Source organism: Rhizobium sp. R339 (assembly GCF_002211395.1).
Classification (GTDB): domain Bacteria; phylum Pseudomonadota; class Alphaproteobacteria; order Rhizobiales; family Rhizobiaceae; genus Rhizobium.
Map to the genome: position 1 here is coordinate 114,933 of NZ_LOKV01000008.1, position 54,415 is coordinate 169,347.

General features: G+C 62.7%; 43 protein-coding genes and 1 pseudogene (1 of these 44 running past the window's edge). 13 read left to right on the forward strand and 31 right to left on the reverse strand.

The window, feature by feature from the left end; all coding sequences use genetic code 11:
* The 3 genes from ATY76_RS12080 to cobF form a co-directional block, all read right to left on the reverse strand.
* Positions 1-222 carry the 5' end (the start) of a precorrin-8X methylmutase gene (locus ATY76_RS12080; protein WP_088674997.1) on the reverse strand. 411 nt of this gene lie to the left of the window's left edge, so only the first 222 of its 633 coding nucleotides appear in the window; its start codon is at positions 220-222; its stop codon lies off the left edge, out of view.
* A gap of 2 nt (positions 223-224) precedes the next feature.
* Entirely contained in the window at positions 225-1,607 is a 1,383-nt protein-coding gene (cobG, locus tag ATY76_RS12085; RefSeq protein ID WP_088674998.1) for a precorrin-3B synthase, read from the reverse strand.
* A gap of 63 nt (positions 1,608-1,670) precedes the next feature.
* Positions 1,671-2,438: a precorrin-6A synthase (deacetylating) gene (gene cobF, locus ATY76_RS12090; RefSeq protein ID WP_088674999.1), complete on the reverse strand. Its 768-nt coding sequence runs from the start codon at positions 2,436-2,438 to the stop codon at positions 1,671-1,673.
* 203 nt (positions 2,439-2,641) lie between these two features.
* Between cobF and repA the strand changes: the two genes are divergently transcribed.
* The 4 genes from repA (at position 2,642) to ATY76_RS12115 (ending at position 7,512) form a co-directional block, all read left to right on the forward strand.
* Complete coding sequence (gene repA, locus ATY76_RS12100; protein WP_088675001.1) at positions 2,642-3,838, forward strand: plasmid partitioning protein RepA; 1,197 nt, start codon at positions 2,642-2,644, stop codon at positions 3,836-3,838.
* A complete protein-coding gene (gene repB / locus ATY76_RS12105; RefSeq protein ID WP_088675002.1) occupies positions 3,835-4,830 on the forward strand; it encodes a plasmid partitioning protein RepB in 996 nt (331 codons plus the stop codon). Before repA ends, repB begins: the two co-directional genes overlap by 4 nt.
* 155 nt (positions 4,831-4,985) lie before the next feature.
* Positions 4,986-6,200 carry a plasmid replication protein RepC gene (gene repC / locus ATY76_RS12110; RefSeq protein ID WP_088675003.1) on the forward strand — a complete coding sequence of 405 codons (1,215 nt, stop codon included), beginning with the start codon at positions 4,986-4,988 and terminating at the stop codon, positions 6,198-6,200.
* Positions 6,201-6,378: 178 nt separating this feature from the next.
* Positions 6,379-7,512 carry an RHE_PE00001 family protein gene (locus ATY76_RS12115; RefSeq protein WP_088675004.1) on the forward strand — a complete coding sequence of 378 codons (1,134 nt, stop codon included), beginning with the start codon at positions 6,379-6,381 and terminating at the stop codon, positions 7,510-7,512.
* A gap of 120 nt (positions 7,513-7,632) precedes the next feature.
* Here the strand turns inward: ATY76_RS12115 and ATY76_RS12120 are convergent, their stop codons facing one another.
* From ATY76_RS12120 to ATY76_RS12130, 3 genes are read right to left on the reverse strand one after another with little or no spacing between them, the layout of a single operon-like run.
* Complete coding sequence (locus ATY76_RS12120; protein WP_088675005.1) at positions 7,633-8,349, reverse strand: Bax inhibitor-1/YccA family protein; 717 nt, start codon at positions 8,347-8,349, stop codon at positions 7,633-7,635.
* A 20-nt stretch (positions 8,350-8,369) separates the two neighbouring features.
* Positions 8,370-9,137: an anti-sigma factor gene (locus tag ATY76_RS12125; protein ID WP_088675006.1), complete on the reverse strand. Its 768-nt coding sequence runs from the start codon at positions 9,135-9,137 to the stop codon at positions 8,370-8,372.
* Positions 9,124-9,663 (reverse strand): sigma-70 family RNA polymerase sigma factor, encoded by a 540-nt coding sequence (locus ATY76_RS12130; RefSeq protein ID WP_088675007.1) that lies wholly within the window; start codon positions 9,661-9,663, stop codon positions 9,124-9,126. Before ATY76_RS12130 ends, ATY76_RS12125 begins: the two co-directional genes overlap by 14 nt.
* A 175-nt stretch (positions 9,664-9,838) precedes the next feature.
* Between ATY76_RS12130 and ATY76_RS12135 the strand changes: the two genes are divergently transcribed.
* Positions 9,839-10,147, forward strand: coding sequence for a hypothetical protein (locus ATY76_RS12135; RefSeq protein WP_088675008.1), 309 nt, complete (start codon positions 9,839-9,841; stop codon positions 10,145-10,147).
* Here the strand turns inward: ATY76_RS12135 and cueR are convergent.
* From cueR to ATY76_RS12160, 5 genes are all read right to left on the reverse strand, one after another.
* Positions 10,135-10,536: a Cu(I)-responsive transcriptional regulator gene (gene cueR / locus ATY76_RS12140; RefSeq protein WP_088675009.1), complete on the reverse strand. Its 402-nt coding sequence runs from the start codon at positions 10,534-10,536 to the stop codon at positions 10,135-10,137. The genes ATY76_RS12135 and cueR overlap by 13 nt on opposite strands.
* A 9-nt stretch (positions 10,537-10,545) precedes the next feature.
* On the reverse strand, positions 10,546-13,074 hold the full coding sequence (locus ATY76_RS12145; RefSeq protein WP_088675010.1) for a heavy metal translocating P-type ATPase: 2,529 nt from the start codon (positions 13,072-13,074) through the stop codon (positions 10,546-10,548).
* Positions 13,075-13,188: 114 nt separating this feature from the next.
* Entirely contained in the window at positions 13,189-15,798 is a 2,610-nt protein-coding gene (gene treY / locus ATY76_RS12150) for a malto-oligosyltrehalose synthase (protein WP_088675011.1), read from the reverse strand.
* A gap of 112 nt (positions 15,799-15,910) precedes the next feature.
* Positions 15,911-17,992: a penicillin-binding protein 1C gene (gene pbpC / locus ATY76_RS12155; RefSeq protein WP_088675012.1), complete on the reverse strand. Its 2,082-nt coding sequence runs from the start codon at positions 17,990-17,992 to the stop codon at positions 15,911-15,913.
* Positions 17,992-23,457 carry an alpha-2-macroglobulin family protein gene (locus ATY76_RS12160; RefSeq protein ID WP_088675013.1) on the reverse strand — a complete coding sequence of 1,822 codons (5,466 nt, stop codon included), beginning with the start codon at positions 23,455-23,457 and terminating at the stop codon, positions 17,992-17,994. The genes pbpC and ATY76_RS12160 overlap by 1 nt, the downstream gene beginning before the upstream one ends.
* Before the next feature lie 562 nt (positions 23,458-24,019).
* Here ATY76_RS12160 and ATY76_RS12165 point away from each other — a divergent pair.
* A complete protein-coding gene (locus ATY76_RS12165; protein ID WP_088675014.1) occupies positions 24,020-24,460 on the forward strand; it encodes a response regulator in 441 nt (146 codons plus the stop codon).
* A gap of 8 nt (positions 24,461-24,468) precedes the next feature.
* On the opposite strand, the gene ATY76_RS12170 is transcribed toward ATY76_RS12165, so the two are convergent.
* On the reverse strand, positions 24,469-25,173 hold the full coding sequence (locus ATY76_RS12170; protein ID WP_088675015.1) for a TetR/AcrR family transcriptional regulator: 705 nt from the start codon (positions 25,171-25,173) through the stop codon (positions 24,469-24,471).
* Between the two features lie 208 nt (positions 25,174-25,381).
* On the opposite strand from ATY76_RS12170, the gene ATY76_RS12175 reads away from it, so the two are divergent.
* Positions 25,382-26,581 (forward strand): multidrug effflux MFS transporter, encoded by a 1,200-nt coding sequence (locus tag ATY76_RS12175; RefSeq protein ID WP_088675016.1) that lies wholly within the window; start codon positions 25,382-25,384, stop codon positions 26,579-26,581.
* 90 nt (positions 26,582-26,671) lie between these two features.
* On the opposite strand, the gene ATY76_RS12180 is transcribed toward ATY76_RS12175, so the two are convergent.
* The 5 genes and pseudogenes from ATY76_RS12180 to ATY76_RS12200 form a co-directional block, all read right to left on the reverse strand.
* A complete protein-coding gene (locus ATY76_RS12180; RefSeq protein ID WP_088675017.1) occupies positions 26,672-27,709 on the reverse strand; it encodes a LacI family DNA-binding transcriptional regulator in 1,038 nt (345 codons plus the stop codon).
* Between the two features lie 197 nt (positions 27,710-27,906).
* Positions 27,907-28,410: pseudogene (locus ATY76_RS12185) on the reverse strand (LacI family DNA-binding transcriptional regulator); the annotation flags it as partial.
* 201 nt (positions 28,411-28,611) lie between these two features.
* Entirely contained in the window at positions 28,612-28,929 is a 318-nt protein-coding gene (locus ATY76_RS12190) for a hypothetical protein (protein WP_088675018.1), read from the reverse strand.
* Positions 28,930-29,034: 105 nt separating this feature from the next.
* Complete coding sequence (locus tag ATY76_RS12195) at positions 29,035-30,930, reverse strand: ABC transporter ATP-binding protein (RefSeq protein ID WP_088675019.1); 1,896 nt, start codon at positions 30,928-30,930, stop codon at positions 29,035-29,037.
* Positions 30,931-30,953: 23 nt separating this feature from the next.
* Positions 30,954-32,762 (reverse strand): ABC transporter ATP-binding protein, encoded by a 1,809-nt coding sequence (locus tag ATY76_RS12200; RefSeq protein WP_088675043.1) that lies wholly within the window; start codon positions 32,760-32,762, stop codon positions 30,954-30,956.
* Positions 32,763-33,038: 276 nt separating this feature from the next.
* Here ATY76_RS12200 and ATY76_RS12205 point away from each other — a divergent pair, with 276 nt between their 5' ends.
* The 3 genes from ATY76_RS12205 to ATY76_RS12215 all read left to right on the forward strand — a co-directional run bounded on the left by ATY76_RS12205 (position 33,039) and on the right by ATY76_RS12215 (position 37,338).
* Positions 33,039-33,656, forward strand: coding sequence for a flavodoxin family protein (locus tag ATY76_RS12205; RefSeq protein WP_088675020.1), 618 nt, complete (start codon positions 33,039-33,041; stop codon positions 33,654-33,656).
* Positions 33,657-33,933: 277 nt separating this feature from the next.
* Positions 33,934-35,340 carry an FAD/NAD(P)-binding protein gene (locus tag ATY76_RS12210; protein ID WP_088675021.1) on the forward strand — a complete coding sequence of 469 codons (1,407 nt, stop codon included), beginning with the start codon at positions 33,934-33,936 and terminating at the stop codon, positions 35,338-35,340.
* Positions 35,341-35,409: 69 nt separating this feature from the next.
* Positions 35,410-37,338: a PAS domain-containing sensor histidine kinase gene (locus tag ATY76_RS12215; protein ID WP_088675022.1), complete on the forward strand. Its 1,929-nt coding sequence runs from the start codon at positions 35,410-35,412 to the stop codon at positions 37,336-37,338.
* 83 nt (positions 37,339-37,421) lie between these two features.
* Here ATY76_RS12215 and ATY76_RS12220 read toward each other — a convergent pair whose 3' ends face one another.
* From ATY76_RS12220 to cyoA, 6 genes are all read right to left on the reverse strand, one after another.
* The gene (locus ATY76_RS12220) at positions 37,422-38,585 is read right to left on the reverse strand and encodes an acyltransferase (protein ID WP_088675023.1); all 1,164 of its coding nucleotides are present in this window, start codon (positions 38,583-38,585) and stop codon (positions 37,422-37,424) included.
* A 109-nt stretch (positions 38,586-38,694) separates the two neighbouring features.
* Entirely contained in the window at positions 38,695-39,453 is a 759-nt protein-coding gene (locus ATY76_RS12225; protein WP_088675024.1) for an SURF1 family protein, read from the reverse strand.
* 46 nt (positions 39,454-39,499) lie between these two features.
* Positions 39,500-39,901 carry a cytochrome o ubiquinol oxidase subunit IV gene (gene cyoD / locus ATY76_RS12230; protein ID WP_088675025.1) on the reverse strand — a complete coding sequence of 134 codons (402 nt, stop codon included), beginning with the start codon at positions 39,899-39,901 and terminating at the stop codon, positions 39,500-39,502.
* On the reverse strand, positions 39,898-40,518 hold the full coding sequence (gene cyoC / locus ATY76_RS12235; RefSeq protein WP_088675026.1) for a cytochrome o ubiquinol oxidase subunit III: 621 nt from the start codon (positions 40,516-40,518) through the stop codon (positions 39,898-39,900). Before cyoC ends, cyoD begins: the two co-directional genes overlap by 4 nt.
* A 4-nt stretch (positions 40,519-40,522) precedes the next feature.
* On the reverse strand, positions 40,523-42,526 hold the full coding sequence (gene cyoB, locus ATY76_RS12240) for a cytochrome o ubiquinol oxidase subunit I (protein WP_088675027.1): 2,004 nt from the start codon (positions 42,524-42,526) through the stop codon (positions 40,523-40,525).
* Positions 42,527-42,568: 42 nt separating this feature from the next.
* Positions 42,569-43,729 (reverse strand): ubiquinol oxidase subunit II, encoded by a 1,161-nt coding sequence (gene cyoA, locus ATY76_RS12245; RefSeq protein ID WP_088675028.1) that lies wholly within the window; start codon positions 43,727-43,729, stop codon positions 42,569-42,571.
* 376 nt (positions 43,730-44,105) lie between these two features.
* Between cyoA and ATY76_RS12250 the strand changes: the two genes are divergently transcribed.
* From ATY76_RS12250 to ATY76_RS12260, 3 genes are all read left to right on the forward strand, one after another.
* Positions 44,106-45,437, forward strand: coding sequence for an MFS transporter (locus ATY76_RS12250; RefSeq protein ID WP_088675029.1), 1,332 nt, complete (start codon positions 44,106-44,108; stop codon positions 45,435-45,437).
* 127 nt (positions 45,438-45,564) lie between these two features.
* Positions 45,565-46,023, forward strand: a complete 459-nt coding sequence (locus tag ATY76_RS12255; protein ID WP_088675044.1) for a hypothetical protein — start codon at positions 45,565-45,567, stop codon at positions 46,021-46,023.
* Positions 46,020-46,310, forward strand: a complete 291-nt coding sequence (locus ATY76_RS12260) for a type II toxin-antitoxin system RelE/ParE family toxin (protein ID WP_088675030.1) — start codon at positions 46,020-46,022, stop codon at positions 46,308-46,310. The genes ATY76_RS12255 and ATY76_RS12260 overlap by 4 nt, the downstream gene beginning before the upstream one ends.
* A gap of 7 nt (positions 46,311-46,317) precedes the next feature.
* Here ATY76_RS12260 and ATY76_RS12265 read toward each other — a convergent pair whose 3' ends face one another.
* From ATY76_RS12265 to ATY76_RS12300, 8 genes are all read right to left on the reverse strand, one after another.
* Entirely contained in the window at positions 46,318-46,785 is a 468-nt protein-coding gene (locus ATY76_RS12265; protein ID WP_004679746.1) for a cyclic nucleotide-binding domain-containing protein, read from the reverse strand.
* Positions 46,786-46,881: 96 nt separating this feature from the next.
* Positions 46,882-49,596, reverse strand: coding sequence for an ABC transporter ATP-binding protein (locus tag ATY76_RS12270; RefSeq protein WP_088675031.1), 2,715 nt, complete (start codon positions 49,594-49,596; stop codon positions 46,882-46,884).
* Between the two features lie 337 nt (positions 49,597-49,933).
* A complete protein-coding gene (locus ATY76_RS12275; RefSeq protein ID WP_088675032.1) occupies positions 49,934-50,386 on the reverse strand; it encodes an EVE domain-containing protein in 453 nt (150 codons plus the stop codon).
* A 3-nt stretch (positions 50,387-50,389) separates the two neighbouring features.
* On the reverse strand, positions 50,390-50,764 hold the full coding sequence (locus ATY76_RS12280; protein WP_088675033.1) for a VOC family protein: 375 nt from the start codon (positions 50,762-50,764) through the stop codon (positions 50,390-50,392).
* Positions 50,765-50,830: 66 nt separating this feature from the next.
* Positions 50,831-51,526 carry a YafY family protein gene (locus ATY76_RS12285; RefSeq protein WP_088675034.1) on the reverse strand — a complete coding sequence of 232 codons (696 nt, stop codon included), beginning with the start codon at positions 51,524-51,526 and terminating at the stop codon, positions 50,831-50,833.
* A gap of 119 nt (positions 51,527-51,645) precedes the next feature.
* The gene (locus ATY76_RS12290; protein WP_088675045.1) at positions 51,646-52,785 is read right to left on the reverse strand and encodes a glycosyltransferase; all 1,140 of its coding nucleotides are present in this window, start codon (positions 52,783-52,785) and stop codon (positions 51,646-51,648) included.
* Complete coding sequence (locus ATY76_RS12295) at positions 52,782-54,029, reverse strand: glycosyltransferase family 4 protein (RefSeq protein WP_088675035.1); 1,248 nt, start codon at positions 54,027-54,029, stop codon at positions 52,782-52,784. The genes ATY76_RS12290 and ATY76_RS12295 overlap by 4 nt, the downstream gene beginning before the upstream one ends.
* Before the next feature lie 9 nt (positions 54,030-54,038).
* Positions 54,039-54,415 (reverse strand): glycosyltransferase (locus ATY76_RS12300; RefSeq protein ID WP_280950932.1); only part of this gene is annotated, 377 nt, incomplete at its 5' end.

The window sequence follows — 54,415 nt, forward strand, 5'->3', positions numbered from 1 at the left end:
GATCGGCGCGCCGCCCTTCAGCGCGTCACGCGCCGCACTGACGAAATCGGTGGAAAAGATGAAATGCTCCGCCGCTTCCACAAGCCCGCAGGCATGGATCATGCGCACGGCGATTTCGGCCTGATCTTCGGTGAAGCGCGAAAGATCGGCCTCGGCGCGGATGATCGCAAAGGAACGCTCGTAGATCGCGTCGCCGCTGCGGATATAATCGTAGTCTGGCATTCCTATTCCTGTCGCAGCGCCTTCGAAACGCCGGTTGCGCCAAGCCGTGTAAGGCAGGCGGCAGCCGATTCGCCAGCGCCTCTGTTGTCTTCGATGGACCGGGCGAGCCTCTCTATAGCGAAATCGATCCGACCGCCAGCGATCCGTTCATCCGGCTGATCCGCCGCAAGCCCATTGAGGACGAGACCGTAACCCTCCGCCGAGCCTGTCAGGGTGAGCGCTGGCCTGGCATGGGCGCAGCCCTTGGCGCAGCCGGAGAGATGCAGCGTCAGTGAACCATCGAAGAGAACAGGCGCCACAGCGATGAGGCGGCGCGCTAAAGTTCTCGTCTCGTAGAAGGCTGCACCGCAGGCGCCCGCACCGGCGCAGGCCGCGACATATTCGCTCTTCTCACCGGGTTGCGTGCTGAAACCATGTTTGCGTGCGGCAATCTGCAGGGCCGGCGCGGCATCTGCCGGGAGCCCGGTGAAGAAGAAGCCCCGGCCGGGCGCGAGCCTGACGATGGGCGCGCCGTGGGTCCTCGCGCAATCGAGCAGGGCGGTCAGATCGGGCGCTCTTATCTGCCCGAATTCCGGCCGGACGCCGAGCACGCTTTTGCCGTCCTTGAGGCGGTGCAGGCCGGAAAGCGGTGCCTTTGCCGTGTGTGACGAAAGAACGCGGATAGTATCCATCGCGGGAAAACGCGCCCGCAGAAGCGCCGCATCGATATCCCGCGCCCGCTTGCTTTGGCCGAGCACCGCCAGCAGATGCAGAATTTCGCCGACAGCTGATATGGCCACCTCTGCCGGTCCGTTCGCGATTGGCGTTGCTGTTTCGCCATCGCCGTTGATCGCCACGAGCCATTGTGCGTCCGGCTGTGCAACGACGCGGATATCGGCGAAAAGCGTCGATAAACCGAATGCTCCGCCGCCGTCGATGATGATCGAGAGTTTCGGCGCGAGCCAGGGGGAGGCGAGCAGATCGCTGAGCTCCTCGCGCAACAGCTTCTCCAGCGCGGCCGGATCGCTCGTCTCCTCTGGGTCGATGCCGTGCAGCGGCGATATCTCGATTGCCGGTCCGTCTGGCACTGCGATTCCTGCGACATCGATATCGGCGGCGAGCCGTCCTGCGGTATCGGCCCTTAGTCCCCGGATCTGCAGATTGCCGCGCGCGGTGATTTCCAGAATGCCGTTTCCATGCTCGCTGGCAGCGCCGGCGAGGGCGGCGAATTGCGATAGCGTCAAGGCGCCGCCGGCCGGACGCAGCCGCACGAGCAATCCGTCGCCCGTGGGCATGGGCGCGGCAAGAGCCGGACAGGCACCGCGCGGGCGCATCTTCGCCGACGGTCGATCATACGGATCCGCCTCGTCTTTGTTGTCGATCGCCTTGGCGGCCTTTGTGCCCATTCTTAGCCCTCTGATCATCTCTTACATGATCGCGGCCGGCGCGGCAAAGCTTGACGGAGAGGGCTATTCTTCGAAGTCGCGTCGTCCCTTGCGCAGGAGATAGATGTCCATGATCCAGCCGTGCCGCTCTCTGGCATAGGCCCGGAGCGCCATAATTTCTGCGGCGATATCGCCGAGCCGTCCCGATCGGATGATCTCGTCCTTGGTACCGAGGTAAGCGCCCCAGAAGATTTCGGCATCGGGATCGTCGATCTTTGCAAAAGCCTGTTCGCCGTCGAGCATGACGATCGTGCTCTCAGCCTGCAGCCCGTGTCGGGCCAGCTGGCGCCCGGTGGTCACCTCGACCGGTTTGCCGACGAGGTTGACCGGAATTTTGTGGCTGGCCGCCAGGGCCTGGATGCTGGTGATGCCGGGGACGACGCTGTAGTCGAAGTCGACGCTGTTCGTTTGCCGCACACGTTCGACGATTCGGATGGTGCTGTCGTAAAGACTGGGATCGCCCCAGACGAGAAAGGCGCCGGTGCCGCCGTCCGGGAGGCTTGAGATCAGTTTCGCATAGATATTGGCGATATCACCGTGCCAGGCATCGACGCTCTGTGTATATGTTCTGTCTGCCGTCTGCCTTTGCGGCACGTCGAATTCCGCGATCCGGCCCCCTCGCCGAGTGATGTAGCGCTCGCAGATTTCCCGCCTTATCTCTGCGAGATCCTCCTTGCCGGTGCCTTTGAGCGGCAGGAAGATCACGTCGGCGGCGTTCATCGCATTTATTGCCTGTATGGTGACGTGCTCCGGATTGCCCGTGCCGATTCCGATGATACTGATATGTTTCAAGCGGATATTCTCCCCGTAAGTTCCGGCGGTCTTGCCGAAAAAGCCTGCCCGCCGCAAGGGTGGGGCAGGGGGTTGGCCGCGGCCAACCGGGCCATGTGGCCCCTCCGGCCCCTATTGTTGCCGTAAATCCCGAATCGTGTCACTTTCGATACGCTTTTTGACGCTAAGTTGACCGAAAAGCGCATCGAAAAGGATTGGGTGTTTTGGACAACATTAGCGTATCGACGACGGATGTGCGGATTGAGCGGCATGCGAACCAGCTTTCGCGGCAATTGAAGCTCCTCCGCGACAAGCTGTTTCCGCCGCTTTCCCAGAAGACGCTGCGCACTTTTTCCTCGGGCGAGGCTGCTCAGATGATCGGTGTGTCTGACGGCTATCTTCGGCAGCTTTCGCTGGATGGCAAGGGGCCGCAGCCGGAACTGTCGTCGAACGGTCGGCGCTCCTATACGCTCGGCCAGATCAATGAGTTGCGCCACTATATGGCGAAGCTGAAGCCAAAGGATGCGCTGTCCTATCTTCCATGGCGCCGCCCCGGTGAAAAGCTGCAGACGGTGGCCGTCACCAATTTCAAGGGCGGTTCGGCCAAGACGACGAGCACGCTCTATCTGGCGCAATATCTGGCGCTGGAGGGTTACCGGGTGCTGGCGATCGATCTCGATCCGCAGGCTTCGCTCTCCTCTATGCTGGGCGTTCAGCCCGAGTTCGATCTCTCCGACGGCGATACGCTCTATGGCGCCATTCGCTACGACGAGGCGCGCAAGCCGCTGAAGGACATCGTCCGCAAGACCTATTTCGACGGGCTCGATCTGGTGCCGGGCAATCTCGAACTGATGGAATTCGAGCACGAGACGCCGCGTGCGCTGAATGACCGCCAGAAGCCGGCCGAGCTGTTCTTTCGCCGCGTCGGCGTCGCTATCGCCGAGGTCGAGGCCGATTATGATGTGGTGGTGATCGACTGCCCGCCGCAGCTCGGTTACCTCACGCTCGGCGCGGTCTGCGCGGCAACATCGCTGCTCATCACCATCCATCCGCAGATGGTCGATGTTGCCTCCATGTCGCAATTCCTGCTGATGACCTCGGATCTGCTCTCGGTCGTGCGCAGGGCCGGCGGCGATCTGCAGCATGATTTCATCAAATATATCGTCACCCGGCACGAGCCTTTCGACGCGCCGCAGTCGCAGATCGTTGCGCTGCTTCGCAGTCTCTTCGGCGACGACGTCTTGACGGCGACCATCCTCAAATCCACGGCGATCGCCGATGCGGGGCTGACCAAGCAGACGCTTTACGAAATCGAAAAGGGGCAGGTACGGCGCTCGACATATGACCGGGCGCTGGAATCGGTCAACGCCGCCAACGGCGAGGTTCTCGCCGGCATTCACAAAGCCTGGGGCCGCACATGAGCAGACGCGATCGCCTGAAAGGTCTTTTCGACGATACGGCGCAGGAGTTGGCCGCGGCCAACTATGAGGAGCCTTCTGCGCGCGGATCCGCCGGCCCGGTTCGGACGATGGCGCTGACGCTTGGCCGTATGGAAGAAGAGAGCAGGGCGATGCAGGAAGCCTTGCTTTCCGGCGAACGCATCGTCGAGCTGGATCCCGATCTGATCGATTCCTCCTTCGTCCGCGACCGCCTTGCCGACCAGCCGCTCGATATTGAGGATGAGCTGGTTCAGTCGATTGCCGAGAACGGACAGGAAGTACCGGTTCTCGTTCGTCGCCATCCCGATGATGAGAGCCGCTATCAGATTGCCTATGGCCATCGCCGCCTGCAGGCCGTCAAGCTGCTGGGCCGCAAGGTGCAGGCGATCGTCCGCAAGCTCGACGATACCGATGTCGTCATCGCGCAGGGCATCGAAAATTCGGCGCGCCGGAACCTTTCCTATATCGAGCGGGCGGTCTTTGCCCTCAACCTCGAACTCAAGGGTTTCGAGCGTCCCGTTATCATGAAGGCGCTGTCGACCGATAAGACGGAGCTTTCCAAGCTGATATCGGTCGCAAAGGCCATCCCGGCCGACATTGTCAGGTCGGTTGGAGCGGCACCCAGCGTAGGGCGCCGCAAATGGATGGCGCTCGCCCAGGACTGGAATGGCGGAACGGCAGCGCGGCTTGCGAAACTCATCGCTTCGGAACGCTTCATGGCGGAAGAGAGCGATCGTCGTTTCGAGCTCCTGGTCGCGGAACTGGCCAAGAAAGAATCAAAGCCCGAAGCCAAAGAATATGACTGGAAGCCGAAGAGCGGTGGCAAGATTGCCGGCCGGATCAAGAGCGCCGGCAATTCCTTCACGATTGCGTTGAAGACCGGCGATGCGCCGGATTTCGGCGCTTACATTTCACGCCGTCTCGATGAGCTTTACGAAGCCTATCGGGCCGGCAAGTTGCAAGCAGGAGAGTAAGCCGCAAAAGAAAAAAGCCTCCGAACGTTGCCGTCGCGGAAGCCTTTCTCATATCTGGACAATCTGAGAATCGCACTTCCTCGAATCACTGTCAAGCATCTTCGGCATCCTTTTGGGTGGTAAGATTTCTTTTGCCTTGAAAAAAGGTGAGGGACATGGAGCCTCAATATGTATCGACGCCTTTTGGGCGGCGATCGATGACGCTTGGCATGCTGGCAAGCCAGGAAAGCGCCAGCAAGGTCGATCCGGATGCATCGGTCGATAAGTGGAAGATCTTTCGCGCGCTCTGCGAAGCGAAGGATATGGTCGGCGTATCCGACCGTGCGCTTGCCGTTCTCAACGCGCTGTTGACCTTCTATCCGAAGAACGAGATTGCCGAGGCCAACGGCTTCGTCGTCTTTCCTTCGAACGAGCAGCTTTCGCTGCGCACGCACGGCATGGCCGGCACGACGCTGCGGCGGAACCTAGCGATGCTGGTGGAGGCAGGGCTGATCATCCGGCGCGATAGCCCGAACGGCAAACGTTTTGCCCGTCGCAACGGCGAGGGCGGGCTTGGAGAGGCCTTCGGCTTCAGCCTGGCGCCCCTTCTTGCACGCGCGGGCGAGATCGAAGCGCAGGCGGCTCAGGTGATCGCCGACAGGCTCGAATGGAAGCGCCTGAGGGAGCGCCTGACGCTCTGCCGGCGCGACATCGCCAAACTCATCGAGATTGCACTGGAAGAGCAAATTGCGGGCGAATGGATCGAGATGCAGAAGCATTTCAATCTGCTTTCGGCCAGCCTGCCGCGTCGTCCGTCGGCTGCGGAAATGAAAAGCCTCCTGACCGATCTCGAAGCGTTCCGCGAGATGATCGTCAAGACGCTGGAACTGAAGACGAAAACAGAAAAAATAGACGCCAATGATAGCCAAAACGGTCGGCACATACATAATTCAAACCCACACCCCTTATCTGAACTTGAACCAAGCTTCGACACGAAGCAGGGCGCAAAGCCGGAAGAAGAGCCGCGGCCGTGGCGCGAGCCGCCGAAATCTTTCCCTCTTGCCATGGTGCTGCAGGCCTGCCCGGAAATTATTGCGTATGGGCCGGGCGGTGGAATCGGCAGCTGGCGGGATCTCATGGCCGCGGCCGTTATTGTCCGTTCCACCCTCGGCGTCAGCCCCAGCGCCTATCAGCAGGCCTGTCACGTCATGGGGCCGGAAAATGCCGCCACGGTGATCGCCTGCATCCTGGAAAGGGGCGGACATATCAACTCCGCCGGCGGTTACTTGCGAGACCTCTCACGGCGGGCGGAGCGCGGCGAGTTCTCGCTGGGGCCGATGCTGATGGCGTTGATGCGGGCGAATGGGCCGGCAACGAGGAGAACCGGATGAGCAGGCACGAAAAAGCTTCGCACCAGCCGCGGCAATTAAACGAGGTGGACTGCCGCTCTGCCATCTCGAGCGTTTCCTTCCCCGGCACCTTAGTTGAAAAACACCATTGCTCATGTCATAGATGGCGGAACAAAACGTCTGCTTTGCTTCCATTTGTGAAAAACCGTAAAGGTTAACAATGCGCTACGACATCGATGGGGCAATGCTGCAAACCCTGCTTCCGGCCCTCGCCGCTGCTGAGGATGCAATTGCGCGGCTCGACGAACGAGTGCTGCGTTCCCCGGTAGGCGAGGGATTTGCCGAGCGCAGCCACTTTTTTGATGCGGCAGGCGCCCTCTGGGTTGCCGGTGAACTCGTGCATGTCGAGGATCTCGTTCTGCACGATGCGCATATGGATAGCCGCGCTCCGAGCCACGAGCTGACGATCGCCCATTCCGTGTTGCGGACGCGTCGCCGCATCTGGACCGGCGAACCCTCCTGGGCGCTCGGAGCGTCGGGCCTTGCGACGCTGACTGCAACGCTCGGGGAAGGGGAGGGGAGCGCGCAGGAGGGGAAGCGTCCCGAAGCTGTCGTCGAGGCCGGCGAAGAGGGCGAGGATGAGGACGGACCGCTCGCCGCCGAACTGGCGGAGATCGACGCGCTTCTCGCGCGCTCGCAGAAGCTCATCGATATCCATACGGGCAAGGCGCCGCCGAGCGAGCAGGCTGCGATTCCCGCGACGAAGCGAAACGAAGATCCGCTCGGTTTGCTCGGTGACGATGAGTGGGACGAGGAGCAGCGGCTTGCGGAGTGGCGCAGCGTGCTGCCGCTGGCCGAAGCCTTGCCCCCGGTTCTAGGCGGCGCCATTCTTTTCGAAGCATGGGAGAGGATCGAGCCGCTGCGGCGGCAGCATTGGCTCGGCGGCCTCCTGGTCGCAAGCCATCTGCGTGCCCGCGGTAAGGTCACCTCACATCTCTTTTCCTTCTTCGGAGGGCTGAAGCTCGTGCGCCATGAGCGTCGCCGGGCGCGAGACCGGGGAACGCGGCTGCAGGCTTTTCTGGAGGCGATGCATCTGGGTGCTACGGCCGGGCTTAAGGAAATTGACCGCTTATCGTTGGCACGCACGCAAATGGAGCTGCGTTTTCGCGGCCGCCGTTCGAACAGCAGCCTGCCGGAGCTTGCCGATTTCATCCTGTCGCGGCCGATGGTTTCGGCTGCGATGATCGCCCGCCAGCTGCGCATCACACCGCGCGGCGCGCTGAACCTCGTCAACGAGATCGGCATTCGTGAAATCACCGGCCGGGGCCGTTACCGCGCCTGGGGCATCATCTGAAATGAAAACGGCCGGGCGTAAACCCGGCCGTTCCTTTTAAGGTGAGCACCCGATCTGCCATCCTGTCACAGATTTTAGACCGGGCGCTCTTGCGCTTCCATTGCCCCCAGAAGCGCGGTCCTATTCCCGCTCGCCCGTGAAGTTGAGCAGAAGCTGGAAGATGTTGACGAAGTTCAGGTAGAGCGAGAGCGCGCCGAAGACGGCGAGCTTCTGGTTCGATTCCTGATCGTAGTTTTCCGAATACTGTTCCTTGATGTTCTGCGTGTCGTAGGCGGTGAGGCCGACGAAGACGACGATACCGATCACCGAGATTGCGAACTGCAGTGCGCTCGAACCCAGGAAAATGTTGACGATGCTGGCGATGATGATGCCGAAGAGGCCCATCATCAGGAACGAGCCCATCTTCGAGAGGTCACGCTTCGTCGTGTAGCCGTAAAGGCTGATGGAACCGAACATCGCTGCGGTGATGAAGAAGGTCTGCGCGATGCTCGTCTTGGTGAAGACCAGGAAGACGGAGGCAAGCGACAGGCCCATCACGGCGCAGAAGGCCCAGAAGGTGATTTGCGCAGTGCTGGCGGACATCGTCTGGATGCGGAACGAGAAGAAGAAGACGAAGGCGAGCGGCGCCAGCATCACCACCCACTTCAGCGGGGTGTTGAAGATCGGCACGTAAAGCGCCGGCGTCGAGCCGACGATGAAGGCGACGACGCCGGTTATGACGAGGCCAAGGGCCATATAGTTGTAGACGCGCAGCATGTGCTGGCGCAGGCCTTCGTCGAAAAGGGCCTGCGAGCCGGCGTTAGCGCCGTAGCCGTAGCGGGGATTGATCGGGTTCATACTGATCTCCTCGGGTTGAACTAGTAGAGCGAACGGGCGAGCCGTTCGGCCGCCTGATCGAGATTGACGCCGCCATCGTCAGCGATGAGCGCATAGGCGACCTCGCCGATCTGCCAATAGGCGGCTTCCGTTTTTTCGAGTGCGACATGGCTGACCGGCTGGACCTCGAAAGCGCCCGGCCGGACGGCGAAAAGCGAAAGCCGCTTTCCATTCGTTTCCTCGATCGACATTTCGATGCTGGGACCGAAAGCTGACGGGAAGATCTGCACATCGGCGACCTTCCAGTCCTTCGGCAGCTCCGGCATGATGATCGCCGTGGCGGCGCGAATGTCGTCGGCATTATAGGTGGTCGGCGTCTGCGACGGCATCTGCTCGCGCAGCGCCGCGGTCTGATAGGCGCGAACGGCATCCTCGACATAGGCGGGTGCGGGAACGGAAGCCGCAACCTCGGTCGCCGAGAAGGCGCCGAAGGAATTGTGCGCCACCCAGCCGGCGGCAATCAGCACGCCGACGGCGGCGATGCGCTGCATGGTATGGAAGATGCGGCCATAGGAAAGGCCACGTTCCAGCCGGCGGGCGGCGTCGCGGGTTTCGGCGCGGCCGAAGGCGCTTTCGCCGGCAAGAGCCAGGCGCAGCTCGCCTTTCATGCTGAGGTCGGCCATGACCTTGGCGGCAATCTCAGGATGCTCGGAAAGATAGGATTCCACCTGAATACGGCGGGCGACGTCGAGCTCGCCGTCCACATAGGCGTCGAGATCGGCGTCGATGATCGGATCAATTGTCTTCATTGCCGTTCCCTCCGATTAATCTCAGATGCGAAACGCGGGGTGTCTTCTCCTCGAATTCGCGCAGCTGCGCGCGGGCGCGGGAGATGCGGGACATCAGCGTACCGACCGGAATGCCGAGCGCAGCGGCCGCTTCCTGGTAGGAGAGGTCCTCGATCGCCACGAGATGCAGAGCCTCGCGCTGTTCCTCCGGCAGGTCGAAAAAGGCCTCGCGTACCTGTTGCAGGCGCACGGCATGCTCCTGTCCCGCCGGCAGCGACTGCTCGGCTTCGGCAGCCGCCTCGTCGTGACGGCGCGTCAGCGATCGGTTCCGGCGAAGACGGTCGATATGGGCGTTATGCAGGATGGAAAGAAGCCAGGTGCGCAGGTTGCCGCCGCTGCGGAAACTCTTGCGCTTCTCGTAGGCGCGCACGAGCGCATCGTGCACCAGATCCTCCGCCTCGTCCGAGCTGCGCACCAGCGAGCGAGCATAGCGCCTGAGCGCTGCAAGCTGTCCGATGACGTCGAAGGGGCGTTCTTTGCGTTCCATGATTGAGTATACGCAAGTGCGGGGGATTTTATTCCCGACCAGTCAAAAAAATCATGGGGCCGCGCGCACTCTTCAAATATTCTCTGTCCGTTGGACGCGCACCCCAAATCGGCGATTGTTTATGACAGATACATGACAGATCATCACGCCGCTGATCTGAAGGGGAAAACCAAGAATGAAGGAAAAGAAGCGGGTCTACGAAGCTCTCGTGGACGGCGCCATGGAAGGGCTGACGGATCAGGCGCTCTATGATTTCGTCAAAGCGCGTTGCCCGAAGGCCACCAGCAAGAAGATCGTCAGGGCCTCACTTTTCGCCCTGACCGATCCTCATCTCAGGGACCGCAATATTCTCGACGTGATCTATTCGCTCGCGATCAAGCATCGGTTGGATGAAGGCGTGCTGGATGATGGCGAAGACGAGGAACCCGATGAGCAGGTTCGCTCTTCCCAGGCCGCCAACCAGAACACGCGTCAGCTCTCCTGAACGGCGCCGTCCGAAAGCTCTTCGAGGATCGGGCAGTCCGGCCTATGGTTTCCATGGCAGGCACGCACGAGGTGCTCCAGCGTATGCCGCAGTTCCGTCAGCTCTCTGATCTTGCGGTCGATCTCGACAAGCTTGATCTCGGCGATCTCCTTGACATCGGCGCTCGCCCGACCCCTGTCCTCGTAGAGCGCCAGCAGTTGCCGGCATTCCTCGACGGAAAAGCCGAGGCCGCGTGAGCGCTGCAGAAAGCGCAGTTTGTGGACGTCGGCCGCATCATAGTCGCGGTAGCCATTTCCGCCCCTTCCGGGGCGGATGAGGCCGATATCCTCGTAATAGCGGATGGTCTTCGAAGGGAGGCCCGAGCGTTCCGATGCTTCGCCGATATTCATCGCCGTCTCCTATAGTTTTGCAAAGCGCAGTCTCAGGGCATTCGATATCACCGAGACGGATGAGAGGCTCATCGCCGCCGCCGCGATCATCGGCGAAAGCAGCAGGCCGAAGACCGGGTAGAGCACGCCGGCTGCGACCGGCACGCCAAGTGCGTTATAGCCGAAGGCAAAGCCGAGATTCTGGCGGATGTTGCGCATCGTCGCCTCCGCCAGCCGTCGCGCCCTGACGATGCCGGTCAGATCGCCTTTCACCAATGTAATGCCTGCGCTTTCCATCGCAACATCGGCGCCGGTGCCCATGGCGATGCCGACATCGGCTGCGGCAAGTGCGGGCGCATCATTGATGCCGTCGCCGGCCATGGCGATGACGGCGCCTTTGGCGCGCAACTCGTCGATCAGAGCCTTCTTGCCTTCCGGCAGCACGTCGGCTCGCACCTCGTCGATGCCGAGGCTTACCGCCACCGCGCGTGCGGTGCGCTCGTTATCGCCCGTTGCCATGATGATCTTCAGCCCGCTTTCGTGCAGCGCCTTGATGGCAGCTGAAGTCGTCGGCTTGATCCGGTCGGCAACGGCGACGAGACCGGCAAGCGCGCCGTCGATCGCCACGAACATGACGGTCTTGCCGTCACCGCGCAGGGCTTCGATCTTCTCGGAAAGTGGCGCCGGATCGATGCCGAGATCGGCGAGCATCGCCGCATTGCCGAGCGCCACCATCGTGCCGCCGGCAAGACCCTGGACACCCTTGCCAGTCTTGGCTTCGAAGCCGCTCACCTCGACGAAGGCGACGCCGCGTTCCCCCGCGCCGGAAACGATCGCTTCGGCCAGCGGATGTTCGGAGCCGCGCTCCAGGCTCGCCGCAAGCGACAGCAGCCGGCTTTCCTGGATGCCGCTAGAGGCGACCACATCGGTCAATCTCGGCTTGCCCTCGGTCAGGGTGCCTGTCTTGTCGACAATCAGCGTGTCGACCTTGGAGAAGCGCTCCAGCGCTTCGGCGTCCTTGATCAGCACGCCTTCCCCAGCGCCGCGTCCGGTGGCGATCATGATCGACATCGGCGTCGCAAGGCCGAGCGCACAGGGGCAGGCAATGATCAGAACCGCGACGGCGGCAAGCAACGCATTCGCCAGGCTCGGCTCCGGGCCGATCATGGCCCAGGCAAGGAAGGCAAGGATGGCGACGGCGACCACCGCCGGCACGAAGAAGGCGGATACGCGGTCGACCGCGCCCTGGATCGGCGCACGCGAGCGCTGCGCCTTGGCGACCATGTCGACGATGCGCGACAGCATCGTGTCTGCGCCGACCTTCTCGGCCGTCATGATAAGGGCGCCGTTCTTGTTGATCGTGCCGCCGGTCAGCGCGTCGCCCTTCGATTTTTCGACGGGCAGAGGTTCGCCAGATATCATCGATTCATCGACAGTCGACTGGCCCTCCAGAACGGAGCCGTCCACCGGCACCCGTTCGCCGGGGCGCACGCGCAGCCGGTCGCCGGTCTGGATCTCGTCCACCGGCACGTCGTTTTCGCTGCCATCGGCATGGATGCGCCGCGCCGTCTTCGGCGCAAGATCAAGCAGGGCGCGGATTGCCGAGCCGGTGCGCTCGCGCGCCTTCAATTCCAGCACCTGGCCGACGAAGACGAGCGCGACGATGACGGCTGCCGCTTCGAAGTAAACCGGGACGGCTGCGCCATGGCCACGGAAGCTCATGGGGAAGATATCGGGGGCAAGTGCTGCGACGACGCTATAGACGTAGGCGGTGCCGACGCCGAGACCGATCAGCGTCCACATATTGGGGCTGCGATTGACGAGGGATGCCCAGGCGCGGCGGAAGAAGGGCAGGGCCGCCCAGAGCACCACGGGGCTCGCCAGCAGGAGCTCGATATAGGTCGCAAGCGGCTCGCCGATCGCGTCGCGAAGCGGCAGGCCGAGCATCGGCCCCATGCCGAGCGCGAGCAGAGGCACGGCGAGGACCGCGCTCACCCACAGCCGCCGGCTGAAATCGACAAGCTCCCGGTTAGGGCCTTCATCGGCGGGGGGAACGCCCATCGGTTCCAGCGCCATGCCGCATTTCGGGCAGTCGCCGGGACGGTCGCTGACGACCTCGGGATGCATCGGGCAGGTATAGAGCGTGCCCTCCGGCGCCGGCTTTGCCGCAGGGCGCTTGCCGTTGCGATAGGCCGAGGGGTCGGCCTCGAACGTCGCCTGACAGCCGGCCGAGCAGAAGTAGAACTTCTCGCCTTCGAATTTCAGGAAATGTTTCGCCGTGGAGCGGTCGACGTTCATGCCGCAGACGGGATCTTTCGCGGTCAAGTAATCCTGCGGCGTGGCCGCAAACTTCGTCCTGCAGCTCTCCGAGCAGAAATGATAGGTGCGGCCCGCATGGTCGAACGATGGCTTGCCGGCCTTCGGATTGACCGTCATGCCGCAGACGGGATCGCGGATCACCGCGTTGGCCGCGTTCTCCTGAGAATGATGGCTGCAATGGCAGTGATCGCCACCGTGAACGTGCTTGTGATGGTGATCGTGTTCGTGCTTGGTATCCATGACTATCTCCTGTGCCCCAAGGGCAACTGGATAGGCTTATCCACCTTCCAGCAACTGGAAGGTCAAGCACTAATTTGGAGAGTCGAATTTTTAATCGTACGGAAGGCTCGGCGCCTAGATCGGGCTGATCAGCCCGACCGGCTGGCTTCCGAGCAAGGCGGCAACCGAGATGCTGCCTCCCGGTTCGATCGTCTTCCCCGTTACCAGATCGGCCTTCAGTCCGTGAAGCGGGGAGGGGATGGCGATCGCCGTATCCTCCCAGAACTCCGGACCGGCGAAGAGCACGCCGGGATCGAGCCAGCCGAACATCAGCCGCGGCGCCACGGTGATTGCGAACTCGCTGTTGTGCACCCGGGCGAAAGCGAGGACATGGTCGCGCCGGTTGCCGGTCGCCTTCAGCGGCAGGTAATCGCCTTTTGCGAAAAGAGCGGGATGACGCCGGCGCAGCTGCAGGCCGATGCTGACGAGGCGCTGCTTCAATGCTGCCGCCTGCAGCTTGGCGATCGGTCCCGATTCGGCCAGCCATGCCGTCAGCCGTTCATGCTCGACCGGCCGGCGGTTGTCGGGATCGACAAGGCTGAAATCAAAACCCTCCGCGCCCTGGTAGATATCGGGAATGCCGGGAGCGGTCAGCTTGAGGAGCGTCTGCGACAGGCTGTTGAGGTAACCTGCGGCGATGAAGGGCTGCAGCACTCTTTCGAAATCTTCGAGAAAAGCGTCATTTTCCGGCGACACCAGCGCCGCCGCATAGGCGGTGACGGCTTCCTCATAAACGTTATCCTGTTCCAGCCAGTCGCTGCGCAGTTTCGCTTCGCGCATCGCCTTTCTGGCATAGTCGGTAAAGCGCTCGCGAAGCTCTTCCGTCTGCCCTCGGTCGAAATCCTCCGGCCAGACGCCGGCCAGCGCCTGATAGAGCATCCATTCGACATTCGGCTCCGGAACCGCGCCGTCCGGCAGATCCTTCAGCCAGGACCGGTTCATCTCACGCCAGCGTGCCACCGCCTGTACGAAGACATCCGCGCCTTCGCTCAGCGTGTAGAGCCTTGCGCGCGCATCCTCGCCACGTTTGGTGTCATGGGTGGTGCTCGCCGACAGGCCAAGCGGCTGCAGCCGCGCGCGCTCGGCCATCCGGCGATGAAAGCCCTCGGGGCCTTCAGGTGTCCTGCCCGGCTCGCCACCCACCTCGTTGGCGCCGAGCAGCCTGTTGTGGCGATAAAAGAGCGTATCTTCCGTCGCCTTCGCCATGACGGGGCCGCTCAATTGCTGAAAGCGGACGCGGAATTCATGGGCCGCATCGCCTTCGACCTTGCCTTCAAGAAGTTTCAGCACATGGTCGAGCGCCCGCCGATCGTCGAGATGTGCGACGGCTTGCGATGCGGTGGCGGCAAGCACGGCCGAATCCTGCCAGGAGAGCGGGCCGCCGTCGCCATAGGTGCGATAGACGGGAAAAGCGATCAGCAGTTCCTGCAATGCGCCGGCGATCTCGTCTTTTCTCTCCTCGGGAAAGATACCGGCGGCAATCGACACCAGCCTATTGGTCTCGCCTGCGAAATTGCGTTCCACCATCAGCCGCTTGGCGGTCCGCCGGCTCTCTTCGAGATCACCGGCTTCGCCGGCGATGCTGCGATAGGTATCGTCCAAGATGCGCAGCCCGCCGCCATCGATGAAGAGGTCGCCGATTGCGGCAATGAACTCATATCCCGTGGTGCCTGCGACCGGCCAGCTCTCCGGGAGAATCTCACTTGCGCCGAGGATCTTTTCCACGACGATATAAATGTCGGGTCCGACGGCTTCCCGGAGCCGGTCGAGATAGGCTTTCGGCTCCGCCAGCCCATCGACATGGTCGATGCGCAGGCCCTGCACTTTGTCTTGACGCACTAGTTCGAGCACCAGCCGATGCATGTCTTCGAACACCGCCGGATTTTCGACGCGGGTGCCGACCAGTCCGGTCACCTCGAAAAAACGGCGATAGCTCAGATGCCGCGCCGCTTCCTTCCAGTAGCTCAGCCGCCAATGCTGCGCCTCATGCAGGCTTCTAAGGAACTCTCGATCGGACGAGATGTCATCGAGTTTCTGCCGTAGGACCGCCTTATCGCCACCTTCGAACAGGATGTCGCGCGTCGCGCGGCGGAAGTCCTCGCCTGACGTGGCGGCCGCAGCCTCCGCCATTCTCGTTGCAACCGGATCGTCTAGCCGGTTTGCCAGCGCGCCATAGCTGCCGGGGTTCAGCGGCAAGAGCGTCTCGAAATAGCCGAAGGCGAAATTGCCGTGGGTTTCGTCGAGCGCGAGGCGCAGTTCGCCGGCGTCGAGCGCGCGGTCGAAATCCTGGCCGAGCTGCGGCAGGGTCAGCGGCTCTCTCCAGTCGATGTCGAAATGGCGGGCATAGGCGCTCTGCCGGCCGAATGCCAGAACGTCGCGCCACCAGGCATTTTCCGGGGAGGCGGCCATATGGTTCGGGACGATGTCGAGGATCAGCCCCATGCCGGCCGAAGCCAAGCTTTCCGTCAGCCGGTCGAAACCTGCGCGGCCGCCGAGCGACGGGTCGATCTCATTGGCATCAGTAACGTCATAGCCGTGGGTAGAGCCGGTGACGGCCGTAAAGATCGGTGAGGCGTAGAGATGGCTGATGCCGAGCGTCTTCAGATAGGGGACGAGGCCGCAGGCGCGATCGAAGGTCATGCCGTTGCGGAATTGTATCCGGTAGGTCGCTGTCGGAAGTGTCATGAGGCCGTCTGACGTTGGAGGGAGACCCTCTCCAACGGTTGTGTCCGGGCTTTGGTTCCATTGCAGCGCCGCGCGCCTTATCGGACGCCCAAAGGACGTGACACTTGATGGGTTAGTCGATGAAAACGCCAACACTTGCGGCGCGGCCGGCCGAATCGATGACGGTGAGCTTCGAATAGCCGCCGCCGTCCGGCAGCCATTGCTGGGTGCGCCGGCGCGAAAGATCGGGCAGCGGCCTGCCATTGGCGAGCCAGCGGAAAGGCGCGCGGCCGCCCTGCAGCTTCAGCTGCAGCGGTGACAGGTCGCCCCCTTTGGCGCCGAGATCGATATGCGCGCCTTCTGGCGGATAGACGATCTGAGGCGCGGCTTCGCGGCCGGAGGCGACGAGCAGGCCGCTGGCGTTGAGCGCGAAACGCCGCTGGCTGATCGGCAGTTCGGACTGGGCGATGCGCACGGCGCCGGCGGGCGGCCGCGGCAGCGGCGTCGTTGCGATCCCTGACTTGGCGAAGCCCTCGAAGAGGATCGGCGCGGCGGTGCCATAACCGGTCAGGCCCGGCACGGCGCCGTTATCGGGCCGTCCGACCCAGACGCCGAGCACGTAGCGCCCGTCATAGCCGACCGACCAGGCGTCGCGGTAGCCGTAGCTCGTGCCGGTCTTGTAGGCGATGCCGCGCTGGGCGGCGCCGGCGGGAGGAATGACGCCGGAAAGGATATCGGCGACGTTCCACACCGCGACCGGCTCCAGCATCGGCTCGCCGTCGATCTTGCCGGGTACGCCGGTGATGCCGTCCCCGAGCCGCGTCGGCTGGCCGCGATTGGCGAGCGCCGTGTAGAGCTGCACCAGGTCCTTCAGCGTGACGCCGACGCCGCCGAGGCCGATCGCAAGCCCGGGCGTCTCATTCGGCGGCAAGGCCGGGCGCACCTCGGCGCGGCGGAAGCGCACCAGCAGCCGCGACGGCCCGACGGCATCGAGCAGCTTGACGGCCGGCACGTTCAGCGAAAGCTGCAGCGCCTCGCGCACCGTGACGTCGCCCTGATAGCTCATGTCGAAATTGCGCGGCCGATAGCCGAAGAAATCGGCGGGGCGGTCCTCGATGATCGTCTCCTGGGAGACGAGACCCTGCTCGAAAGCCAGCCCGTAGATGAAGGGCTTCAGTGTCGAGCCCGGTGAACGGTTGACGCGCGTCATGTCGATCCAGCCGGAGCGGCTGGTGTCGAAATAATCGGCCGAGCCGACCTCGCCGACGATCTCGCCCGTCTGCGCATCCGCCATCACCATGGCAAGCGACAGCTTCGGCCCGAGCTTCATGGCCGCTGCCCGTGCGACCGACTCCAGCCCCTGCTGCACCTGCTTCTTCAATGTCGTCCGGTGTTTGAGGACCGCAGGCTGTTTGCGAATTGCCGTCTCGGCGAGATGGGCGGCAAGTGCCGGCAATTGCATGCGTCGCGACGGAATGGCGACCCCCTCGGCCCGCTCCGCCTCGCCATCGCCGACGGCCTCGGCCACCGCAACGCGGTCGAGCACGCGCCGGCGCGCTTCTTCCGCCGCCTTGAGATTGCGGTCCGGCCGGCGCCGTTCCGGCAATTGCGGCAGGGCGACGAGCAGCGCCGCCTCGGCGACCGTCAGGCGGCGCGGCTCCTTGCCGAAATAGGCAAGGCTTGCGGCGCGCACGCCTTCGAGATTGCCGCCATAGGGTGCGTGGGTGAGATAGAGGTCGAGGATCTGTTCCTTGCTGAGCCGCCGCTCGATCTGCATCGCGCGCGCAAGCTGCAGCAGTTTCGCCGAAAGCGTCCGTTCCGGGCGCGGCTCGATCAGCCGCGCCACCTGCATCGAAAGCGTCGAGGCGCCGGAGACGATGCGGCCATTGCTGACGAATTGCAGGCTCGCGCGCCCGAGCGCCCAAGGGTCGACGCCGCGGTGGCTGTAGAAACGCTGGTCTTCATAGGCGATCAGCATGCGCAGGAATTGCGGATCGACGTCGGCGGCCGACGTCTTCAGCCGCCAGCGGCCCTCCGACGTCGCAAAGGCGCGCAGCAACTGGCCGTCGGCATCCAGCACCTCGGCGGAGACCACATCCGCCTTCTCCAGAGGCGGCGGATAGGCGCGGTCGGCGGCATCGAGCGCAAGCAGACCCGCGCCGGCGAGAACGACGCCGGCGGCGGATCCGATCGCAAACTTGCGCCACAGCCCCATTATTGTGCCGCCATGACCTCCATCTTGCCGGTCGCCGTGCGGGCCGAAAGCTCGGGCCTGTACATGTCCTCGACGGTTGCCGCCGGATGATCGTAGGTGCCGGGTGTGACGGCGCGCACGACATAGGCGACATTGAACTCGCGATCGTCGCCCGACCCGCGGTTGAAGGCGGCGACGAAGCGATCATAGCGGAATTCGGTATGGGCGGCGGAGATCTCGCCGATCCAGTCGAAATTCGTCATCTGGGCGCTGTCGACGAGGTTCGGATTGTCGATCTCGAAGCCGGCGGGCAGAAGATCGGTGATGACGATGCGCGAGGGCCAGTCGTTGGTCTCCCGCACATGGATGACGACGACGTAGCGCTCGTTCTGCTTCGCCTCGCTGACATTCGCCTGTTCGCCGTCGAGCGTGTAATAGCTGCGCTCGATGGTGAAGCCGTCGCCGCCGGCCGGCAGCGGCACGGTCGGTGCGGCCACGGTGGTGACGACAGCCGAAACCGCGTCGTTGGTCTGGTTGGTCAGCGTCAGCGGATGGCCGGCCAATGCATCGCCGGTCATGCGCGCCATGTAGGCGCCGGTATGCGCGGCGCCATTGACGTCGATTTTCAGCCCGTCATCGCCGCCCTGGATGGCGCGCGCGGCAAGCAGCATCCAGGTCTCTTCCTGGGTGCTCTTATATTTGCTGCGCCCCCATTCCTTGGCCACGGCCTTGGAGAGCTCCGGAATGACCGGCGGAACCGGCCGGCTTTCGGCCGCCAGCGCCAGGATCGCGGCGCCGTCGCGCAGGATCGTGCCGTAGTCGGTGCGCGAGAGGTTGACGCGCGACACCATCGATTGCTCCGACATCTGCAGCGCATCGAGGAAGATGTTCTTCGAACGCTGCGCATCGCCGTAAAGCGCCAGTGCGGCGGCGATATGCGCCTTGGCGAGCGGCGTCGGGAAGTCGTTGATCATTGTATCGGCATAGTAGCGCAGATCGCTGATCGCGGCTTTCTTGTTGCGGGCCAGGACGTAGACGGCATAGGCAATCTGATCGCCCTGGCCCTTGATGTCGGTGGTGTAGGACAGCACGTTCTGCAGGTTTTCCAGCGCCTGCACGAAAGCTCTTTCCGGCACGTCGTATTTCTGCTCGCGGGCCCGCGTCAGGAAATCGGTAACGTAGGAATCGAGCCAGACATCGCCCGAGTCAGGACCCCAGAGGCCGAAGCTGCCGGCGGATGCCTGATAGGAAAGCACGCGGTAGATCGCATCCTGCACGCGCTGGCGCACGTCGTCATCGTTTTCGATGCCGGCCTGCTTCGCCACTTCGGCAAGGTAGAGCAGCGGCAGCGCGCGGCTGGTGGTCTGCTCGGCGCAGCCGAAGGGATAGCGGTCGAGCGTCATCAGCAGTGCGGGGATATCGAAAGCGGCCGAACGCGTGACGTTGACGCTGATCGACGCGCCGGGCAGCACGCTGTCGGCCAAGAGGTTCTTGTCGACGGTGAGCTTCGCCCCGGGCTTGAGCGCCAGCACCCTGCGCTGGGTGATCGGCAAGGAGGCCGGACGCACCGGCACATCGACCGTCTGGTCGAGCGAAAGGCCGGAAGCGTCGGAGAGGTTGATCGAGACGCTGCCGGCGCCCGGCTGCTTGCCGACAAGCGACAGCGTCAGCTCGGATTTGGCGCCGGCCTCGAGGCGGATCGTCTGCGAGGCGGAAGCCTGTTCGATGCCGACCGCGTCGTTGCCGGTCAGCTGCAGCGTGTAGTCGCCGGCCGGGGCATCGGTGTTGGCGATGTCGAGACGCAGATTGGCCTTGTCGCCGGGGGTGAGAAATTTCGGCAGGCTCGCGGTGACCACGACCGGATCGCGGATAATGACATCCTTGACGCCGTGGCCGACGCCGCTCTTCGACCAGGCGACCGCCATGACGCGCGCCGTGCCGTTGAATTGCGGAATGTCGAAGGAGACATTGGCCTTGCCTTCGGCGTCGAGCTTCACCGGACCCGAGAAGAAGGCGACCAGCTTCTGCGTTGGCGGGCTTGACTGCAGCGCCACGGCGCCGCCGTCGCCACCCGTTCTGAGCTTGCCGGTTACACCAAGCGAGCCGTCGATCAGGCGGCCGTAGAGGTCGCGGATTTCAAGGCCGAGCTGCCGCTGGCCGAAATACCAGTCTTCAGGGTTCGGCGGCTCGTAGCGCGTCAGGTTGAGAATGCCGACATCGACGGCGGCAACCGTCACATAGGCATCCTCGTTGGCGCCGGCGCCCGTCACTTGCAGGCCGATATTCAACGGGCCGCGCGGCAGCATCTTTTCCGGCGTGTCGAGCGCCACCTGCAGCGCCCGCTGCTCGGGATCGACCTTCAACCATTTGATGCCGATCGAGCGCATCGGCATGTGGCTGTCCTGCGCATCGCCGGGGCGGAAGAGTGTCGCGGTCACGTAGGCGCCGGCACCCCAATCAGCCGTGACGGGGATATCGACCTCGCCGCCGGTCTCGCCGATCGTGGCGCTCTGCACGGCGACCAGCTTTTCGGTTCCGGCCGTCACCATCAGCTCGCCGCCATAGCGCGAGGTAACCTTCAGCTTGGCCGTCTCGCCGACCTTGTAGCTGTCCTTGTCGAGGGCGATTTCCAGCCCGTCGGGAGTTTCGGTGGAGGTCGAAGCCACGAACCAGCCGGCCTCGAATTCGACGCTGGAGGTGGGGCCGTCGGCATCCGGGCTTTCGACTTCGAGGCGGTAGCGGCCCCAGGTCACCGGCACGGAGATCTTGCCGCCGTCCATCGTCGCGTCGACGCTGCCATTGGAGATCTGCTCGGCTGTGTAGACCGGCTCGTATTTCCATGCCGTGCCCTCGCGATACCACTGGTATTCACGGTTGAGGCTGTAGAATTTCCAGCGCAGGCCCTTCGTCTCCTGCTTCTGGCCGTCGGCATCGACGCCGATCACCGTGAAATTGGCGATCGCGTTTTCAGGCAGGTCGTCGGAAAATTCCGGCTTGATGCCGATCGAAGCGCCCTGGTTCTTCACCGGGATCACGAGGGAGCGCTCGATTGCCCGCCCGCCTGCTTCCTGCATGCGCATATAGACCGTGGCTTTGAGCAGCTGCGTCGTCGCCGGCAGATCGCTGATGGTGAGGTCGGTCGAGGCTTCGCCGTTCTCGTCGAGTTCAGGCAGACCGTCGATCGGCAGGCGCGAATCCTCACTTGCCTCCTCGTCGGCAAGCCCGAAGAGGAAGCCCTTATAGGCAGCGCTCTCACGCGTCGGCTTGACGACGACGTCGCCCTCGAGCGTCAGTCCCGCGGCCGGAGCGCCGTAGAGATACTTGCCCGAGATGGTGATCGTCGCCGGCGTATCCGGACCGATTTCCTTGGCTTCGGTCTTGATTTCCATCTCGGCGCGATCCGGCACGAAATCGTCGACCAGGAAGCTCTTGGTGGCGATAGCCGTACCCTTGGGGTCGGTATAGACATTCATCGTCCAGGTGCCGCGCATGGCGTTTTGCTGGGTCGGAAAATCGATGGAATAACCGCCGAGATTGCTGGTCTGGCTGACGATCCGCCGGTCTTCGACGCCATCGGGGCGGCTGAAGATGAAGGTGAGCGGCAGGTTTTCGATGGCGTTGCCGTCGGTATCGCGGGCAAGCGCCTGGGCATGCACCGTTTCGCCGGCGCGGTAGATGCCGCGTTCGGTAAAGGTCAGTAGGTCGATCGCGCCGGGGGCGGCGCGGCCCGTCACGCCACGGTCGGAGAGGTCGAAGCCGGCGCGCGTCATGTCGAGGAAGACATAGTCCGATGTGCCGTTCTTAGCGGCGATGACGGCCGGCGTGAGCGCCGCCGTGCCGCGGATCAGGCCAGCGGTGAAGGTGGCGCGGCCGTTTTCGTCTGTCGTCGCGGTGCCGAGCACCTCATTGTTCTTGGCGAGCAGCTGCAGCTCGACGCCTGCGATCGGCTTTGCCGAGGCGAGCGAGCGGGTGAAGACGTTGAGCCCGTCGGTGCCGGCATAGGTGGTGATGCCGATATCGGAGACGAGGAACCATTGCGTCGCCTGCGAATCCCACTCCTGGGACGGGCCGGTTCCTGCCGTTGCAGTCATGACGTAGATGCCGGGCTTGCGCTCGGGCAGCGCCTCGTCGACCGGGAAGCTGGTGACGACGTCCTTGTTGAGCTCGTTGGCGATTTCGATCGAGCCCTGCCAGACGAGTTCGCCGCTCTGGTCCTGAATGTTCTGGGCGCTGTAGCCGTCGAGCTGGCTGAGGAACTGGGAGTTGGTCAGCAGCGGCGCGATGCCGCGATCGCCGATGCGGTAGAGCTTGAGATTGGCGGAGGCGAGGTTGACCGAGACGATCGGGATGCCGCGGCGCGCCGTCGAGGGCAGCACGAAGCTGTCGCCGGTGAAGCGCACCATCTGGGTGCGGTCCTTGATGTAGACGTCGATGCTGACGGGGGCTTCGAGAACTTCGTCGACGGCCGAGGGCAGGCCGGTGCGGAAGGCGATCTTATAGGTCTCGCCATGCGTGAGGCCCTCGACGCAGATCTGCTTGCCCTTGGTTTCCACGGCCTTCGGCGCGGCGCCGTTCAGCGTCACGAAGGGCGTGTAGTCGGTGGTCTTGATGAGCGCCTCGGAGAAGGTGGCGCAAGCGCGCGGCGTGGCGCTGTCGGCATCGACCGTATGTTCGGTAATGCGGAACCCCTGCGTCGATTTCAGCTGCAGGTAGGCCGCCTGAACATCCTTGGCGCCGACCAACGCCAGGCTTGCCTTGTAGGCGTCGAGAGCCGGGCGGTAATTGCCGTTGCGTTCCAGGGCATTGGCAAGCACGGCGAGCGCCTCGGCCCGCTTGGCCATCGTGCGCGTCAGCTCGTAGCCGTTCAGTGCGTCGAGCACGGCCTGGCCCGTGATGCTGCTCTCCGTGCTTCCGAAAGAAATTGCGGCGCGGGCGGTCTCGAGCCAGAGATCAGCGTCATCGGGCATGATCGACAGTGCGCCATGGAAGGCGATCAGCGCGTCGGTCAGGTTGTTGGCGGTCATGTCGAGGCGGGCATTGGCCGTCAGGCTGTCCACCCCCTGGCCCTGCTGGGCGTCGGTAAGGGCAAGATTGTCCTTGAAGTCGTGGGCCTGCTGGATGAGATCGCTCGTCAGGAAGGTCAGGCGCGGCGCAGCGCCGATATCCGGCTCCTTCTGGGCCGCCGTTTCGACGATCTTGCCGGCGATGGCGCCCGGGAAGGCGTTCATCGTCTTGAAATCGGACTTCAGAAAGCACCACTTCACCTTGGGATTGTAGGTGAAGGCCTTGCAGCTCTTGTCGCCGATGCAGGAGGTCTTGCACTGGTCGAGCGAAACATTCTGCTCGGTGCGCAGATCGAAGCCGAAGAAATCGGCATCCTTGATCGTCTGAATGTCGCGCTTGGTTTCCGCCGCGGCCGCGGGAAAGCTGATGGCAATCGTGGAAAAGGCGATAGCGGCGAAAGCGAAAAACGAGCGCACGGACATAGATTCCCCCCAAGGATACAGGCGATGCTGGCTCTGATCGGCGGCACTCTCCTCACTCCTCACGAGATTGTCAACTCAACTTGAGCGGTGTTTCACCATCACACAGACGCTTTCGTTCAACCGTCACATCAGCGGGCGTGATTTGCGGCTTTTGCAAGGATGGGCAAGGATTTGGGCGGCCGCCAGAGACATAGCAACGTCCAGATCTTTCCGCCGTGGCAGCCTTGCCACGGCCATTGCAGCCAATGGCCGGTTGCTCGCTGTAGGTGCAGTTGGCCCGCCTAGGCTCGCGTCTGCAACGGCATGCCGGCAATCGAGGGGGCGAGAGGTCGGATTAGCCTATCTGCCGCGGCTTTTTCGCACCGGTCAGGCAGCCGCTTTTTTTGTTTCACATCGATATGGTTAAAAATTTATCAACGTTAACAATAGGTTAAATGTAGAGATTCGCGTTTCACGGCGGAACATAACGTTTAGTTGCCCGTTACTGGCATGAGTTTCGAGCAGGGACAGCTGCCGGAGCGGATCCCTCTTTCGAAGTATGTGCGTAACAAGGGGACGTATCATGGCCACCAATGTTGTGCGACGCTGGCAACGAGATGATCTCATGAAGCAGAGAGTTTTGATCGTCGAAGATGAATTCCTGATCGCCCTGGATCTCGGGGCGACGGTGGAGAACATGGGCATGCAGGTCGCGGGCCTCGCGCATGATCGCGAACAGGCGCTGCGGCTGGCGCCGCTTGCCGATATCGCCTTCGTCGACGTCAATCTCGCCGACGGGCCGACCGGGCCCGACATTGGGCGGCGACTGGCGGAAGAGCACGGCATCGCGGTCGTCTTCATGACCGGCAATCCCGAGATGGTTGCCGATGGGATCAAGGGCGCGGTCGGCGTGATTCAAAAGCCGGTCATGCCTTCGGTCGTCGAACAACTGGTCAAATATCTGGCCGCGCGCCGGGTCGGCATGTTTGCCGTGGTGCCCAAACAGATGACGGTCTTTGCCTGATTGGCCGGTCAGCCGGAAACGGCCGCAAGCTGCGGCGGAGGGCTGGCCTGCTTCGCTTCCGGCCTGCCATAGGCCTTGAGAAAGGTACGGACGGCGTTGCGCGCCGCCTTTTCCAACTCGCCGTCGGTCGGCATCCCACCGAAAAGGACGGTCATCTGCAGATCGGCATTGCCGAGCGCCACGAACTGGCGGGCAGCGACGTCGAAATCATCGATGACGAGCGCCCCCTTGTGGGCAAGCCGCGCGAAAAGCGCCGACAGCGCCGTGGTCAGCTTCCCCGGCCCGTGCTGGCGCCAGCTTTCGAAGAGGTGCGGATATCGTTCGCCCTCCATCTGCACCAGCTTACGCAGGAATTTTCCGTCGTGATTGCAGATGCAGTTCCTGTTTAGGCGCACGACGAAAGCCGTCAGGTCGTCCTCCAGATTGTCGGCATTGTCGGGAAAGGTCGACAGCATGGAGAAGAGCATGGCGTTGGCGCGGTTCATCACGTCCTCGACGACGGCGACAAACAGCGTCTCTTTTTCGCGGTAGTGATTGTAGATCGTCTGGCGCGAGACGCAGGCTTTGGCGGCGATCTCATCGATGCTGGCGCCGGCAAAACCCTGGTTGCAGAATACCTCTGCGGCGGCCTCGAGAATCGACATGCGCTTGGCGCATTGTCCGCGCTGCGTATGCCCCGTCATCCTGGCTGCGGGTGTCATGCGATCTTTCATGGCACGAAGATAAGCCGTCTTGACGTTTTAGACAATGGCGTCTAATTTTACATCAGTGTCCAAATTTATAGACACTCCTAGTTCCGCCGCTGGAGATATGAGCTCCCAACTTCGTCTTCGCGCGAACGATCATCATTGAACCCTTCAGAGCAAGGCGGCGGAGCGACGATCCGGCGCTTTCGCTGCGCTTTTATGAAAGATCATCCTTATGACGGCTTCATTCTTTCGCATCGCTCTCATTCTCGGCCTTCTCTCGGCCATCGGGCCCTTCGCCATCGACATGTATCTGCCTGCCCTGCCGTCCATCGGCCAGGATCTGCACGCCGATAACAGCGTCACCCAGCTGACACTTCTCGCCTTCTTCATCTCCTTTGCGCTCGCACAACTTCTTTATGGCCCGTTGTCGGATATGTGGGGCCGCAAGCTGCCGCTCTATATCGGTATCGGCCTCTTCGCGGTCGCTTCGGTCGGCTGTGCGCTGGCGACCGGCATCGAAACGCTGATCGCTTTCCGTTTCGTCCAGGGTATCGGCGGTGCCGCCGGGATGGTCATTCCGCGCGCCATCGTCCGTGATATGCACACCGGCGTCCAGGCCGCGCGCCTGATGTCGCTCCTGATGCTGGTCTTTTCGATTTCGCCGATCCTGGCGCCGCTGACGGGCAGCGCCGTCATCGAGTTTTACGGCTGGCGCGGCGTGTTCTGGGCGGTAACGATCGCCGCCATGATCGGTCTCGTCCTCTTGTCCACACAGCTCGACGAAACGCGGCCCGCCAGTGAGCGCAGCGGCAGCGGCCTTGGAAGCGCCATGGCCGCCTACCGGCGGCTGCTTGGCGACCGCAATTTCCTGACGCTGACCTTCATCGGCGGCCTCGGCATTTCGAGCTTTCTCGTCTATCTCGCCAACTCGCCCTTCGTGCTGATCCAGCATTACGGACTGACGCCGACCCAATACAGCTTCGCCTTCTCGATCAATGCCGTATCTTTCTTCGCGGTGTCGCAGGCGACGGGCTGGCTCGGCGAGCGTTTCGGTCTCGTGCGCGTCATGCGGCTTGCCGTCAGCGCCTTTGCGCTGTCCATGGTCGCCATGGCGGTGGTGATGGCCGCAGGCTTCAACCAGCTGCCGGTCATGGCGAGCTTCCTCTTCCTCGGTTACGGCTTCCTCGGCCTCGTCATCCCGACGAGCGCGGTGCTCGCGCTGGAGGATCACGGCGAGATCGCCGGCACGGCCTCGTCGCTGATGGGCACGCTGCACTTCGTCATCGCCGCCGTCGCCATGGTGATCTCGAGCCTGTTCTTCGACGGCACTGCCGTCCCGATGGCCGCCGGTATCGCGCTTTGCGCCTTCTGCGCTTTCGTGCTGACGCAGGCAACGATCGGCCGCCGCGCCGCCGTCGCTGCCGCCGAATGATCGTGACGGGCCGCACCCGATTATCGGGTTGCGGCCCCCACTGTCCGGCATCATGCCAGAGCAGGCAGCGCCCAGCCGGGTCTGAAGGCTTCAGCGCGTCAGGGTGAAAGCGTCGCTTTCGCCGGGAATGAGTTCCAGCGGCCAGATCCTGTTGCGGGCGCCCTGCGGATAGTGTTCGGCATAGGCCGGCATGGTGGCGAGCAGGGTTTCGCCGAGCTGCACGCCCAGATCGCGCAACGACATGCGGAAGGATGTCAGCGTCGGTTGCAGGAAATGCGTGCGCGGCTCCTCGCGGAAACCCAGGACGGCAAGATCGCGTCCCGGCACCATGCCGGCCTCCGCAAGCCGCCGGTAAAGCCCGATCGCCATCAATTCGTGGATCAGGATGATCGCGGTCGGCCGGTCTTCGATCATCAGCAGTTCGTGGCCGGCCTGATAGCCGCCCTGTTCGCTCGACTTGACGCGGATGACGAGGGCCGGATCGAAGGGAATATCGTGGCGTTTCAGCGCCTCGCGGTAGCTGTCGAGGAAAATATAGCCGAGGTTGATGTCGGAGGAGGGTGCGGCCACCGCGATCCGCCGATGGCCCTTCGCGACCAGCCGGTCGACGCCGCGCGCCGCCACTCCTTCGAAGTCGAGATCCATCCAGGTGTAGCTGCCGCCGGATGCGCTGCGGCCGAGCGCCACGAAGGGAATGCGGGCCTTTTCCAGAAGCTCGATGCGCCGGTCGGTGCGCCGGGTCGCCGAAATGATCATCGCGTCGACCAGCCGGCGCGCCACCATGCGCTTCAGATATTCGTGCGGATCCTCGTCATCGGGGCAGGGCAGCATGACCAGATCGAGCTTGTGGCGGGAAAAGACGCTCTGCAGCCCGTCGGTGACGCCAAGGAAGAAGTCGTCGCTGTTTTCGACCGTCTCTCGGCTGACCTCAAGCATCAGCCCGATGACGTTTGTCATGCCCTGGCGAAGGCTGCGGCCCGACTGGTTGGCGACATAGCCGAGTTCTTCGGCGGCGGCGAGCACGCGCCGGCGCGTTTCGTCGTTGACGTCGGGCTTGCCGTTCAGCGCGCGGGATACGGTCCCGATCGAAATGTCGAGATGCTCGGCGAGCTGGCGAATTCCCTTCATCTCTGGCGACTTTCCTCCCCACCCGATCGCGTTACGCCCTTCTTGCCACAGGATTGCGCCCGCGAAAAGCCAGGGAGAGAGGTTAGGGCTTGAAGCTCTGGCGGATGACGAGTTCCGGAATGACGCGCTCGTAAGCCGGCGGCGCATCCGGATTTTCAAGCCGCCGCTCCATCAGCTCGACGGCGCGCTGCGCCATGGTCGGGCTCCGAACGGCCGATGACGACGAGCGGCTGGCCGTTTCGCTGGGCGAGTTCGAGGAAACTTGCCGGCGGCGAGCCGGACAGAATGATGATCGCCTCGGCACGGTGGCCGATCAGCATCTTTTGGGCGGCGAGCAATTCGTCTTCCGTCTGGCCGGTATTGATGAGGATCGGAATGCTGCCGCGCCGGATCAGGAATTTGGCAAGGGCTGCGGCGAGATGGGCGCGAAAGCCGACTTCCGGCCGCGTCGCGACAATGCCGACGAGGCGGCTCTGATTGGCGAGCACGCCGCGCGCTAGGTCGTTGACGTGATAGCCAAGTTCGTCAGCTGCCCGCAGCACCTTCTCGCGCGTTGCCGGGGCGACGCTTGCACCCGGCGTAAAGGTACGCGAGACGGCGGAGCGCGAAACGCCCGCCAATTGCGCCACCTGCTCGGCGCTGACGAAGCGCATGCGCTCTTTCTTCGGCGTCTTGTTGCCGTTCACCGGACCATCATTCATGGCCCTCAGCTATTTGCCGCCTCTGACAGCCAGATGACAGCTGGCCGCACGGCAGCCAGATTTTTTCTAAAAGGGAGATAATCGCAAAGTACAGGCGATGTCATTGCGGACTGCTGCCGGGCTGGCGAATTCAACCTCGGCTGAGGGAGTGAATGAGCGGCGCCGACCAATGCTCAGGTCGCGCCGCTCCGAGAAGTTCGGCTACTCGCAGACGCGGACCGTTTCGGCGTGATAGCCGCCGTCATAGCGGTTGCGCACGTCGCGGTCCTCATACCAGCATCTCGGCTGGGGTTCGACATAGCGGGGGCTCTCCACATAACGAGGGCCGTCATCGACGTAACGCGGGCCGCCATTGGCGATCGCGCCTCCGATCAGACCGCCGACGACGCCTGCGGCAACACCGCCGGCGATGATGCGGCCGGTGTCGTTGTGGTGATGACGGTCACGCGCGGCAGCAGGCTGAATAGCCGATCCAACAAGGGCCGTCGCGATCAACAGGCTGCTCATAATTCTCTTCATAACATTTCTCCTCAGTGGCAATCGCCTCCGGATAGGAGAGAAATGCGGCAGCAAGTCGTTTGTTCGTTCAAACTTTGCAACACGCGTTAACGCATGCCATCCGCTTTAGGTCGCCGATTCCGTCGCTGTCTCTTCCAGCACCTCTTCGGGAATATCGTCGAAGGACGCGTAGTTGAGGTTATAAAGCCTGGAATAAAGCTTGCCGTTCTTCATCAATTGACGGTGGTTGCCGCTTTCGATGATTTCGCCGTTCTGCAGCACGATGATGCGGTCGGCCTCGCGGATGGTGGCAAGGCGGTGGGCGATGACGAGACCGGTGCGGTTTTCGAGCAGCTTCACCAGGGCCTTCTGGATCAGCATCTCCGTATAGCTGTCGATATTGGCCGTCGCCTCGTCGAGTACGAGGATCTTCGCATCCGCCACCAGCGCGCGGGCGAAAGAGAGAAGCTGGCGCTGGCCGAGCGAAAGATTGCCGCCGCGCTCGCCGAGCATGCTGTCATAGCCTTCCGCCATGCGCATGATGAAGTCATGCGCGCCGACGGCCTTGGCGGCTTCGATCACCTGCTCGCGCGTCGCTTCCGCCTTGTGGTAGCGGATGTTCTCGAAGACGGTGCCGGTGAAGAGGAAAGGTTCCTGCAGCACCATGGCGATCTGCGCCCCGAGCGAATCCTGCGTCAGCGCGCGCACGTCATGCCCGCCGACCAGCACCTGCCCCCGCTGCACTTCGTAGAAGCGGTGGATCAGCGACATGCAGCTCGATTTGCCCGATCCGGTCGGGCCGACGAGGGCGACCGTCTCGCCGGGATTGACCTTGAAACTGACGTGCTTCAGCACGGGATGTTTGGGATTGTAACCGAAAACGACATCGCGGAACTCCACCGAGCCGTCCATCTCGGCCGACAGCACCTTGGCGTCGGGCGCGTCCTGGATCTCGATCGGCACGTCGAGCACGTCGGTCAAACGCTGGCCCGAGGCCATGGCGCGCTGCATGACCGAATATTGCAGCGTCAGCGAACGGATCGGGTCGAAGAAGCGCTGGATATAGAAGAGGAAGGCGACGAGCACGCCGACATCGAGCGCCTGGTTCAGGACGCGCGCGCCACCGACGACGATGACGAGCGCCATGGCTATGCCGGTCAGCGCATCGACGATCGGCACCATGATCTGGGCATAACGCGCCGCCGTCAGATGCGTCTTGAGGTTGGCATGCGCCTTGTCGTCATAGAGTTGAAAGTTGACCTCCTGCCGGTCCATGCTCTGGACGGCGCGCACACCGTGGATCGCCTCGGCGAGCGCGCCGTTCGCCACCGAGTTCGTTTCATGCGCGGCCATGAAGGACTTGCGCGCCAGCGGCAGCCAGAACAGGCGCACGACGAACAGCACCGGCAGTGCGGATAGCGTCAGCAGCCCGAGCTTGAAGTCGAGATAGAGCATCACGAAGACGATGCCGAAGAGCAGGAAGATGTCGCCGACGGAAAGCACGCAGGTTTCGAGAAATTCCTGCATCGAATTGACGTCGCCCTGCAGGCGCGACATCAGCCGGCCGACCTCCGTCTTGTCCATGAAGGAAAGCGAGACGCGCTGCAGATGCGAGAACATCGCCCTGCGTATGTCGAAGAGCACGTTTTCCGCGACGCCGCCGACCAGTGTTTCCTGCCAGTAGCTGGCGCCGTAATTGATGAGGATGGCGATCAGGAAGCCGACGATCGCCCAGGTCAGCGCCGAATGGCTGCCGCCGGGCTGCATGCCGTGGTCGATGGCGTAGCGGATGATCAGCGGGATCATGAGCTGCATGGCGGTGAAGACGAGCACCGAAACGACCGACAGGATGACATCGCGCCGGTAGGGGTGCACGAAGGCCCAGATGCGCTTGATGATGTTGGAATCGAAGACCTTGCCGAAGATTTCCTCTTCGACGCGTTGCGATCCGACGACCGCCCGCGGCGGGCGCCTGCCATCCTCGCGAACGTCGGAGCGTTCGGTTTCCAGTTCCTCGGCCATCAATTTCCTCCAGCGCCGGTTTCTTACGCGCTCAAAGCGTCGTCGCCCGGCCGCACCTGCAAATCGTAAAGCGCCTTGTATCGCCCGCCGAGCGAAAGCAGCTCGTCATGCGTGCCCTGTTCGACGATGCGGCCGTCCTCGATGAAGAAGATCCTGTCGGCATGCATCAGCGAACTCAGGCGATGGGCGACGATGATGGTGACGCGGTCGGCGGCATAGCGGCGCATGGCGCTGCGGATGCGCTGCTCCGTGGCTGCGTCGATCGCCGCGGTGGAATCGTCGAACACCATCACCGCGGGTTTGAGCATCAGCGCGCGGGCGATCGAAAGCCGCTGACGCTGGCCGCCTGAAAGCGAGACGCCGCGTTCGCCGACGACGGTGCCGTAGCCTGTGGGCAGGCCGAGCACATAATTGTGGAGCTGCGCGCTTTCGCTGGCGCGCTCGATCCGGCTTTCCTTGGCCCAGGGGTCGCCATAGGCGATGTTGTTTTCGATCGTCGTGGTGAAGAGGAAGGAATCCTGCTGGACGACGGCGACGGAGCGGCGCAGCGACTGCAGCGTTGCCTTGCGGATATCCTGCCCGTCGATGGTGATCTTGCCTGTGGTGGCGTCGTAGAAGCGCGGGATGAGATGCGCGAGCGTCGATTTGCCGCTGCCGGGCGGGCCGACGATGCCGATCGTTTCGCCGCGCTTCGCCTCGAAGCTGACACCGTGCAGCACCTCACGCGTCGGCGCGCTCGGATAGGCGAAACCAACATTCTCGAAACGCAACGTGCCGTCCGTTACCGTCAACTCCTTGGCATCCGGCGCATCGCGCACGGCGATCTCCAGATCCAGAAGATCGAAGAGGCGCGTACCGCAGGTCGAGGCGCGGGCGAAGGCGTTGACCATCAGGCCGAGCTGGCGCACCGGCATCTGCAGGATGGTCATAAAGGTAAGGAAGGAGGCGAGCGTACCGACGGTAATCTCGCCGGAGAGCACCTTGCCGCCGCCGACCCACAGCACGAGACCCATGGACGCAAAGAAGGAAAAGGTCATGGCGCTGGTATTAGTGACGCGGATTCCGACGCGCTGATGGGCAAGCTCCAGCGCGTTCTTCGAGGCTTGGTCGAATTTCGACAGCTCATGCTCCTGCGCCGCGAAGGCGCGCACGACGCGGATGCCGCCGAGATTTTCTTCCATGATGCGGGTCAGCACCGAAAGTCGCTGCTGCAGGTCGAGCCAGGTGGCGCGCAGGCGGAGCTGGGTGACCGACGAACGCCAGCCGACGAAGGGGACGAAGGAAAGCGCCAGCAAGCCGAGCACGACGTCGGTCGACAGCAGCATGTAAGCGCCGATGCCGATCAGCATCGAAAGCAGGAAGACGCGCACGAGCGCGGTGGAAAAATACATGCGCACGCCTTCGAGATCGAGCAGGCCGACGGTGATCAGGTCGCCGGAATGCACGGTGTCATGAAAGCTGAAGGAGAGGCGCTGGATCTTCTCGTAGCAGGCGAGCCGCAGCTCGTAGCCCATATGATGGCCGACGGATTCACTGAAATAGTTCTGCACCATGGTGAAGATGCCGCGCAGCACGCTGGCGCCGAGCAGAAGCAACGCCGTCGTCAGCAGCGCATCCTGCGCCTGCTGTCCGACCGTGCCGCCGTGAAGTGCCACCTGCGTATGGTCGACGGCCTGGCCGAGAAGGCGCGGGATCAGAAGCTGGAAGGTGGAGGCGATCAGCGTGGCGCCGATGGCAAGGCCGGCTTGCCAAGGGTGACGGAAGGCCATCACGGTGATGCGGAGCAGTGTATAGAGGCCTCGGCCCCAGCCTGCCGCAGTTGCAAGCGCCATCGAAGCCGAAGGCTTCGCGGCGCGTCTGAACGCATCGCTGCTCACGGTATTTTTCCAATAGATGTGTGTTCGGACGCTGGCCCGAAAAGACGGCAAATCCATGAAGGGATTGATAGCACCGTCACTTTTGCCGATTCCATTTGGGGGTTCAAGTAAAGAATTCACCATCTGGTTATTTTTACGTGAGGCCTCCTCGCATGGCGGCGGGAACAATCGCTGCGCGGGCGGGTTGCAGCAGGCAAACCCCTGTCAGACAGCCGTTACCGGGAGAGAACCATGCCGCTGAAAGCCCTCGCTCTCAATTCCACGCTGAAGACCGGCGACGCCAAGGCGGCTTCCTCGACCGAGCGGATGATCGGCCTCATCGACAAGGCGCTGTCGAAGCACGGCGTTGTGACCGAAGTGATCCGGCTTGCCGATTTCAACATCAAGCCGGGCGTCACGTCTGACGAAGGCGAGGACGACGATTGGCCTGATATTCGCGCGAAGCTGCTGGAGGCCGATATCCTGCTGATGGCAACGCCGATCTGGCTCGGCCAGCCCTCCAGCGTGTGCAAGCGGGCGCTGGAGCGCATGGACGCCTTCCTCGATGAGACCGACGATCAGGGCCGCATGGTATCCTACGGCAGGGTCGCGGCTGTCGCCGTCGTCGGCAACGAAGATGGCGCCCATCACGTGTCGGCCGAGCTCTACCAGGCGCTGAACGATGTCGGTTTCACCATTCCGGCGAATGCCGTCGCCTACTGGGTCGGCGAGGCGATGGGATCCACCAATTTCGTCGATCTTGACAAGGTGCCCGAGGTCGTGACGAAAGCCGTTGACATGCTGGCGCTCAACACCGCGCATCTGGCGGACCTTCTGAAAGCGAAGCAATATCCCGGCGAAAGCGGCTGACGTCGGCAGCAAATATTCTTTCGTTCCAATATCTTAATAGCCAGAACCATAAAACCCCTTGCCACATTCGGCTTTTAGCGCTTTCATACACGACTAGTTTGATAGACTATGGGCAGGTCTAACTGCTCCCCTTATTCCCTTTGCGGGCCGCTGAGCGGACCCGATCCTGCGGCAGATGTTTGCGAATGGCCGCATGAACCTCATCAACGCGTGGCCGGTATCTATGCGTTGAAACCTCGATCGACACACGGTGCGGATAAACCGCAAAGGAGTTGCGATGACGGTTCAGGGATTATTTTCCGCGAAAGCCAATGCGGCGGCGCAAATATCGGCCGTGCCGCGCATTGCGATCGTTGGGCGCGGCTTTTCCGGAATGATGACGGCGATTGCGCTGATGAGGACGGTGCGCACGCCCTTCCATCTCCAGCTGTTCGACCCGAATTCGTCGGTGAGCGGCGGCCAGGCCCTGTCTTCAGCCCGCTCCTCCACGATCCTCAATACCCGCGTGCGCGATCTTTCGGTCTCGCTCGGCGACAACGACGATTTCAACGACTGGCTTTGTAGCAACGCCGCTTTCCGTGCCGCCGTGCCGGCTGCCATTCCCGGCTTCCGGCAGATCTTCGTGCCGAAGGAGATCTTCAGCGATTATGTCTACCAGCGCTTTTCGGAAGCGCTTGCCGCCCGCCGTGACATTACCGTCCAGGTCTGCAGCGATCCTGTCGTGGCGATCCGCAGGAGCCACGGCAACCGCTTCCTGCTCGAAAGCGCCAATCCCGCCAATCCGCTGTTCGATACCGTGATCCTCGCAACCGGCTACGGTATGAGCGATAGGGATGCCGGCGAACAGGAGCCGTCGCCGGTCCGTGCCCAGCGCCTCGTCGCGCGGCCGCACACCGTGTTGCTCGGCAGCGGCATCCGCGTCGTCGACCAGCTGCTGCAGCTGCGCGATTCCGGCTATGCCGGCCAGGTGACGATCATTTCCCGGCGCGGCTTCCTGCCGCAGAGCCACACGCCGAATTCCGCCGATCCGGTCTTTCCCGCCGAGGCGCTGCCTGAGAGCCTGGCCGACATCGTGCGCTTCATCCGCCAGGCCTGCCGCGAGGCGGAAGAGCAAGGCCGAAGCTGGCAATCGGTGATGAACGGCTTGCGGAAACATGCCCGCTCGCTCTGGCGCTCCTTGCCGGCACGCGAGAAGCACCAATTCAACCGGCATTTACGGGCAATCTACGACAGCCATCGCAACCGCCTGCCGGAGGCCATGCACCTGCGGCTGAAACGCGAGCTTGCCGAAGGCCGCACGCTGCTGCGCCGCGGCCGGGCCGGCCGCCAGGGGCTAAGCGGGCTGTTCTTCACGCCGGCCGGCGCCTCGGCCGAAGAGGTCATTCATGCCGAGCGTGTCATCGATTGCCGCTGCCAGGCACCGGATCTATCGGCGCCGCTGATGCAGAGCCTGCTTTCCGCCGGCCTCGCCATGCCGGATGAGCTCTCCCTCGGGCTTGCGGTCAATGCGCATGGCGAGCCTTTCCTCGAGGATGGTTCGACGGTCGCCGGTCTCTTTGCCGTCGGCCCCCTTGGCCTTGGCAGCCTGCCCGACATCGATCTCGTGCCAGAAATCGTCTCGCAGGCCTATGCCGCCGCCGAGCGGTTGGGCGAACGGTTCTATCCGCAGGTCAAGGCCGTCTGAAAAAGTCTGATCTTTCCGGAACCATTCGCCTGCGGCTGCGTTATGTGCGCTGGTAACGCAGAGGGGCAGATGGAAGTGCTGGATCGACATGACACGTCTCTTACGGAAGAGGGACGTTTTCGCCTTTTGGTCGATGCCATCACCGACTACGCCATCTATATGCTCAGCCCCGAAGGCATCGTCACCAGCTGGAATACCGGGGCGCAGCGCTTCAAAGGCTACAAGCCTTCCGAAATACTGGGGGATCATTTTTCCCGTTTCTATCCGGAAGAAGACCGCGCCGCAGGCGTTCCGGAACGGGCTCTCGCGACGGCGGCGGAGACCGGCCGCTTCGAAGGGGAGGGCTGGCGCCAGCGCAAGGATGGTACCCGCTTCTGGGCTCATGTGATCATCGACCCGATCCGCCACCCCTCCGGCGAACTCATCGGCTTTGCCAAGATCACCCGCGACCTGACCGAACGCAGGGCAGCCGAAAACGCCATCCGCCAGAGCGAGGAACAATTCCGCCGGTTGATCCAGGGCGTTTCCGATTACGCGATTTACATGCTCGACCCCGAGGGCAATGTCAGCAGCTGGAATTTCGGCGCCGAGCGCATCAAGGGCTATCGGCCTGAGGAAATCATCGGCCGGCATTTCTCGACCTTTTATACGGCTGAAGACAAGGCGGCCGGCGTGCCCGAAACTGCGCTGAGCGTCGCGCGTGCCGAAGGCCGGTTCGAAAGGGAGGGCTGGCGCGTCCGCAAGGATGGGACCCGCTTCTGGGCCAGCGTCGTGATCGACGTTATCCGGGACGATGACGGCCAGGTGGTTGGCTTTGCGAAGATCACCCGTGACATCACCGAAAAAATGGAAACGCAGAAGGCACTGGAGCAGGCGCGCGAAGAGCTGTTCCAGTCGCAGAAGATGGAGGCGATCGGTCAATTGACCGGCGGCATCGCCCATGATTTCAACAATCTGCTGATGGCTATATCAGGCAGTCTCGAAATCCTGAGGAAACGCATGCCGCAGGATCTTGCGCTGACATCGCTGGTCGACAATGCCATGCAGGGCGCTCAACGCGGAGCGGCTTTGACGCAGCGCATGCTTGCCTTCTCCCGCCGGCAGGAGCTGCATGTGGAGCCGATCGACGTTTCCGGCCTTGTGCGTGGTATGATGGATATGCTGAGCCGCTCGCTCGGCCCCCTCACCATGATCGAGACCTCTTTCCCCGTCAGGCTGCCGACGATCCTGACCGACCCGAACCAGCTGGAGATGGCGATCCTCAATCTCGTCGTCAACGCTCGCGACGCCATGCCGTCCGGCGGCAGGATCACGCTTCGCGCTTCCGAGGAGGCGGTGGCGTCAGGCAAGAGGCCTCTGTCGCCCGGCCGCTATATCAGGATCGCCGTGATCGACGAGGGCGAGGGTATGGATTCCAAGACCCTGGAACAGGCCGTGACACCCTTCTTCACCACCAAGGGCGTCGGCAAGGGCACCGGCCTCGGCCTTTCCATGGTGCAGGGCCTGGCGACCCAGTCCGGCGGCTGTCTCTTTCTGAAGAGCACGCCCGGCGAAGGCACGACGGCGGAATTGTGGTTCCCGGTCGTGGCGGCCGATCAGGCGATGGAAGCCAATGCCGAGCCGCCGCAACGGCAGCAGGACGTGACCGACCGGCTGCGCGTTCTCGCCGTCGATGACGACGGTCTGGTGCTGATGAATACGACGTTGATGCTGGAAGATCTCGGCCATACCGTCCTCGAAGCAATGGCGGGGGCAGAGGCGCTCGACATCCTGCGCAAGGAGCCGGTCGACCTGGTGATCTGCGACCACGCCATGCCGCGCATGACGGGTGCCCAGCTCGCCCAGGCGATCCGCGAGGAGTGGCCGGAGATGCCGATCATCCTTGCGACCGGTTACGCCGAGCTTCCGGAAGGGGCCGGCATGATAAACCTGCCGCGCCTCGGCAAGCCTTTCTCGCAGGCTCAGCTCGCCGAGGCGATCAATCGGGTCGCTTCTTAAGGAACGTGAATGAGGTGAGCGACGGCCCGCGCTCGATTGCAGGCGGCTTTCGAACGGCTCCGGAACACTCGAGAGCCGCTGCGTTATGCGCGAAGCTTCCCATCGCCGCCGTCCTGGATGAGCGTGCGGCCGGTTTCCTCGGTCGTGACTGAAGATGCGCCGTTGAGAAGGCGCTTTTCGGTCTCTTGAAGGTCGAAGATCGCCTGTTCGATCCTCGCAGCCGGAGTTCCCCGCGCGATCAGGCGCCACCGGTGATGCTGCCAGAAGGTGACGAGGAGGCGCCGGCTCGGGACCTCTATCGTCTCATGGAGGAACCATGCTCCTCCGACTGCAACGAGAAACGCTGCCGCGATGAGCGCCGGTTCGGGCATGAGAGTTTCAAAGGCCCGGTGGACGAGGAACATGATCGGGACGTGGAAAAGATAGAGCGAGAAGCTGATCGCCCCTAGAAACCTCACGGGTGCAGCCGCCAGGATATGGGATGCGATAGGAGCTTGCCGCGCGACCAGCGCCACAATGACGGCTGCGGCGAACGCGCTCTGCAGGCTCCAAAATTCGGGGGAAAAATTCGCCAGGAGATGCCTGTAGGTGAAGAACACCGCCAGAAGGGCGAGAGTGAAAACTCCCGTGAGGGCGGATGGCGTCCATCTGTCCCCATAGGAATGCAACTTCCCGGCCAGCGCGCCGAAGAGAAAGTAAGGGAGCTTGGAAACGAGCAGGATTCCAGGCCCCGGCAATCCAAGCAGGCCATCCACGACGACAGCCACCGCGAAGCCTGCGATCAGGCTGCCATAGCGGTCCGGGCGGGCCAGGCAGAGCCATAGGACCGGGAAGAGCAGGTAGAATTGAATTTCGGGCGGAATCGACCAGAAAACGCCGCTTGAGCCCAGCAGAAAGACATGGCGCGCAAAGTCCATGCCGCCGGTGACGGGCTGGACGAAGTTCAGACCCTGTATGCCGGACAGCATCGCCACGAGCAGGACGGCGACAAGGTAGACCGGATAGATGCGGGCAAAGCGGCTCACAAGGAAATCCAGGACGTTTTCCCGGGTCACCGGCCGTGAACCGTAGAGATGGGCCATCAGAAAGCCGCTGAGGGCAAAGAACAAGCCGACAGCCTCGCTGCCCATCGTCATCAAATGCTGGGCCGTGCTCGGAAAGACAAGGCCGATATGCGCTTGAACGACCAGAAGCGCGGCGACACCGCGCAGGCCATCAAGACTGGGGATGTAATCCGGCCGGCTCATGTGCAGCTTTTGTATATTCTGGACAGGCAAGCAGTAGCGGACATCACTTTACAAGAGATTAATCCGCTGCGCTGAAGCCATTGCGGTGCGACAGCTGCCGGAACTCGTCTTATTCGCGGTGGCCTCTTCCGATCTCGCCGCGAAGAATGAACACGAGCAATGCCAGCACCATCGCCGTCAGCCCATACCAGGTGACCGCATAGACGAGATGGTTGTTTGGAAAATGGATGACCGTGAGGCCGCCAACCGGCAGGCCGCCGGGATTGGGTGTAGCGTCCGCATCGATGAAATAGGGTGCGACGGCGTTGATGCCGCGTTTCTGCGCGATTGCCGCGACATCGCGCGAATACCAGCGGTCGGCGGCGATATCGTTGGCTTGCAGCAGCGAACCCTTTGGCTCGGTCATCCGCAGAAGCCCGGTGATCTCGACCTGGCCCGGCAATTCGCCTTCGCGGCGGGAGGCCGCATCGCGCCTGTCGGTCGGCACGAAACCGCGATTGATGAGAATGGCTGTTCCGTCGGCAAGCATCAGCGGCGTCATCACCCAGTAGCCCGGGCCGAGCGCTGTCGAGGCATAGACCAGCGTTTCCCTGTCGTTCGCCAGGGTCCCGGTTGCCGTCATCCGCCGGTATTCGTCTTCGGCGGCATTGATCTTGCCCCAGTCGGCCGCCGCCGGGGCGGGCACCGGCGCCGCATGCACCCGCTCGTCGACGCGGGCGATGAGGTCGCGCTTCCAGGCGAGGCGCTGCACCTGCCAGGTGCCGAGGGCGGCGAGTGCCGCGGCCAGCAGCGCCAGGCAGAGGCAGAAGATCGCGACTTTCGCCGGCGAACGCCGTCTTTCCGATGTTTCCTGGAGAGCCTTGCTCATGTGCAGAACCGCCAAGGGCGGCGTTGCCGCCGCCCTTTTGCTACAATCACGGCATGTTCTTCATCATCTCGGGGCTCATCGGCATCATGTTCGTGTTGAGATGATGCATGACCCAGAGGGAGCCCGACAGCGCGATGGCAACGATGATGATGGTGAAGATCAGCGCCATCATCGTCCAGCCGCCCTCGCTTCTGGGGTTCATATGCAGGAAGAAAACCATGTGCACGACAATCTGGATGGCGCCGAGGCCCATCACCAGCACCGCCGTCAGCGCTGGGCTGGCGATCACGCCCGACATCACAAGCCAGAAGGGAATGGCGGTCAGGATGACGGAGAGCACGAAGCCCGTCATATAGCTGCGGAAGGTGCCGTGGCCGGCCTGATGGCCGTGGCTGTGGCCGTGATGGGCCTCGTGGGCATCCTCATGTGCGGGTGCTTGCGAACTCATCCGAGAACTCCCAAGAGATAGACGAAGGAAAAGACGCCGATCCAGACGACGTCGAGGAAGTGCCAGAACATCGAAAGGCACATCAGCCGGCGGCGGTTGGACTCGATCAAGCCGTGCATCGATACCTGCACCATCAGCGTGATCAGCCAGATGATGCCGAAGGTGACGTGCAGCCCGTGCGTGCCGACCAGCGTGAAGAAGGAGGAGAGGAAGGCGCTGCGCGTCGGCCCGGCGCCTTCATGGATCAGGTGGATGAACTCATAGAGTTCGAGCCCGATGAAGGCTGCGCCGAACAAGCCGGTTACGGCGAGCCAGAACAGCGTTTCCGCCTTTGCATTCCGCTCCATCTGCAGCATGGCGAAGCCATAGGTGATGGAGGAGAAGAGCAGCATCGAGGTGTTCAGCGCGACGATCGGCAGGTCGAAGAGATCGGCAGGCGACGGCCCGGCGGCATAATTGCGGCCGAGCACGCCGTGCGTCGCAAACAGCACCGCGAAGATCAGGCAGTCGCTCATCAGGTAGAGCCAGAAGCCGAGATTGGTGCTGTTCTCCGGATGATGATCTTCCGTCAGGTAGAATTCAGGCTTTTCGGCCGTGTCGACAGTGTGATCGCTCATGGTCTTACACCTGCTCGGCAAGCAGCATCGTGCGCTTGCCTTCCGTTTCGATGACGTCTTCGGCGGGAATGTAGAAGTCGCGCTTGTAATTGAAGGTGTGGCCGATCGCGACGACGATCAGTGCGACGAAGGAGACGACGACCAGCCACCACATGTACCAGATCAGGCCGAAGGCGAGTGCGACACTGATGGCCGACAGGATCGCGCCGGTGCCGGTATTCTTCGGCATGTGGATCGGCTTGAAGCCGCCGAGCGGACGCTCGTAGCCACGCCGCTTCATGTCGTACCAGCTATCATGATCGTGCACGACAGGCGTGAAGGCGAAGTTGTAATCCGGCGGCGGCGAGGAGGTCGACCATTCCAGCGTGCGGCCATCCCACGGGTCGCCACTGTCGTCGCGCAGTTCCTCGCGCTTCATGAAGCTGACGACGATCTGGATCAGGAAGGCGGCGATGCCGAGCGCGATCAAGCCGACGCCGAAGGCGGCGATGATGAACCAGATCTGCAGCGACGGATCCTCGAACTGGCTCATGCGGCGGGTGACGCCCATCAGGCCGAGCACATAGAGCGGCATGAAGGCGAACCAGAAGCCGATCTGCCAGAACCAGAAGCTCATCTTGCCCCAGAAGGGATCGAGCTTGAAGCCGAAGGCTTTGGGGAACCAGTAGTTCACGCCGGCGAACATGCCGAAGAGCACGCCGCCGATGATGACGTTGTGGAAGTGGGCGATGAGGAACAGCGAATTGTGCAGCACGAAATCGGCAGGAGGAACCGCCAACATGACGCCGGTCATGCCGCCGATGACGAAGGTCACCATGAAGCCGACCGTCCACAGCATCGGCACCTCGTAGCGGATGCGGCCGCGATACATGGTGAAGAGCCAGTTGAATATCTTCGCCCCCGTCGGGATGGAGATAATCATCGTCGTGATGCCGAAGAACGAGTTGACGGAAGCGCCCGAGCCCATCGTGAAGAAGTGGTGCAGCCAGACGATATAGGACAGGATCATGATCACGCAGGTGGCGTAGACCATGGAGGCGTAGCCGAAGAGGCGTTTGCCGGAGAAGGTGGCGACGACTTCCGAGAAGATCCCGAAGGCCGGCAGCACGAGGATGTAGACCTCCGGATGGCCCCAGATCCAGATGAGGTTGATGTACATCATCGGATTGCCGCCAAGGTCGTTGGTGAAGAAGTTCGTCCCGGCATAGCGGTCGAGCGACAACAAAACGAGCGTTGCCGTCAGGATCGGGAAGGAGGCGACGATCAGCACGTTGGTGCAGAGCGCCGTCCAGGTGAAGACCGGCATCTTCATGAAAGTCATGCCCGGTGCGCGCATCTTGACGATGGTGGCGATCAGGTTGATGCCCGAAAGCGTCGTTCCGACGCCGGCCACCTGCAGGCCCCAGATATAATAATCGACGCCGACCCCAGGACTGTAGGCGGCGCCCGACAGCGGCGGGTAGGCGAGCCAGCCGGTCTGGGCGAATTCGCCGATGAACAGCGACAGCATGATGATGATCGCGCCGGCCGTCGTCATCCAGAAGGAGAAGTTGTTCAGGAACGGGAAGGAGACATCGCGCGCGCCGATCTGCAGCGGCACCACGAAGTTCATCAAGCCGGTGACGAAGGGCATCGCCACGAAGAAGATCATGATGACGCCGTGGGCGGTGAAGATCTGGTCGTAGTGGTGCGGCGGCAGGTAGCCCTCCGAACCGTTGAAGGCGATCGCCTGCTGGACGCGCATCAGGATCGCGTCGGAGAAGCCGCGCAACAGCATGATGACCGCCAGGATCACATACATGATGCCGATCTTCTTGTGATCGACGCTGCAGATCCAGTCGCGCCAGAGCGGACCCCAGAACTTGAAATAGGTGATGACGCCGAGCAGCGCGAGGCCGCCGATGACGACACCGATGAAGGTCACGACCAGGATCGGCTCGTGATAGGGGATGGCATCGAGGGTCAACCGGCCGAAGATGAACTTCAGGAGGTCAGGATTGGAAAACATGGAACAACCCGTTCATTATGTCTTGCGACGCAAAGCGCCAGGTTAATTGTTGTGGTTGAGCTGCGCCGGCGCCGGATCGGCGCCATTGCTCATGCCGGGCATGGAATGACCCTCATGCTGCATGCCGGGCATGTCGTGCTGCTTGCTGCTGCCATCGGAATTGCGAGGCGGCTCGGCCCGCGCCGGAGCACCGGTCGCCGGCACGGTGGCCGCGGGCGCCACGACGCCTTCGCCGGCATGGCGGTTGTCATATTGCAGCTTTTCGCGGTTCTCCGCGCTTTCCTTGCCGGCGCCGCCCATCATGTCGATATGCATCATCTCGTTCATGCACATCTTGCCCGGCGTGGCGCACATATTAAGGATGGCGTTGTAGAGGTCGGCATCGGCGCCGGCGTAGTAGCGCACCGGTTCCTTCTCGCTCGGCTTCTCGAGCTTCAGATAGGCGTCGCGGTTGAGCATCGTGCCCTGCTGCTTGACCTGCGCCACCCAGGCGTCGAAGCCTTCGCGGTTGAGGCCATGGAACTTGAAGCGCATATGGGAGAAGCCTGCGCCGCTGTAATTGGCCGAGAAGCCCTCATATTCGCCTTCTTTGTTGATGACGGCATGCAGCTTCGTCTCCATGCCGGGCATGGCATAGATCTGGCCGGCAAGGGCAGGGATGTAGAAGGAGTTCATCACTGACGAGGCGGTGATCTTGAAATTGATCGGCACATCGACCGGGGCAGCGAGTTCGTTGACGGTCGCAATGCCGAGCTCGGGATAGAAGAACAGCCACTTCCAGTCGAGCGCCACGACCTCGACGATCAGCGGTTTGGCGTCTGCCGGAATGGCGCGCTCGGCGTCGAGCCGGTCGAGCGGCCGGTAAGGGTCCAGCTTATGCGTGGAAATCCAGGTGACCGCGCCGAGCGCAATGATGATGGCGAGCGGCGCGGACCAGATCACGATTTCGAGACGTGTGGAATGATGCCATTCCGGCGCGTAGGTCGCCGCCGTATTCGAGCGCCGATAGCGCCAGGCGAAAAACAGCGTGAGGAAAATCACCGGGACGATGATCAGCAGCATCAGCACCGTCGAGATGACGATGAGATCACGCTGCTGCGCGGCGATGTCGCCGGAAGGCGCCATGACCACCATGTTGCATCCTGCCAGGAAAAGCAGCGGCAAGACGGATAGAAGGCGGGAAAACTTCGCGAGTTTTGGCACGTCTCTAAGCTCTTGTTGTTTCGTTTGTTCCGCGACTAAAGCACTGAACCCGATAGCGACATGAGGCGGAAGGTCGCAGTGCAGCATGCATGCCGCACTGCGGCAGAAATCATATTAAGCTACCGCTTTGAAATCCTGATGAAAACAGAAAGGATTTTCATGGGCGCAGGGTCGTTTCGATCAATATATCCGCAAGCACAGGACAGGCCAGCTTTCCCCGGGAAAAATAGCTGACCGGCGCGCTATTTTTCCCCTCAGCCTGATTTTCAGCCGTGATGATGAACTATTTACATCTGACGGGCTTGATAAGCCTGCGGGTTTGATCAAGATCAGGCTGAGGCGCCTTGCCGGAAGCGCCTTAACGAGGAGGCGTTTCATGGCAACAGCATCACAATACGGACCATCGTCGTCGTCGCTGGAACGCGACGCGCGGCGCATTCACGACGACAAGCCGGTTTCCCCGGGCAGCATCGCCATCGGCGTGGTGATCGGGCGCATGTCGGAATTCTTCGATTTCTTCGTCTATGGCCTCGCCTCCGTCCTGGTTTTTCCACAGCTGGTTTTCCCCTTCGCGCCGGACAGGCTGACGGCCACGCTCTATTCCTTCGCCGTCTTCTCGCTCGCCTTCCTGGCTCGCCCCGTCGGCTCCGTCGTCTTCATGACCATCGACCGGATGTACGGACGCGGCACGAAGCTGACGATCGCGCTCTTCCTGCTCGGCGGTTCCACCGCCTCCATCGCCTTCCTGCCGGGCTACAACGAGATCGGCGTCTGGTCGATCGCGCTGCTGGCGCTCTTCCGTCTCGGCCAGGGTTTCGCGCTCGGCGGCGCCTGGGACGGTCTTGCCTCACTGCTCGCCCTCAACGCGCCGGCCAATCATCGCGGCTGGTATGCGATGATCCCGCAGCTCGGCGCGCCGATCGGCTTTGCACTTGCAAGCATCCTGTTCGGCTATTTCGTCGCCAATCTTTCCAGTGAGGATTTCCTCTCCTGGGGCTGGCGTTATCCGTTCTTCGTCGCCTTTGCGATCAATGTCGTGGCGCTCTTTGCACGTTTGCGCCTCGTCATGACCAAGGAATTCGGGACGCTGCTGGAGCAGCACGAACTGGAAGCGGCGCCGATCCTGGATGTGCTGCGCATTCACGGCCGCGATATTCTGATCGGCGCCTTCGTGCCGCTCGCGAGCTTCGCCATGTTCCACCTCGTCACCATCTTCCCGCTCGGCTGGATGAGCCTTTACGGCGATCAGCCGATCGGCGCCTTCATGGTGGTGCAGGTGATCGGCGCCATGGTCGGCGTGGTCGCCATCATCACGTCGGGCCTGATCGCCGACCGTATCGGCCGGCGCGCCCAGCTTGCCATCTGCGCCGTCATCATCGCGGTCTTCAGCTTCGTCGGGCCGATCCTGATCGCCTCCGGCAACAGCGGCCACGACGCCTTCGTCATCATCGGCTTCGGCGTGCTCGGCCTGTCCTTCGGCCAGGCGACGGGCTCGATCTCGTCGCGCTTCGGCCGCGGCTATCGCTATACCGGCGCTGCCTTCACTTCCGACCTCGCCTGGCTGATCGGCGCCGGCTTCGCGCCGCTGGTGGCGCTCAGCCTCTCCAGCCGCTTCGGCCTGACATTCGTCGGCTACTACCTGCTCTCAGGCGCCATCTGCACGCTAGCCGCGCTCGCCTTCAGTAAGGCGCTGGAACAGCGCGAATAGGCCGGCTTGAATGCGAAGCTTGCATGGGAAACCATGCAAGCTTCAGCTTGTTGGCTGCATCTCAACTATTGGATGCATTGCAATCTATAATTAATTGCATATGATCGCCATCAGCGAGGATATGCCCATGACCCCGGAAACCATCGATCATTCGACCCTCTCCCGCCTTGTCGAAGCAGGAGCGGTCGATGCCGCGCATGTCGTCGGCAAAACCGGCGGCTGGTCCGTCGTCATCCGTTACGGCAAGGCCGAGCGCCCGCTCGCCGCCCAGCGCAGCCGGCAGGTGCGTCTGTTCAAGCGCATGGATACCTTGGTTTCCTATCTCAAGGATGTCGGCATTTCGCACTTCGATGTCGATGCGGCCGATTACGCTCCCGAGACAGCTTCGCGGCCGGATCGGGCCGCCGCGTTGCGTCGGACCCATGAGGCGGCGGAATACGACAAGTGGTTCCGCGAACAGGTCGAGGAAGCGATCCGGGAAGCCGATGATCCGAATGCGGTCTGGATTCCACACGAAGTCGTCAAGGAAGAGATGGCACGCGAACGGGCAGAGCTGCTGGCGCGGCTGAAGGGCGAGACCAAGTGAAGCTCGTCTGGCGTGCGAAAGCTGCATCCGATCGCAAAAGAGCAATTCAGTTTATCGCCGACCAGAATGTCGGCGCCGCATTAAGCCAGCTTGATGAGACCGAGCGTCAGACCGATCTGCTCATCGATCAGCCGGAGATCGGCCGGCCCGGACGAATCGATGGGACGCGCGAACTGGTCATTTCACGCACATCTTTTATCGCGATCTATCGTGTCCGTAAGGAAGTCAAACAAGTGGAAGTCCTGCGCCTTCTTCACGGCGCCCAGCGACGGCCGCCGAAACCCTGAAAGGCGTTTACTGCGCCATCTGCGGCTGCTTTGCCGCCCGGGCTGCGGTCAGTTCCGCTGTGGTGTGGTTCAGCCGGTCGGCGAGCACGCGCATGATCTCGACCGCCATTTCGGGGAAGTCGCTGAGCAGCTTCAGGAAGTGCTCCTTGCTGATGCGCAGCACTTCGAGCGGCGAGGTGGCGCGCACCGTTGCCGTGCGCGAGACGTCGCAAAGGATGGCGATTTCGCCGACGATGGAATTGAGTTCGACGTCGGCGACTTTGATCTCGCCGGCGGGCGAGGAGACGATGATGTCGGCGCTGCCGGAGAGGATGACATAGGCGGCGTCGCCGACATCGCCCTGGTGAAAGAGATCCTGACCGGCCTTGTAGGTCATCCGGTCGGAGGTGAAGGCCAAAAGCTTGAGCTTGGCCGGCGCAATCCTTGAAAAGATCGGCACCCGCCGCAGCATTTCGACTTCGTCTCTCAACAGCATGAGCGTTTCAATCCCCTGACGTCGGGCCGCGAGACCAGACGCCTTCAAACTCCGGCATTCCCCCGGGAACACCTACATCGCCGCCCCAATAGAATATTACGATAACAGTTCCTTGAACATACCGTTTTTCTCCGAAAGTTCCGGATAGTTGCCGGCCTCCGCCAGGCCGCCGCGGTCGAACAGCAGGATCCGGTCGAACATCTCGGCGAGGCGCGCGTTGGTGAGCACCCAGATGATCGCCGGCCGGTGGCCTTCTTCATGCAGGTCCTTTATGATGTTGCGGGTGATCTGATCCTGGACGCGCTGGTCGAGCGCAGAAAGCGGCCGGTTGAAGATGAAATAGTCCGAGCGCTTCAAAAGCGCGCGGGCGAGATTCAGCTTCTGCCGCTGCACCATCGTCAGTCGTTTGCCGGCTGAGCCGACGTCGAATTCCAGCCCGATCGACAGCACGTCGTCATAAAGGTCGAGCGCGTCGAAGAGTTCGCCCATGATGGCTCGGATGCGGTCGGAGGCATCGGCCTGCTGATAGGCGATGCGGCCGAAGAGCACATTGTCCATCAGGCTGGCCGACGGGGTGAAGCGCTCGGCGTCGTAACGCTCGATCAGCTCGGCGAGATCGGCCGGAATATGCTCGTGGAACTGCTTGCGGGCGCTGACGATCTTGTCCATCAGCTCGTTCGTCAGCAAGCCGAAGCGGTGGCGCGGTTCGATATAGGCAAAGCTCAGCCGGATGATGGCGGAGCGTTCCTCCGGCGTGGCGTCCTCGAAGCGGCGGCTCTGCAGCTTCTGCAGCAGCGCCTGATAGGTCGGAATATCGTCCGCCGTCATGAAGGTCAGCTGCTGGAAGAAGGGATGGTCCGGCGGCAGGTCGTGGAAGAGTTCCACTGCGTTCTCGGCGATCTCGAGGCCCATGGCGTAGAGATCGGTGCTCAAACCCGTCTCGCGGAACAGCTGCTGGAAATAGGGGTGCGCAGCCAGCCTGCGGTTGGTCATCAGCGGCCGCTTCATCGTGCCGAAGAGCAGATTCTCGCCAACCGTCGCCTGGGCGTTATAGGCGTCGAAATCGAAAGGCACGACGATGCCGTCGAGCCCCTCGTCGCGCAGCCGGTCTCTCAGCGAGGCGCGCAAGGCCACGACCTGGTCGCTGACTGCCACATGCACGTCGGTATTGACGTTCGAGCGCAGTGCCAGGTCGAGGATGTCCTGCGAGATCAGAACGGCGTCGAGCACCGGCCGGATCGCTTTCAACAAGTCTTCCGGCCCGTTGGCGCCGGCCGCCTTGTAGTCCACCCAGTCGCTGTTGAGGTCGAGCGTCGGATTGCCTGCTTTCACCGCCTCGGCGGAATGCCATTTATATTCCTGCGCTTCCTTCTCGTCATAGACGGGGTCGGTCATCGGCGCGTGCTTGAGACCATAGAGCAGGTTGCTGGCGAGCGAGCCGTGGAAGAAGAAGGTGTCGGCCGAAGCATAGGAGATGCGCCGGCCGGTGATCGATTCCGGCATATCAAGGAAGTCGCGCCCATCGATGGTGATGCGGCCGGAATCCGGCCAGACCATGCGGCCGAGCGCTTCGGCGAAGGCTTCCGCGCCGCTGCCGTTCGGGCCGACGATCGCAACCGTCTCGTTCGGCTTGATCTCGACGGAGACATGATCGACGAGACGTGCGCCGCTGTCGTCGGAGACGGAGAGGTTAGTGACGACAAGCGCGCTGGTCAGCGCTCCGACGGGGGCCGTCGCCAGTTCCTGGATCTGGCTGTCGATCAGCGGCTCGACGTTGAATTGCTCATAAACCTGCTGGTACTTCACCTGCACGTCCTGGCGCATCTGGTCCCAGTCGATCAGTTCCTTGAGCGGCCCGGGCAGGTCCTTGTAGGCTGATATGACGGCGACGAGCTGGCCGATGTCGAGGCGGCCCTGCAGCGCCAGATAGCCGCCGATCGCGTAAAACAGGAAAGGCGTGACCTGGGCGAGGAAGTTGTTGATGAACTTCACCAGGAATTTCCACTGGTAAAGGTCGTAGCGGATCGAGAAGATGCGGCCGAGCCGCCAGGCGATGTCGGCACGTTCGAGGTTGGACGTGTCGTTGCCATGAATCGTGCCGATGCCATCGACGATCTCGCCGACGCGGCCGGAAAGCTCGCGCGCCGTCAGCTGCCGCTGGCGGCCGAGCTCCAGCAGGCGCTTGCGCATGCGCGGAATGACGACCGCCTGCACGCCGACGATGCCGGCGGCGATCATGCCGAGCCAGAAATTCTGCACGATGATGAAGGCAAGCGCCGTGATCGCCTGGCCGCCGAGAAGGGCAGGCGAGACGAAGGCATCGCCGGTGAAGCCGCCCATCGGCTCCACCTCGTCCTTGATCATGGTGGCGATCTCGGCCGATTTCACCCGCTTGAAATGGGCGGGCGGGAAACGCAGCACACGATCGACCAGCTCGAAGCGGATGCGGCGCAGCATGCGTTCGCCGAGCCGGCCCTTATAGGTGTTGATATAGAATTTGAAGAGGCCGTTCAGCACCACGAGCGCCAGGAACACGAGGCTGAGCGCCATCAGCATCTGGAAGCGGTTGAGCTCCAGGCCTTGAAAGAATTCGACATGGCCGATCAGCGGAATGTCGTAGGCGATGTGCATGAACTTCTGCGTGGCGCCCGGCCCTTCGAATCCATCGCCCTGGATCGGCCCGTTGACGATCTGCTTGGGCAGATCGAAGGACAGGAAATAGGGAATCATCGAGGCGGCGACGACGGCCAGGATCCACAGCTGCTGCAGCCGCGTGTTCTTCCAGATGTAGCGGGCGAGGCTTTTTTCCATGGCTAACCGTCAGCTTGCTGGGAAATTCCGGGGGGCCGGGATGGGGAGGAATTCTGAGAACAGTACCATGCAGCCGGACCGCCGATATCGCAATGAATACAAGGCGAAGCGACCGGCTGCAGACGTGCCGATTCTCGCCGGAACATTGCTTATATCACAGGATTTTTGGATTACAGCGCCGAGCGTCTGAAAAGACGTGCAAAAGAGGCGGTAAGGCTTGCAATTGCTGGATAATTTTATCCCCGAGTCGGTCTGCAACCATGCCGCAGTCGACGCTGCGAGCAAAGAAACCCCCGGAAAAAATCCGGGGGCCGGTCATTGGTCCGGGCGGTCAGGTTCAAGCCGCGACGTTGCAAAGCACGGTATTTGGATCGGCATGGCTCATCGCTTCCGCGATCATATCGGCATCCTCCTCGCCGATGCCGAACAAACCGAAGCGGAGCTGATAGCCCCAATTGGGGCCGACTTGCGTGAAGGCGAGCCGGCCGAGCAGCGACTCGATCGGGGTTTCCTCTGCAGGCTGCCAATCGACATCCCGCCGCCAGGGCCTGAAACCACTTTCCATCTCCACCTGGTAGGGCGCGCCGTCGCGGGCCATGCCGATCGCCGTGAAAGCCTGAAGGCGGTCCTTGCCGCCAAAGACGACGGTGGGCGAATAATAGATCACGCGGTCCCCAGGCGTGATCCGCCTGAGGGGTGATGCCTTGCCGTGACAGACCTGCATGAAACCGGCTTGACGGCCGATGCGGACATGCTCTGCGGAGGCGACGGCGATCCAGGCTTTGGCCATGGCTCAAATCTCCTCGGCCATGGTGTAGACGCGCAGGCGATGCCCATCGGGATCGGCGGCGACGAAGCTTCGGCCGAAATCGAGATCGGTCGGCACCATGACGATATTTACGCCCTTGGCCTGCCAGTCGGCGTGGGTTGCATCGACCATGTCGGTCGCGGCGACCTTGAACCCAATTTCGGAGCCGCCGCCTGTCGCTGCCGGCGCGGGCTCGACGCCCGCCTTGCCCCAGAGACCGAGCCCCAGGCCGGAGGGCAAGATGAACATGGCGAAGGTCTCGCTTGCTTCCACGGGCTCCTTGCCGAGCAGCTTAGCGTAGAAGCGGGCGCTCGCCGGCGCGTCGGTCACATAGAGAAGAATGCTGTTGCTGGCGGTCATAAGGGTCTCCTGTTGTTCGTTGGACAACAGAACCTTATGATCCGATACTGCCAAATTCTGGCAGTATCATACGTCTCGATGCGATATTCCCTGGACCTCCCGCCATTGTTTCAGCAGCGTCTGCCGGCGCTTGGGATAGCGCGCGTCGAGCGCTTGCGCATGAACGATTCGATCCGTACGAAACGAGCGGAAATCCTGACGAAGTTCGCACCAGCCGAGGAGGACGCGCACCTGGTCGAAAAAGGCAAGCGCGAACGGCCACACCACGCGCTCCGACGCCACGCCAGCGCCGTCGTTGTAGGATAGGGAAAGCTTGCGTTCGGTGCGGATCGCCTTGCGCAGAAGCGCCGGATCGACCGAATCGACGGGGAGTTTGGCGCCCGGTCCTATCAGAAGGGCGGATGCATCCAGTGCCTCGCGCAGTTCGGGCGGCAGCACGGCGGCGATCCGCGCCAGCGCATTTCGCGCTGCATCGCGCAGATGATCGTCCCCTCTGTCCGCTACCCACCGGGAGCCGAGCACGAGACCTTCTATCTCTTCCGGCGGAAACATCAGCGGCGGCAGGAGAAATCCCGGTTTCAGGACATAACCGACGCCCGGTTCGCCCTCGATCGCCGCGCCCTGGGCCTGAAGGCTGGCGATATCCCGATAGAGGGTGCGGATGCTGACGCCGATCTCGTCGGCCAGCACCCCGCCGCTGACCGGCCGGCGGTGGCGGCGCAATACCTGGAGAAGGTCGAGAAGGCGTTCAGAGCGGGACATGGGGTAAGCTTATACAGGCTTGCTGCTGCCAGATACTGGCAGGATGAAATTTGCCGGTTTTGCCGAAGCCGTGCGTCCGCTTCTTTAACTGCGGGCGCTCATCGAGATCCTCAAAGCTTTCAATTGCCGGCCAGCATGGCGCGGATGATGCCGGCGGTTTTCTCCGCCCCATCGAGATCGAGCGATACCGCGCCGCGCCCTGGTGCTGTGAGCGCCTTTTCGACGGCTTCCTTGACATGGCCTGACGTCAGCCCCGTTTCCGGTAGGATCTCGGCGAGATCAAGCGCCTGCAGGCGTTCTGCGCGCACCGTCTGCTCGGTTTCGCCGCCGGCGACGAAGGGAATGAGAATGGCCCGACATTCGGTGCGCAAGAGATCGCCGACCGTGTTGTAGCCCGCCTGCGAGATCGAGACCTTGGCGCCGCGCAGCAGCGAGGGGAAATCCTTGCGGAAGCGCACCAGCGTCACGTTTTGCGGCGCATTTTGCGACAGCGCGGCGAAATCGGCCTCCGGCAGATTGGGGCCTGATATCAGCAGCCAGCGAAGCTGATCCGGCAGCATCGCCGCCGCCTCTTTCGCGGCGCCGATCAGCTCGGCGCCGACCGCGCCGCCGCCCGCCGAGGCGATGATGTCGAATGTCTCGCTCGGTTCCGGCGCCGCCGGCGGTGCGACGAGGCCGGTATAAAGCAGCTTGTCGGCGATCTCGGCTGTCAGCGGGAAGGTGTCCTCAAGCCTGACAAAGTTCGGGTCCCCGTGGACCAGCACGGCGTCGAAATGGTCCCTGACCAGCGCGACCGTCTCGGCGTCGCGGCCGGCCTTGCGGTTTTCCTGCAGGATGTCGCGTACCGAGCTCAAGAGTTTCGGCCGCGGTTCGGCCTTGTCGATCGCCGCAAGCAGCGGCAGCAGTTCGAAGCGCATCTGCCGCCGGCCGAAGGGAAAGGCTTCGATGATCACAACATCGGGCCTTGCGGCATGAAAGGCGTCGAGCAGCAGGTCGCGGCGCGTGCTAAGGAAATCCTCGCCGGCCGGACGGCCGTCGGCGTCGGCAAGGCCGGAGAAACCGGCATTGCTGGCAACGACCGCCGGCAAGGCCACGGTCCTCACGCCCTCGCCGGGAAAGCCCGGCACCGGCAGGCCGCCGGTCACGACCGTGACGTCGAAACCGTCACTGACGAGCGCGTTGGCAATGCGGCTGGCGCGGGCGATGTGGCCAATGCCGAGCAGATGCTGGACATAGAAGAAGATACGCGGTGCCGTCATGACGCCTTCTGCCATTCGGCCTCGAACAGGCCGCTGAGCTGCCGGATGCTGGAGTGATAGTCGAACTCTTCGCGCACCCGTCTTTCGGCTGCATCGCCGAGACGCTTGCGCAGCGCCGGATCGCGGATCGATGCTTCCAGGGCTTTCGCCAGCAGCGCCGGATCCTCCGGCGCCACCACGAGGCCGTTTTCGCCGTCCCTCAGCAGTTCCGGCACGCCGGATACTTCGGTCGAAACACAGACGAGCCGCTGGCTCGAGGCTTCCACCAGCACGTTCGGCAGGCCGTCGCGGTCGCCGTTGGCGGCGATCCGGCAGGCGAGCGCGAAGAGGTCGGCACGGCGGTAGTGGTCGAGCACGTCTTCCTGCGCCAGGGCGCCCTTCCAGACGATGCGGCCGGAGAGGCCGAGGTCGGCGGCCAGCGCCTTCAGCTTCGCCAGCGCTTCGCCGCCGCCGATATGATCCATGCGCCAGTGCAGATCGGCGGGCAGCAGGGCGAGCGCGCGCAACAGCACGTCGTAACCCTTTTTCTCGACGGCGCGGCCGACGCTCAGGATGAGGGCGGGATCGTCCGGGTCATTGCCGGTGCGCTGCGAACGCTCGCCGGCAAAGTGGCCGAAGCGGGCGAGATCGAGGCCGTGGTAACTCAAATGTACCGCATCCTTGCGCTCTGTCAGCGTGCGCATGTGCTCGTAGCCCGTCCGGGTGCAGGTGACGGTCCAGCGGGCGCTTTTCAGTTTTTCGGTGAGTTCCCAGTCGGGCGACGTCCATATGTCCTTGGCATGCGCCGAACAGCTCCAGGGTGTCCCCGTCAGCATGCTCGCATACTCCGTCACCGAGGCCGGCGTATGGATGAAGTGGGCATGCAGCCACTCGCCTCCATCCGGCCATTCGCGTCCAAGCACCAGCGCCTGGCCGAGACGGCGAAAGCGGTTGCGCGAGAGATCGCGCTTGAGGTCGGCGAGGAAGCGCTTCATCAGGGCCTTGAAGCCCGGCTTCGAGAAGCCGGCGATCAGGCCTTTCAGCACCCGGATCGGCTCCTCGTGCAGATATTCCGGCAGATAGGCGACGCGTGCCCGGATTTCGTCATGCACGGGATGGCGCTTCTTGTCGGTCGGCCGGCGCATCGAAATCAGAGTCAGGTCGAAGCCGGCCTTTTCCAAGCCGAGCAGCTCCTGGGCGATGAAGGTTTCCGAAAGGCGGGGATAGCCTTTCAGCACGACGAGGATCTTGCGGCGTGGCGGCAAGGCTGTGCCCTATTCTGCGCCGACGAGGGCAAGGTGGCTGCCGCGCCCGTCGAGCCACCGGCCGACGGTCTGCGAAATGTGATCCAGCCCTTCGAGATGCATATTGCTGCCGCTCTTCGACGGCGGCAGACGGGAGGGCAGCCGCTTCAGCGCCTCGGCCATCACGGTCGGATCGGCCGATTGTTCCGGCAGCAGCATATCGACGAGGCCGAGTTCGCTGGCGCGCTTGGCGCGCAGCAGCTGTTCCTCGCGCGGCTTCACGCGCGGTACGATCAGCGCCGGCTTGTCGAAGGAAAGGATCTCGCAATAGGTGTTGTAGCCGCCCATGGCGACGACGCCGGTGGCACCGGCGATCAGTTCTTCCATGTGATTGTCGAACTCGATCA

Excerpts from the sequence above, each read along its gene's own strand:
- cobG (WP_088674998.1), bottom strand. The coding sequence starts at position 1,607 with ATGGGCACAAAGGCCGCCAAGGCGATCGACAACAAAGACGAGGCGGAT.
- repB (WP_088675002.1), top strand. The coding sequence starts at position 3,835 with ATGAGCAGACGCGATCGCCTGAAAGGTCTTTTCGACGATACGGCGCAG.
- repC (WP_088675003.1), top strand. The coding sequence starts at position 4,986 with ATGGAGCCTCAATATGTATCGACGCCTTTTGGGCGGCGATCGATGACG.
- ATY76_RS12115 (WP_088675004.1), top strand. The coding sequence starts at position 6,379 with ATGCGCTACGACATCGATGGGGCAATGCTGCAAACCCTGCTTCCGGCC.
- ATY76_RS12120 (WP_088675005.1), bottom strand. The coding sequence starts at position 8,349 with ATGAACCCGATCAATCCCCGCTACGGCTACGGCGCTAACGCCGGCTCG.
- ATY76_RS12125 (WP_088675006.1), bottom strand. The coding sequence starts at position 9,137 with ATGAAGACAATTGATCCGATCATCGACGCCGATCTCGACGCCTATGTG.
- ATY76_RS12130 (WP_088675007.1), bottom strand. The coding sequence starts at position 9,663 with ATGGAACGCAAAGAACGCCCCTTCGACGTCATCGGACAGCTTGCAGCG.
- ATY76_RS12135 (WP_088675008.1), top strand. The coding sequence starts at position 9,839 with ATGAAGGAAAAGAAGCGGGTCTACGAAGCTCTCGTGGACGGCGCCATG.
- cueR (WP_088675009.1), bottom strand. The coding sequence starts at position 10,536 with ATGAATATCGGCGAAGCATCGGAACGCTCGGGCCTCCCTTCGAAGACC.
- ATY76_RS12145 (WP_088675010.1), bottom strand. The coding sequence starts at position 13,074 with ATGGATACCAAGCACGAACACGATCACCATCACAAGCACGTTCACGGT.
- treY (WP_088675011.1), bottom strand. The coding sequence starts at position 15,798 with ATGACACTTCCGACAGCGACCTACCGGATACAATTCCGCAACGGCATG.
- pbpC (WP_088675012.1), bottom strand. The coding sequence starts at position 17,992 with ATGGGGCTGTGGCGCAAGTTTGCGATCGGATCCGCCGCCGGCGTCGTT.
- ATY76_RS12160 (WP_088675013.1), bottom strand. The coding sequence starts at position 23,457 with ATGTCCGTGCGCTCGTTTTTCGCTTTCGCCGCTATCGCCTTTTCCACG.
- ATY76_RS12165 (WP_088675014.1), top strand. The coding sequence starts at position 24,020 with ATGGCCACCAATGTTGTGCGACGCTGGCAACGAGATGATCTCATGAAG.
- ATY76_RS12170 (WP_088675015.1), bottom strand. The coding sequence starts at position 25,173 with ATGAAAGATCGCATGACACCCGCAGCCAGGATGACGGGGCATACGCAG.
- ATY76_RS12175 (WP_088675016.1), top strand. The coding sequence starts at position 25,382 with ATGACGGCTTCATTCTTTCGCATCGCTCTCATTCTCGGCCTTCTCTCG.
- ATY76_RS12180 (WP_088675017.1), bottom strand. The coding sequence starts at position 27,709 with ATGAAGGGAATTCGCCAGCTCGCCGAGCATCTCGACATTTCGATCGGG.
- ATY76_RS12190 (WP_088675018.1), bottom strand. The coding sequence starts at position 28,929 with ATGAAGAGAATTATGAGCAGCCTGTTGATCGCGACGGCCCTTGTTGGA.
- ATY76_RS12195 (WP_088675019.1), bottom strand. The coding sequence starts at position 30,930 with ATGGCCGAGGAACTGGAAACCGAACGCTCCGACGTTCGCGAGGATGGC.
- ATY76_RS12200 (WP_088675043.1), bottom strand. The coding sequence starts at position 32,762 with ATGGCGCTTGCAACTGCGGCAGGCTGGGGCCGAGGCCTCTATACACTG.
- ATY76_RS12205 (WP_088675020.1), top strand. The coding sequence starts at position 33,039 with ATGCCGCTGAAAGCCCTCGCTCTCAATTCCACGCTGAAGACCGGCGAC.
- ATY76_RS12210 (WP_088675021.1), top strand. The coding sequence starts at position 33,934 with ATGACGGTTCAGGGATTATTTTCCGCGAAAGCCAATGCGGCGGCGCAA.
- ATY76_RS12215 (WP_088675022.1), top strand. The coding sequence starts at position 35,410 with ATGGAAGTGCTGGATCGACATGACACGTCTCTTACGGAAGAGGGACGT.
- ATY76_RS12220 (WP_088675023.1), bottom strand. The coding sequence starts at position 38,585 with ATGAGCCGGCCGGATTACATCCCCAGTCTTGATGGCCTGCGCGGTGTC.
- ATY76_RS12225 (WP_088675024.1), bottom strand. The coding sequence starts at position 39,453 with ATGAGCAAGGCTCTCCAGGAAACATCGGAAAGACGGCGTTCGCCGGCG.
- cyoD (WP_088675025.1), bottom strand. The coding sequence starts at position 39,901 with ATGAGTTCGCAAGCACCCGCACATGAGGATGCCCACGAGGCCCATCAC.
- cyoC (WP_088675026.1), bottom strand. The coding sequence starts at position 40,518 with ATGAGCGATCACACTGTCGACACGGCCGAAAAGCCTGAATTCTACCTG.
- cyoB (WP_088675027.1), bottom strand. The coding sequence starts at position 42,526 with ATGTTTTCCAATCCTGACCTCCTGAAGTTCATCTTCGGCCGGTTGACC.
- ATY76_RS12250 (WP_088675029.1), top strand. The coding sequence starts at position 44,106 with ATGGCAACAGCATCACAATACGGACCATCGTCGTCGTCGCTGGAACGC.
- ATY76_RS12255 (WP_088675044.1), top strand. The coding sequence starts at position 45,565 with ATGACCCCGGAAACCATCGATCATTCGACCCTCTCCCGCCTTGTCGAA.
- ATY76_RS12265 (WP_004679746.1), bottom strand. The coding sequence starts at position 46,785 with ATGCTGTTGAGAGACGAAGTCGAAATGCTGCGGCGGGTGCCGATCTTT.
- ATY76_RS12270 (WP_088675031.1), bottom strand. The coding sequence starts at position 49,596 with ATGGAAAAAAGCCTCGCCCGCTACATCTGGAAGAACACGCGGCTGCAG.
- ATY76_RS12275 (WP_088675032.1), bottom strand. The coding sequence starts at position 50,386 with ATGGCCAAAGCCTGGATCGCCGTCGCCTCCGCAGAGCATGTCCGCATC.
- ATY76_RS12280 (WP_088675033.1), bottom strand. The coding sequence starts at position 50,764 with ATGACCGCCAGCAACAGCATTCTTCTCTATGTGACCGACGCGCCGGCG.
- ATY76_RS12285 (WP_088675034.1), bottom strand. The coding sequence starts at position 51,526 with ATGTCCCGCTCTGAACGCCTTCTCGACCTTCTCCAGGTATTGCGCCGC.
- ATY76_RS12290 (WP_088675045.1), bottom strand. The coding sequence starts at position 52,785 with ATGACGGCACCGCGTATCTTCTTCTATGTCCAGCATCTGCTCGGCATT.